This window comes from bacterium (genome assembly GCA_013360195.1).
GTDB lineage: Bacteria > Electryoneota > RPQS01 > RPQS01 > RPQS01 > JABWCQ01.
The window spans coordinates 1-57,671 of sequence record JABWCQ010000008.1 but is presented as its reverse complement, the minus strand read 5'-3'; the positions used below and the strand labels follow the sequence as shown (position 1 = coordinate 57,671).

Sequence of the window (57,671 nt, the reverse complement as noted above, 5' to 3'; positions counted from 1 at the left end):
TCTATTGCTCGACGGGGTGGTGCTGCTCGAAGCATCAGGTGGAGCAGAAGCAGACGGAGCATGTTCCAAGCTGCTGCAGCGAAATCACTCAGCCGGTGACGATTCAAGCGGCGGACGATAGCGACTGCTGCGGTGGCGGCGGAATTCAATCCAGCGATGAACAGCAGCCGTTGTCCGATAATTCCTGCGCGGGCGGGTGTCCGACGGGCTGCTGCAAGATAGCCGCGATGCCCTATGTGCTCGCTCCGGTGATGAGCATTGCTTCGCTGTATCCGGTGGCAATGCTGGCTCCGGTCAGCGCGATAGATACGGGGATTGAGTTGTCCGATTATATTCCTCAGCCTCCTCGAGTCTTCTCCGCATAAATTAGCAGGAGAACTCCGTCCGGTGCTCTCCTGTATGTGGAGAGAACGGTAACCAAACTAACGAGATGGCCGCTGTTCCGACAGCGGCCTTTTTCATTGAGGAAGACATGAAGACAAGACAAATTATCATCGCCATCATCGCGCTCGCACTTCCGCTGCAGTTGTTCGCGGGAGTTCTGCGGGGGATGATTCACGATCAGGATACGGGGGATGTGCTGGTGGGCGCGACGGCAGTTCTGGACGGAACGCAGCGCGGTGCCGCGACGAATCCCAAAGGATGGTTTACGATTGCAAACTTGGCGGCGGGCAATTACACGCTGAAAGTTTCCATGCTCGGGTACGAATCGCTGACGAAGGACGTTACGATACCGCAGAGCGACACGCTGGAGCTGCATCTGGCACTCGCTCCGTCGGCGCTGGAAGGTGAAGAGGTGGTCATTGAGACAGAGCGGCAGAAGTCGGGATTGGACAATACATCCACCGTGCGCCGGGAAGTGATAACGGCCACCGAATTGCAAACCAAGAGCAAGGACGGCGGTTTGCTGTCGGCACTGACCAATAAGACGGGCTTGCGCACCAAGCCGTGCGCGCTGTGCGGTTCGGCGGGAATCGGGCTGCAGGGGCTTGACCCGTCCTACACGGAAGTGAACGTGGACGGTTTGCCGGTTTTGTCGGGACTGGGCACGTTGTATGGACTGGACGGACTTTCGGTGAGCGACGTCAAAGAGGTGCAGGTCACCAAGGGCTCGGGTTCGTCGCTGTTTGGCAGCGGTGCGATTGCGGGAGCGGTGAATCTGGTGAGTGCGCGGGCGTCATTGACTCCGCGAATCCTCACGAATATGTCCATCGACAACAACGGCAAGAGCACGGTGTCGGCCAGCGCCAGCGGATTGACCGGCAGAGTTCCGATGCGGCTATCTGTAATGCACTCGGCGGAGCCGCAGTATGTTGACCACGACGACGACGGCTTGACGGACACTCCGAAATACCGCAGATTGAATTTGAATTACGGCATAGACCCGAGACTTGCCAAAGGCAGCTTGAAACTTGGCGCGCGCTATTACAATGAGCATCGTTACGCGGGCGAGACGAACTGGCATACGGGACTTCGCGGCGGCACGGAAGTGTACGGCCGTGACATTCTGACCGACCGCAAAGAGGCCTCAGGGAAGTATGAGTTCCCGCTGAAGGGGAAGTTCAGCGGCGCGGTTGAAGGCGCGTTTGTGAATCACGAGCAGGAATCGTGGTACGGCGCGACCTATTACGATGCGCAGCAGCAGCTCTTTTTGGGCAAGGCCTCGGCGCGCGGTGAATGGAACAAGCGTCATGCCTCGCATGTAGAGCTGTTCTTCAACCATCAGAACTACACGGACAATCTCGTTCTGCCGGTGGAGACGGATTTGCTTTACAACACACCGGGCGCGACCGTAGAGCACACGATTCATCTGGATGATAGTGAGAAGTTTACAGTGCAGGGCGGCACGAAGGTGGAAGCCTGGCGCGACCACGGCGTGCAGTTCATTCCGCGCGGCTCATTGGTCTATCGCCCGAACGTTGCGACAGGTTTCAGACTCTCGGGCGGCGCGGGGTTCCGTCCCGTTTCGATATTCAGTTTGGAAGAAGCGGCGCACGCGGGGTTTGAAAATGTTATCGTGCCCAAGGAGCTCGCGCCTGAACGCAGCACGGCGGGATCGTTTGCCGTTAATCGTCAGTGGGTGAACACGGATTACGCGGTCACGAGCGACGTGTCGGTGTTCTATACGCATTTTGACGACAAGGTTGTGCTGCATTACGGAGAGCATCACGGTGAAACGGTCTATGCCAACTCGCCGGAGGCCTACAGTCTGGGGACCGAAGTGCAAACGGGTCTCAGTCTGACATCGGGCTGGGGATTGGATTTGGGCGGACGCGTGTCGAAGGTGCGCTATGACGACGGGACGGGCACGTTCCGCAATGCGGAGTTTCAAAGCGTGTATTCGGGCAACGCGAGTCTGACGAAGAAATTCGCGCAGAAGGGTATCACGACTGAACTCAGCACGGGCATCTTCGGTCCGCAGTATTTGCCTGAAGGCCGCAATCGTGACAAGTCACCGGCCTACGCGATATGGAATTTCGGATTGACGAAGTCATGGAAGCAGTTAAGTGTATCCGGTTCGGTGAATAACCTATTCGATTGGACTCAGCCGGATGACCCGTATCTGCGGGATGAAAACGGCAGGCTGCTATTGGATTCAAGTTTGATTTACGGCCCGCAGCTTGGGCGCACTTTTTCACTGGCGCTGACCTGGCGCTATGGTGCATAGACAGTAACAACAAAAAGGGAGAATAACAACGATGAAGAAGATGATGATTGCCGCACTGGCAATGTGCATGAGCCTTGCAGCCTTCGCTGAAGATAACGCGACAATGGTGAAGGCCGAAGCAGCGACAGCAACTGAAGTAAGCGCCGCGAACAAATATCCGTTGACCGTTTGTCCGGTGAGCGGTGAAACGTTGGGCGGCATGGGCGAGCCGGTGACAAAGGTCTACGAGGGACGCGAGGTGAAGTTCTGCTGCGCGAACTGCATCGGCACCTTTGAGAAGGACCTTGCCAGCTCGATGAAAATTCTGGACAGGAAGATTGCCGAGGCTCAGAGCGCGAGCTATCCGCTTGAGACGTGTGTCGTGAGCGGCGAGAAGCTGGGCGGCATGGGCGAACCGGTGGTGCATAATTACAAGAACCGCATCGTAAAGTTTTGCTGCGGGAACTGCATTGCGACGTTTGAAAAGGACCCTGACAAGTATCTGGCGATGATTGACGCGGCGGCGAAGCCTGCCGAAGCAAGCAAGGAATCCGACACAAAGGAGTAGCGCATGAGCATCTTCCAACTCGTGATCGCGCCTGCGCTGCTTGCCGCAGTTCTGTTGTATAGCGGTTGCTCGGACAGTGACAGCACTACCTCAGCCTCCCTGGTGGTGGATTTTCCAGCTGCGTATGTTGTGATGGGTGAACAGGGAAGTCTTGCAGTAATTGATTTGCGGACGGATCAGCTTGCAGGCGCACTGCCGCTGCGCAAGATGAACCGCCTGGCTGTCTCGTGGCCGCACCATGTTTCACTCAGTCCGGACAAAGCACGAATAGCGGTGGGCGCGGTAGGCGCGGATCTCAGCGGCGGGCACGGGGGACATGGAGACGCAGGCGGATCGGCGGTGGTCGTGAATGCCGTCACCGGTGCAACGATCGCATCCCGCGACACCGAATCTGGGATACATAACGTCGCATTTTCACCGGACGGCACAACGCTATGGTTTGCTGAGATGAGTGATAGCGGACAAGTGCATGTGGTCAACAGCGAGACGCTGCAGAGTATCGCCACGCTTCCCGCCGGAGACGAACCGGCTGAAGTGACGTTTTCAAGCGACGGACATCTTGCTTTCGCGGCCAACGGCGCCTCCGCAGATGTGACTGTGTATGACGTCGCCAGCCGGCAGTACTTGCGAACAATTCCTGTTGGCGAGAATCCGGTTGGGGCATGGCCCGGTGGGAACGGTTGGATGTACGTGGACAACGAAAACAGCCGCACAATATCCGTGTTTCATCACGACTCGTCTTCGGTGTCGGCCACGATTGACCTCGGCTTTAAGCCCGGATACGCGGCCCTGCTGACCGCACGCAACGAACTGTGGGTGTCAAACGCCGATTCAGGAAAAGTCGTCATATTTGAGCAATCCGATTCCGGCTGGTCGCGTGTCGCGGAGATTGCGACCGGCGCGGATGCTCACGCGATTGCCTTTACGTCTGATGGTGTAAAGGCCTACATTACGAACCAAGGAGCGGGTACGGTTTCCGTTGTTGATACCGCGTCCCGTGCCAAAATTACGGACGTGTCTGTCGGCCACAGGCCGAATGGTATTGTCTTGCGGGAGCTGAATGGATAAAGCAATTGGCAGGATCGGTACGTGACGAGAGTTATCGCAGCACTTCTGATTGCAGCAGCAACGGCTTTCGCGCAGAAGCCTCTGCTGTTTCTGCCGTGCATGATGTGCGATATTCTGGACGACGATTCGACGGCGAAAGTGCTGTCACATTTCGCGGAATACAACGGCAAGGTATACGCCTTCGACACGGAAGCACACCGCGACGCGTTTCTGCGCGACCCGGAAGTCTGGTTGAATTGGAGTGACGAACCTGAACCGGACGGCATTGTCTCGCTGGTGCCGTCCTGAACGGGGTGACCCGGCGAGGGTGTGCTGCTCGGTTCGAGCAGCTTAAGACGGTTCTCTTTCAGCGGAAGATTTGTAGATACGGAAATAGATCGTCCCCGCTGGCGGTTCACAGCGGATTACCTGTTTCATCCGCGCGTGAATGCGGGGTTGGAATTCAATCCCGGCGTGTCGGAAGTCGGGATTCGCGGGAACATTCGCGTTCTGGACGAGTCACGCTTCAAGCCCAATTTGTCATTGGGCACATCAAGCGACCGCATAGGTTCCCCGGAGGGCACGCAATGTTACTATTTGACGGCAGCCAAGACGATTCAAAAGCTTCCCGTATCGCCCTATGTGTCGGTCAACTACAGCGAGTGGGAGGAAGGATTCACGTTTCCCTTCGGCGCGACGGTAAAACTGTCGAAAAACTTCAGCACCTTGTTGATGAACGACGGACGCAAACCGCACGCGATGCTGAATTTCGATTCCGGTCAGGGCTGGGGTGTTTCGGCGCTGTGGATATGGTTTGAGCGTGCCGGAGCTGCGCTGACGGTAGGATTTTAGCGCAATTAAACCTCTGCAGGTCGGTTGTGTCAAACTTCTGAAAGCCTGAGGCAAGATGATGAGAAACACAACAAAAAAGGACATGCTATGAGTGGCAAAATCAGCTTGCTCACGAAGTTAGCGATGAGCGCATCGCTTGCGCTGTTCTTCTTCGGCTGCGAAATGGATCAGCACTACTATCATGACGACTATTCAACGGACATTACGGACGAGGAGGCGCTGCAGGAGCTGTTTCTGTCCGACTATGACGTGGAGGACCCGGAGGTGTGGCAGGACGGCTCGGAGGGGATAAATGCAGCTGAACTGCGCGGCCTGGATGAAGAGATAGAGCCGCTGGGTTGGTGGAGAATCGGCCACCGTGAACGCGAACGGGTAAGCGTGGAGTTCATTGACCGCAATCATGCGGTGCTGACACGCGTGCGCAGTTTCGACGGCAGTTTCCGCTTATTAACTGAATTGACAGACGATGAGATGGAGACGATTGACAAGCCGATGTTCAACGATTTGGTGCGGAAGGCGCGCGCGGTCAGGATAGACAATTCGCCCTATCCCCGCCGCAATTGGCGCATCGAAGCCATTACTCCCGAGACCATGGAGAGTGTGGAGCCGAATCCGAATTCCGTGGGCATTTTAAGCATGGTTGCGGTGGACGGCAGAGGCGACATCATCGTTGAGCTGGATAATCCGCTGCGCACATTCTTTGACCGCGAGAGCCTGCCCTATGTGTATCAGGGAGAGACGGTGACGGTGTATGTCGAAGTGGAAGGCAATCTTCCGGCTCCGATTGGCATGTTGAGGCCGAATGTATATCGCGGAGGAAGACTGCCGCGGCTGCCGCTGAAGGATGACGGAATTGCACCCGATGATGTGGCGGGTGACGGAATTTATTCGGGCAGCTATGTGGCCGCTCAGCGCCGGGGAGTTCATCACATCGGACTGGACTTCATTGACGACCAGACGATTTACGACGACGAAGCTCCCTATGACGCATCCGGCTGGTCTATTCCTTATCGAGTGATTGCGGGCTGAAGCGATTCAATACCTGCATAGACGAGAAAACCCCGCACATCGCGGGGTTTTTGCTTTGGGTCAAACGCGCATCGCTCAGGGCATTTGCCGTTCTGCGACGACGTGAAAGATACACGTGGAATCGGGAAAGGAAGTCAGCATGATGGCCGTCTCGAATGTGGAAGTGACAAACTCCTCGTCGCTCCAATCACCGGCGAAGGACTTGAAGACCAGATACCTCATGTCACAGCCCTCCGGTTCAACTGCAGGCTGCCAGCAAAGCTTCAAGGGTCCGAATTCATCCATGCGGATGATGGCCGCATTCTGCGGCGGCGGCGGCGCGATGCCGAGCAGGTTCTTGATGACGCAAATCATCTCCGCCTGCTGTGTTTCATCGAAGGGATTGTAGATCGCGTAATAGCGGATGATTCCCTGCTGGTCAATGATGACGTGACCGCGGTGCTCGATATCCGTCGTGGAGGGAACAGGGTTGACCTCCATGTTGTAGGCAATGGCCGTGTTACGGCCTTGCACCAGCAGCGGATAGGTGATGCCGGAGTTTGTGCGGAAGGTTGTGTTGACATACGCCGCAGGGAGATTCCAGACATCTATGCCAATGATATTGAAGGCGGTGTTGGTTGCGAACAGGTCATAGATTTCCTCGGACAGCAACCCGTCGGCAATACAGTCACCGCAGGTGGCACCGAAGAAGTTGAGGTGCACGACTTCGCCCAGCAGGCTGGACAGGGTGAAGCTGCCGCCGTTGCTGAAATTGAGTGTAAAATTGGGAGCCGCCGAGCCGACAAGGGGCTGCGCGGCTGCGTCCATCCGCAGTCCAAGCAGACAGGTCAAGAGAATCGCAAATCGGCACAAATTCGCGGATTTTGACATGGATGAAGTTGAGTTTCGGGTTGGCACTGTGACAAAGATACGTCAGGCTTATTGGGAATGCAATAGAATCGTGCGGTCAAATACAATTTCCGTCACCCGGTTGGACGAAATTTATGAGTCGTCAAATTATCGCTTTAGATATGACGTAACAGGGCACGAACGCAGTTTGACCGCCGAATCAGAGGCATGGCAGGAGTCTCGTTGAATAATCCAGACACATACGCAACTCTTTGTTTTTGGATAATTTTTGCAAGTATTCGGTGTGTGGGAAATTGCGCACCGGCGGCAACAAAAACGGCGGCCAACCGTGACCGCCGTTTCCAATCAAATGCCGGGAAATTAGAACAGGTAAATCGTGAAGAACAGGAAAATCCAGATAACGTCCACAAAGTGCCAGTACCACGAGGCGGCGGCAAAGCTGAAGTGCCGTTCAGGGGTATAGTGACCCAGTCTCATGCGGAGCCAGACAATGGCCATCATGATGATTCCGGTGGCAACGTGGGCTCCGTGGAATCCGGTCATGGCAAAGAAGTGCGAGCCGAACATGCCGCTGGACAGCGTGAACTGATCATAGGCTTTGAGGAAGCCGTATTCATGCCCTTGGAAGCCCAAGAAGACGATACCCAGAATGAAGGTGATGCCAAGCCACAGCCGGGACTTTTCGCGCTTGTCGTGCTTGAGCAGATGGTGCGAATACTCCATGGTCACGGATGACGTCATCAGAATCAGCGTGGCGATAGCAGGCAGAGTGGTATCGAGATGCGGCGCGCCGACAGGGGGCCACTGCGGGAAATCGAAGCGGGTGTAGTAGTGATGCCCGAAGAACGCACCGAAGATGGCCGCTTCCGAAACCAGGAAGAGCTTCAGTCCCATCTTCATCCACTTGTCGTCTTCGAGGATGTTGGGGATATCGGCGTTTTCCTTGATGAGCGCCTGACACCAGCCCATCATTCCGAAAACGGACAGAGATGCGCCGATAAAAATGGCGGACATGCTCATGGACGCTTCCCAGAGCCACATCAGAACGCCCGTCAGGAGCAGTCCGACCGACATGGCCGTGAAGATTGGCCAGTAGCTGGGCGGCGGCAGATGAATGTGATCGTGATGGGCGTCGTGCCCGTGAGATGCGGTGTGGGACATACTAAAGATGTTTCAGTTTGCGGATTCCAATGTTCAATATCGGAATAACGGGTAAAACAGATGCGCCGGCGTCAGCGCAATGGGTCGCGTGTCCGGCTTGTCAGTGAAAGCCGTGGCGTTGAAAATTGACGCCGAATTTGACGAGATAGAGCAGCGATAGAATTGTGATGACGCCAACGACTCCGACAATCCACATCACGGCTTTTCTGTTGCGGGTTCTGACTTCAGGCGGTAACGGCTGTGAATGCATCAGTTGCTCCCTCCCGTCGCGGTCCCCGAAGCGATATTGGGAATCTCGCGGTTTTTCTCCATCGTCTCGGGGTCTTTTTCAAACAGCGTGTAGTGCAGCGTCACCTGCTCGATGGACGCATCCATATCGGCACTTAAGACCGAAACGACTTCAAACTCGCGCTCGGCACCCGGGGCCATGGTCTGGTCATCAAAGCAGAAACACTTTGTCATGGTGAATTTGGTCGCGGCGCCTTCGGGCAGAATCGAGTGCACGGGACGGAAATGCACGGTGTCCTTGGACATATTGACGAAGCGGTAGCTGTTCTTGAAGGGCTGTCCCACTTCGACGGTCTGCACGGATTCCTTCGGCTTGAAATAAACGGGCAGGGTGCCGGCGGTCACACCGGTGTAGAGCACCTTGCACATGCGGCCTGTGCTCGCATATTCGACTTCATTGAGCGGCGAAATCGAGATGCCGATTTTCTGGCAGAACATGCGGAACAGCGGCACCTGTGCGTAGGTGAAGCCGAACATCAGCACGACCACGGGAATAAGCAGCAGCAGGGCAAGTTTTTTGTTCTTGCGCTTTGTTTCAGCCGATTTCAGTTCTTCTTGCGTTTCCACGTTCGGAAACCTTTCACGGACGTGCGCCGCTTACTTGGTGATGGCCGCGTCGGCCATGATAATCACAAACAGCGCGGTGAGATAGACAATCGAGTATTTGAAGAGACCCCAGGCGTAGTTCTGCTCGGCTCCCTTCAAGAGTTTCCAGGCTTTATAGACGAACAATCCGCCGAGCACAAGCGCGGCGGTCATGTACAGCAATCCGGCATGCAGCAAAAGCGAAATGGCCACGAGCACAAAGGTGTAGAGCAGGATTTGACGGCGCGTTTCGTGGTCGCCCTTGATAACGGGGAGCATCGGAATCGAGACGCGCGCGTAGTCCTTCTTGACACAGAGCGCCAGCGCCCAGAAGTGCGGCGGCGTCCAGAAGAATACAATCAGAAACAGCAGCCACGGCGTGAACGAAAGTGTTCCGGTCGCGGCAATCCACGCGATGATAGGCGCCATGGCTCCGGCGGCGCCGCCGATAACGATGTTCAAGTGCGTGCGCGGCTTCAGCCAAAGCGTGTAGTAGAAGCTGTAGAAGACAATCGTGGCGAACGCTGCGGCGGCGGAAAGCCAGTTGAACAGCAGGCCGAAGAGCAGAATCGCAATCACACCGCAGGAGACGACAAACACAAGGGCATGCTTCGGCTCCATCTTCCTCAGCGCGAGCGGTCTGCGGTTCTTGGTCCGACCCATCTGCGCGTCAATGTCGCGTTCGAAATACTGATTCAGTCCGTTGGCGCATCCGCCCGTGAGCATTAATCCGAGCAATATCGCCCAGAACTCCCAATTCCCCGCGCCGAACGAACCTTCAAGCATGAGCGCCGCCGCGCCGGTGAGCAGCACCAGCAGCATAATGGACGGCTTCATGAGGTTAATGTAATCGCGGAATTGAGACATGATGAACTTCGTTACGCTGGTTCGTACGCCACTTCGTGTGTCACGATAATCAAGACCATATAGAGCAGAAACGCAACGGCGAGATGCAGTATGGCCATGTACGGCGGCACCTTCATCAGCAGATTTCCGATGCCGAGCAGAATTTGCAGCACAAGGATGGTGGCGGTGGCACGCAGCGCGAGCCTGCCGCGCGGCGAAAGATTCATCTTCATCGCTTTGATAATGAGATGAATTACAGCTCCGGCGACGATGAATGCCCACCATCTGTGAAAGAACTGAATCAGAATCTGGTTTTGCCAGAGGTTTGCCCAGACCGGCGAATAGAAATCGCCCCACATGACGGACAGCGGCGGAATCCAGTGGTCTCCGACTTTCGGCCATGTGTTCATCACCAATCCCGCGCCTGTCCCTGCGACCAGTCCGCCGGACATGACTTGAATGAGCGTGGCGGCGATAGCTTCTTTTCCGAAACGCTGCGCCTTTTCGTGTCCCGCTCTGAGCGGATCTCCCAGTCGTGACAGCTTCAGCGCCTGCCAGAACAGAATTGCAAAGATGACATAGGCCATGCCCAGATGAATCGCGAGCACAGCGGCAGCTAAATCGAGTTTGACTACCATGCCGCCGAGAATGGCCTGCACCAGTATCAATCCTCCCGACCATAGCAGGGGTCTTTTCGATACCGCCCAGACTTCGGGATGCTTGCGTGCGCGAATGATGATGGCGAGCAGCACGATACCGACAAGCGCGGCGAGGAAGCGATGGAAATATTCAATCGCGAATTGAGTCTCGAAGGTGCCGAGGCTCATGCCGTCCGTCAGCGCCGGATAGGCTTGCTTGTAATCGTCAAAGACCGCCTGCCAACCTTCTTCTGAAAACGGCGGCAGAAGACTTCCATTTATTAACGGCCAATCCGGAATTGAAAGTCCTGAGCCGGATATTCTCACAAAACCTCCCCACAACATCAATATGGTGATGAGCATGGAGAGAAACAGCAGCCATGAGGCCAGCCTGCGCGCAGGCGATATGTCAGTCATAATTAAGAATAGGAAATAGGAAATGTGAAATTAGAAAGAAGAAGGCGGAAGCACGCGAATGTTAATCCGTATTCCTGTTTCTAATTTCCTATTTCAAATTTCTTAGGGGACGACCGGAATCGTCTTAAAGTTCTCCTTGGGCGGCGGAGAGCTGGTCTTCCACTCGAGGGAACCCTGAATGTCATTGACATTCCACGGGTCGTCGTTGAGCGGAGTCGTCACCGGCTTCCGGATAGCTTTGACGAGCGACCAGCAGAAGAGAATACCGCCGAGGAGCATGAAGACATAACCGAACGACATAATTTGATTCATGCCTTCAAACTGCGGGCGGTAAACGTAGGTGCGGCGCGCCATGCCCTCCATGCCCGTCCAGTGCATCAGCAGGAAGGTCATGGACATTCCGATGTACATACACCAGAAGACAATATTACCGAGCTTCTCATCGAGGTACTTGCCGCTCATCTTGGGGAACCAGAAATACGCGGCCCCCAGAAGCGACATCACCGAACCGCCGAAGAGCACGTAATGCAGATGGGCGACGACGAAGTAGGAGTCGTGCAGCTGAATATCCACAGGCACGTTACCGAGCCAGACACCGGAGATACCGCCGATGACGAAGAGCGAAATCATGCCAAGCGCAAACTTCATGGCGACGGTGAACTTGAGGGTTCCTCCCCACATCGTGGCCAGCCACGAGAAGATTTTAACACCGGTCGGCACGGCAATAAGCATCGTCATGAAGGCGAAGAACGCGCGCACAGCCGGCGAAAGCCCCGTCGTGAACATGTGGTGTGCCCAGACCATAAAGCCCAGGACTCCGATACCGGCCACGGCGTACACCATGCCGTGATAGCCAAACACTTTCTTGCGCGAAAACGCCGCGACAATATGGCTGATGGCGCCGAATCCCGGCACAATCATGATATACACGGCGGGATGCGAATAGAACCAGAATAGGTGCTGATAAAGCACCGGGTCGCCGCCTTCAGACGGACGAAAGAAACCGGTGCCGAAGTGACGGTCGAACAGCACCATCGTCACCGCTCCCGCAAGCACGGGAGTGCCGACGAGAATCATGAAGGCGTTGGTCAGCCACGCCCAGACATAGAGCGGCATTTTCATGAAGCCCATGCCGGGGGCGCGCATGTTGAAAATCGTAACGATGAAGTTGATCGCGCCCAGTATCGAAGATGCACCGGTCAGGTGAACAACGATAATCCACATATCAACTCCGGGAGTTCCGGAGTATTGCGCGCTCGTGAGCGGTTGATAGCTCGTCCAGCCTCCAGCTGCGGCACCGCCTTCAACAAAGAAGCTGGCGATACCGATAATTGCCGCGGGAATCAGCAGCCAGAAGGAAAAGGCGTTCAACTTCGGGAAGGCCATATCGCGCGCGCCAATCATCAGCGGCACAAGATAGTTGCCGAATCCGGCCATGGCCGGAATTATCACGAAGAAGATCATGATCGTGGCATGCATCGTCACGATCTGATTGTAGAGTTCCGGAGACACAACGCCGCCCGATGCTTCCCAGAGCTGCATGCGAATCATTCCGGCCAGAAATCCGCCGACGATGCCCATGACCAGCGCGAAGATGAGATACATGATCCCGATCTCCTTGTGGTCGGTTGAGGACATGTAGCGGAGCAAGAGCGATTGCTTTTTCTCAGCCATTCACGACCTCGCTTTCCGGTTCAGGCGACAACATCATGCTGTGCGCGCTGTCCGGCGGCGCACTCGCGGCACTTCCCATTCTCTCCTCCAACCACTTCTCGAACTCCTGTTCGGAGACGACTTCAACATCAATCCACATTTCGCCGTGCAGAGGTCCGCACAGCTCGGCACACTGACCCTTATAATGACCTTCGGGCGCCTTGAACCAGGCGTGCGTGATGCGCCCGGGGTTGGCATCCTGCTTGACACCGAAGCTTGGCACCCACCACGAGTGAATCACGTCCACCGAGGTCAGATTGAGCGTGATAATCTTGTCGGCAGGCACCACCAGCGGCTCATTGGCATATCCGATGTCGTAGCGCGGCAGACGGTACTCCCAGAAGAACTGGTGACCGATGACCTCGACGACGAGATCGGATTTGGGCGGGACTTCAATTTTCTTCAGCGTGCTGTACGCCGGAATGGCAATCGCAACCAGCACGAGCGCAGGGACGACTGTCCACACGATTTCGAGCGGCACGTTTTCATGAAACGTCGCGGGTTGGTGACCGCGCTTTTCATTGAATTTCCAGATGGCGTAGGCGAGCAGAATCTGCGGCAAGAGCAGAAACGGCAGCGTCAAGCCGAGCATGATTTTGAACGTTTCCCGGACGTCGTGAGCAACGGGTGTGACGGGATTGAACAGCCAAGAGGTCAGCGGTTCGCTCGCGTACACAGCCGCCGGCACAAGCGCCAAAGCAAGCCAGGGTAGTTTTCTTTTGAACATAGGGGGGATTGTAACCCTATTGAATAGTGTCGAGAAAAATCAGTTCGTTGCCAGACTTTGCACGAACTCGTACAGCGCGTCAACCTGCGATTTGGTGAGGGTGCCGTGCCCCGGATGCGCCCGTCCCAGTCCCTTGACCACGATATTGTCGAAGACGGCGCGGTCAGTCAGCCACGGTGCGTTGCGCGCGTACAGCGGCTGCGTGGTTGTGTAGCGGTATGGCGCGCCGCCCAGCACGGCATTCGCCATGCCTTCGCCGTGCTGTCCGTGACACTTCGCGCAGCGCGCAAGGTAGATTTGCGCACCGGTGGACGAGACATCAATTTGGCGCGCCATTTTATCGGACGGATACCCTGCCTTCTGCACTTGCTGCATCGCGAGTGAAATCGGAATGCGTCCCTCATTAGACGTTTCTTCGGCAACAGCAGCGCCGCCTGCATCGGCTGTTCCGCCGGCGGGAGCTTCGGGAAGCTGCGCGATTATCGCGTCATCGGTCGGCGTCGGATTGGGAATCAGCGTGCGGACATAATGCACCATTGCCCACACATCGCGCGCAGGCAGAAGCGAGAACGACGGCATAGACGTTCCCGGCGAGCCCTTCATCAGGGTATTGTAGATACCGACGACATCGTCACCGAACTTGAATTTTTCAGTCTTGTAGTTTCGCGGCGCAGGGTTCAGGCCTGTTGCACGCGGTCCGTCGCCCTGACCGTCATTGCCGTGGCAGGATGCACAGTTGATTTGATAAAGCATCTTGCCGTCGGCGGCGAGACCGGTGTCCTTGGCAAGGGCACGGTGATTAACCACTTTGGAGGCTTCCACTTCTTTCTTGGGCGGCGGGAGCGATGCTCCGATTTCTTCTCCGCCCTTGAATTGCCAGCGGAAGACGAGCGCAACCAAGACGATGGCGAGAACGACCATCGGGACATACAGGAAGACGCTGCTGTTCTTTGGGCTGTATTTACTCATTTACTCCCAGAACCTCCAGTTAGCGCTGGCCAGAACATACGGGTCACCGACCGGAATCAAATTATGTTTGCTCATCCACCGCGACACAAACAGACCGAACAGTCCGGCAAACAGGGCCAGCGTGCCGATTTCAATCCACGCAATCGGTACGAGCGTCGGATTCTGCGACGGTACGGCCATCCAATAGAGGTCAAGATATTGTCCGAGCAGCACGCCGCCGCAGACAATCATCAACCAGCGGTCATGCTTCTTTTGTCCCTGTCCGAGCAGACCGAAGAAGGGCAGAATGAACTTCAGGAACCATGTAAAATACGCGATAACCACCCAGCCGCCTTCGGAGCGCTTGATGTAGTAGAATGTCTCTTCAGGCAGGTTCGCGTACCAGATGAGCATGAATTGCGAGAATGCCACGTAGCACATGAACACCGTGAACGCGAACAGCAGGCCTGAGAGGTCCTTCACATGCGAAGGTGTGGCGACGTGCTTGAGCTGATTCTGCTTCAGTTTAACGAACACGATGGTCATCAGCGCCATGGTGCTCTGAAAGATTCCGGCAAACGTATAGACCGTGAACATGGTCGAGAACCATTTCGGCTCCATCGACATAATCAGGTCGTAGGAGAAGAACGCGTAGGTCGGAGCGAACAGCAGCAGAGCGACAATGGAGAAGCGTGCCGCGGCCGGACGGCTGTCTTGATTCTGACCGTTATCCTGTCCGACGGAGTAGCTGATGAGCTTTCTCGCCAGCAGAATCCAAATAATGAAGAACAGAACATTCCTGATGGCCACGAAATTGTACGACAGCCATGCATGCTTGGTCGGGCTGTGGATGCGGGAATTGTCACCCATCCACGAATAGATGCTGTCACCGGTCATCATGATTCCCACCAGCGCAGGAATGAACAGCACGAACGCGACCGGCAGGAAGCTCATGAAGGCTTCGGCCAGGCGGCGCGGGACAACAGCCCAGTACGCGTTTACGGCGCGGTTAATGGTGACGAAAGCAAAACCGCCCAGAGCAAAACCTGTGAACATGTACAGGTTGATGATGTAGTTCTGCCAGGCCCGGGTCGGGTCGGCAATCACGCCGCCGATAAAAGCCAGTCCGCCGATGGCAATCATCGCCATGAACAGATTGCTAAGCGGTTTGGCGAGGCTGAGCGGCCCCGGATTGTCAATATGTGTTACTGTAGCGTGCATATGAGACGGAGTTGCCTCCTATTTCCACGACCGATAATTTCTTTTTGGAATCAGACTAAAAGGACTGCGTCAAAGCGACTGAAAAGCCGACCTTTTCTTCCTGTGTGCCGTTCAAATGGTTGATTACTGGAACAATACCTTGAACGAACAGATTCAGATTACTGCCGATTGAAACACCTGCTTCCGGCATGAGTAATAGAATGGTGCCGCCGGAATCCTCAACATTTTCTCCGTTGTCAAGATGGCGGTCGGAATTTCGAACCCGTAGAACTCCGCCAGCCCACAAACTGCCATACACGGAACGATTCGCATCAACATCCAGCCATGCTACACTGCCGTACTGGTATTCGAAGTCATTTTGACCGTTAAAGCGGTAACCGAGAGTCGCTGCAACGCGATAAACTCCGGCGTGCCGCAGATGTCCCATCAGCATCGCGTCCGCCGCGCCCGTGCCGATTTGACCGTGTTCTTCGAGCCTCGTAAACTCGGCATCTGAATCATCGGCCTGAACATCGTTATCACCCGTAGGCAATTTGACAACGGCGGTCAACGCCGGCCACCAATTCGCGGCACCTCTCTTGAATTCAAATGCAGCCATGATTTCCGCGTCACCGATGCCGCTGTTGACATGCTCTTCATTATCTTCGCGCAGCGTTGCGCGCACATAAGGCACGCGGGCAAGAAGCAGCAACTTCGCATTGGGACGATAGCCTGCGGAAAATCCCAGTTGAGTTTGTCCATGTGACTCCTCAACCTCGTCACCTTCAGACGATTCGACAGTGCGGGTGTCAAGCGTGACCGACCAGCGTCGAAGCTTGCCCGGAGTCATCACAACATCTTCGCTGTCCTCGAATTTCACATAATCGGCGGGTCCGCCGCTCGCACACATCGGACAGGCACCGGTTGCCTGTACCAACGCCAGCCAAACCCCCACCAGCGCAATGAACTTCATCTGAATTTACCTCTTCGGCCAGAGCACGGCCTTGGCCGTGTCCGGCGCATCGTCCATGAAGTTGTAACGACCTGTAGCCATCAGAACGCTGTCCTGCGGCTGCGGATGTGCGGCGCGCTGCAGCGCGCGAATGTAATGGATAATTGCCCAGCGTTTGTCTGCCGGCACCTGCTGTTTGTAACTCGGCATCAGTCCCTGACCCATCATAATTGTATGATAGATTCGCCCGTCCGGCCACGCCAGAAGTTTTTCACTCAAGAGCGACGGCGGCATGGTGAATTTCGGCACAATGTAGCCTTTGCCGTCACCCGTCACGCCGTGGCAGACCACGCAGAAGGTGTTGTAGTACTTGCGTCCCGCTTCGAGCACATCTTCCGTCGGAGTCAGGGGATTCGCCAGCGCGTTTGCCGCGAGCGTGTCGAGCAGCGCAATGGTGTACGGTTCATAGTTGACAGGAACCGTTCCCGCCGGAGGAACTCGCATGCCCACGCCGTTTGGTGAATGCGGGTCCCACTCTTGTGCCTTCATCGACGCCTGACGGTACATGTCGGGCATGTATTCCAGAGTCGGGAAACTTTTTTTGCCGCAGGAGGCAATCAACAGCGCGGTAAGTGCAAGCACAGCGAATTTAGACATGCTTGACCTCCTCGGCGCCGCTGGATTTCAGATAAGCTTCGGCATCGGCAGGTGAAACTCCGTCAAGCGGAATCAACAGACCGAACTTGTCGTCGGTAAAGCGTTCGTCGTGAATCACCGGCTTGCTCGTCGGCAACTTGCAGGCCGCCCACATCGCGATGAACGTGGAGATACCGCCAATCAGCACGCCGCTTTCAAACATCACCGGGAAGAACGCCGGCCATGAATTGAGTGGCTTGCCGCCGACGTTCATCGGCCATTCAATGACGTGCACCCAGTATTCAAGCGTGAAACCGCCCAACGCTCCGCCCAGGCCCATCGCCAGCGTGACCCACGGTACCCAGGAGTGACCGATACCGAGTGCCTTGTCGAGTCCGTGAATGGGATACGGAGTGTAGGCATCGAGATGCTTCCACCCTTTCTGGCGCGCTCCGTCCGCCGCTTCCAGCAACACGTCAGGATCGGAATAGACTCCGATAAGCGCAGGATGCTTAGCCATGGACGCCCTCCTTCGACGAATCCGCCGGTTTCGGCAGCGTGTGCTTGATTTCGGCAATTGAGACTGTGGGGAACACGCGCACAAACAGCAGGAACAAGGTCAGGAACAGGCCGAATGCGCCGATGGTCCAGCCGAAGTCGTAAATCGTCGGCACGAAGTTGTCCCAGTTGGTGGGCAGGAAGTCGCGGTGCAGCGACGACACGATGATGTTAAACCGTTCGAACCACATACCGATATTGACGAGAATCGAAACCACGAACATGATCGGAATGGACGTGCGCGCCTTTTTGAACCAGAAGATTTGCGGCACGGCCACGTTGCAGAAGAACATGATGTAGAACGCCCACGAGAAAGGTCCCGTCAGACGGTTCATGAACACATAGCGCTCGAAAGGGTTTTCGCTGTACCACGCGATGAAGAACTCGGTCAGATACGCGTAACCGACGAGCATGCCGGTCAGGAGGATGATTTTGTTCATCAGCTCCATGTGCCGGATAGTGATATAATGTTCCAGCTTAAACGCCGTGCGCATGAACACCAGCAGCGTCACCACCATCGCGAAGCCGGAGAAGATAGCGCCGGCGACGAAGTAAGGCGGGAAGATGGTGGTATGCCAGCCGGGGATAATTGACGTCGCGAAGTCGTACGACACAACCGTATGCACGGACAGCACAAGCGCCGTGCTCATTCCGGCGAACAGCAAATATGCCTTTTCGTAATGTGTCCAGTCGCGCATCGAGCCCGTCCAGCCCAGCGACAGCGCGCCGTAAATTTTCTTGCGCAGGAAGTTCTTGGCCTTGTCGCGCATCGAGGCGAAGTCGGGCACAAGACCTGTGTACCAGAACAAGAGCGAGATGGTGAAATACGTCGAAACCGCGAACACGTCCCACAACAGCGGTGAGCGGAAATTCACCCACAGCAACCGGTCATTGGGAAGCGGGACAAGCCAATAGGCCACCCACTGCCGTCCGGTGTGGAGCAACGGGAAGATTAATGCGGTCATCACGGCGAAAATTGTCATCGCTTCTGCCGAGCGGTTAATCGAAGTTCTCCACCGTTGTCTGAGCAGGAAGAGAATCGCCGAAATCAGCGTGCCGGCGTGGCCGATACCGATCCAGAACACGAAGTTCGTAATGTCAAAGGCCCAGCCGTAGGGATGGCTGAGACCGAAGATACCCTGTCCGCGCGTCAACAATATGTAGACGACGATGACGCCGATACCGAGCATGCCCGAAGCAATCAGGAATCCAATCCACCATCCGATGGACGGCATGCGCTCGGTCGGAGCGATAACGTCGCGGGTGACTTGTCCTAAGCGAATGTCGCGGGAGAGAAATTGTTCCGTCGCCGGAGCGCTCACGAGTGGTGACCTCCCTCAGTTGCGTGCGCGTCGTCGTGACCGCCGTGACCGTCACCGTGTCCGCCCAGATGCAGGTCGGTGTCGCGTGTCGGCCGGTTGCGCAGTTTCGTGAAATAGGTCACCGCAGGACGCGTATTGACTTCGGCAATCACGTTGTACGCGCGCGGGTCTTTCTTCATATGTGAAACCTGGCTATCCGGGTTATTCGTATTGCCGAAGCTGATGGCGTCCGTCGGACAGGTCTGCTGACAAGCCGTCTTGATATCCGCATCAGTCACCGGGCGGTTCATTTCCTTGGCGCGTTCCTTGCCGTCGCGAATACGCTGCTGGCAGAACGTGCACTTCTCCATCACGCCCTTTTCGCGCACCGTCACTTCGGGGTTCAGCACGAGCTGCAGCGGATGCGGTTCATAAGCCGCAAACGTGTATTCGTGCCAATTAAAGCGGCGCACCTTGTAGGGGCAGTTGTTCGAACAATATCTCGTACCGACGCAACGGTTATAGACCTGCATGTTCAGGCCCTCTTCGCTGTGAATCGTAGCCACAACCGGACAGACTGTTTCGCACGGCGCATTGTCGCAGTGCTGGCAAAGCATCGGCTGATAGGTGAATTCCGGCTCGTGCTCATCGCCGCTGTAGTAGCGGTCCACACGAATCCAATGCAGCTCTCGTCCCAATCGAATCTGACCAACACCCACGACCGGAATGTTGTTCTCCACCGAGCAGGCCGCCATACAAGCATTACAGCCGATACAGGCGGTCTGGTCAATCACCATGCCCCACTTGTTGCCCTTGTATTCATGCTCAGGCCAAAGGGACATTAACTCATGCTCGTGCCACTTGCCGGATTCCGGATTCTTCAGGTACTGCTCAAACGGCGTTTCGGCGACAATCGGACGACCTTCGGTGTAGTTGTGACCTTGCACATCCGGCAACTCTTCCCAACGTCCCGTCTTTTCGATGGACACGGCGTGCACCGTGCGCAGCGCGTTATTCTCGACCGCACACAATGCAAACGCATTACCGCCGACACCATTGCCGACACGTCCAACGTTTTTGCGTCCCCATCCCGTTTCAATCGTGATGACATTCTCCACATCACCCGGCTGTACGTGAACGGGTACTTCAATGGTTGCGCCGTTTGCCGTAACCTTTATAGAGTCACCATCGCGCACTCCCAGGCGGCTCGCGGTTTTAGGCGCGAAGTTCGCGTAGTTCGTCCACGATACACGTCCCACCGGATGCGGAAGTTCAAGCAGCCACGCGTTATTGCCGTTACCGTCTTCGGTCAGATGCGGCGAAGGCAGCACAACCAATTGCAGTTCGTCACCCTGCTGCGGAATCAGAATGTTGTTCAGTCCAATTCCCGAATAGGGTCTCGGAGTCGGGCTCTTGCGCAAATCCACGAATCCGTCGCGCAGCGCGCTGTTCCAGAAGCTCGTAAAGTCACCGGCGAACACATCAGCACTGTAAACTGCCGTGCGCCACGTTTCCATCACATACTCATGCCAGCCGCCGGTCACCATGCCCAGTCCTTCGACTTGAGCGGTTTGAGCAAACTTAATGAGCGACTCTTCGGCCGCGCGGCAATCATGAAGCGGCATCACACTCGGTTGAATCACCGAATAGAGTCCCGCTTGCGGCTCGGCATCGCCCCAGCTTTCCAGCCAGTGCAGTCCGGGCAGCAGATAGTTCGCCAGCCGTCCAGTCTCATCGGCACGGTCACCCAGATGAATCACCGTCGAAGCCTTACCGAAAGCCGCTGCAACTCCCGCCGATTCAGGAAGTGAATACGCCGGATTGGTTCCGAATGTAATGACCACGTCAATCTCGCCGCTGTTCAACCGGTTCAGCAGCTCCAGCAATCCCGTCAGCGAACCGGACGCCTGCTGCGACGGAGCGCCGTTGCCGTCAACGGTGACACCATCGTTTCCAAGCATCGCGTTGAGCAGACATGCGACCAGCTGATGGTCAAGCGACTCACCGCCGAACACGATGCTCTTGCCGCGGTTTTCCCACAGCTCACCGGCGATGCGGTCAATCGTACCCTGCTTGAGTCCGGCCATGCCTTCCACTTGCGAGGCGCTGAATTTCGAGATATTCGAGTTCGCCGTGCTGTCGAGCGAAATCACGCTGTGTCCCATGCTCGACAGGCTGTTTGCAACGGCCAAACCGAAAGCGACACTCAGTCCCGGCTTCATGCGGAAGCGTTCGTCGGCGTTGGACGAAGTCAGAGTCGTTGCACAGTCCGCCGAGACGAGCTTGTTCAGCTTGTGGTCTTTGACATGACGCTTCGCGCCGAATCCGGCCTGCCATTCGAGCGCGGAATAACCCGTGCCAAGAAAATCACCGTCGAGTGACAGAATGTAATCGGCTTTGTCGAAGTGATACGATGGCAGCACCGCATTGCCGAAGCTCAGCTCATTGGCTTTGCGCGCCGCTTCGCGCGTCCAGCCGTCGTAGCTGTAGTGTATCGCACCGAAGCTCTGGCAAAAATCAGCGATGACTTTCTTGCGCGCCGGACCATGCACCGTGCCGGTCAGCACTGCGATGCGTCCGCGAGCGGCTTTGAGTTTCTCCGCGATTTCACCGTCCGCCGCACTCCACGAGATAACCGCCGGCTGACCGTTTGCCATCACGACAGGACCGGTCAGGCGATCGGGATCGTAGAGATTGAAAATATCGTACTGTCCGCGCGCGTCGAGCTTGCCCTTTGTCAGCGGATGCTGGGGATTGCCTTCCAGCTTTATGGGACGGCCTTCGCGCGTCTTAATCAGTACACCGTTGCCCTGCGAGCCGCCCGTTGCCGACGCATAATAGTTCGGCACGCCGAGCATGATTTCCTCGGGCTGGTTGATGTACGGAATGATTTTTTGCGCCGGACGCAGGCTGCATCCCGCCGTGGCAAACACCATCGCCGCGCCTGAAATTTTCAGGAAGTCGCGCCGCGACATGCCCTTGGAGTCGCCGCCGTTCTGCTTGACTTTGAGTTCGACAAACCCGGCCGCTTCTGAAATCAGAGTAGCGTCACCCGTCAGCGAGAACTTGGTGGCCTGCTCCTGATTGAAAAACTCTTCGGGTTTGGAGTAAAACTCGGAGTGCTTGACGGCCAGCGCCGCTTCGTCACCGTGCAGCTCACCAAGCGTCGTCCAATGACGAAGTTTGGCTGCCGTGTCTTTATTCGCCGTTTGTTTCATGTCTGATTCCCGGCTCATTGGTGACAAGCGTTGCAGTCAGTGGGACCACCGTTGTCGCGGTGGCATTGGAGACAATCGCCCATGTTCAATTTACGGTATTGATAGACTTTGTCCATCGTTTCCACCGGCCCGTGGCATTCTGCACAGTCAAATCCCTTGCGGATGTGCCACTGGTGCGAAAAGAAAGCATGGTCGGGCAGGGCGTGTATGCGCTCCCACTCGATTGGTTTGCCGGTGTTGTAAGCTTCGGTAAGCTTGATGATATTTGGCTTGTCAACGGCGACGACGCTGTGACAGTTCATACACACGTTCAGCGCGGGCACCGTGGCATGCTTGGAGTTTTCCACCGAGCTGTGACAATACATACACGGTATATGGTTATCCCCCGCATGGATCTTATGGCTAAACGGGATCGGCTGGGTCGGCGCAAATCCCTGATTACTCCACGACCACATGAACAGGTTGTAGCCAAACACCAGTGCAGCAACGGTGTAAAGCAGGCCGAGGACCTTTCGGCTCACAGGATGTCCTCAGAGTTGGTGAAAAATTTCGCAAACCCGTCCCGGCTACATGTCCGGGGCAAGTTCATGTAGGACAAGCTAAGAAAATTCATGAGATTAACGGTCTGGGAGAGTACGACAGATAGACCGGTTTGGAGGGAATTAGACGCTTTTTATCTAAATTCGTGTCAATATAACATTTCTCCTATTTGGACGCAACGAAAAAAGGACTGAAAAAGCGACTATTAAAGGCCTGAAAAAACAAGAAGAGCCTCCTAACTCTCTGAGCAACCAAACCGACCCGATAGCGTCAAATTGTTGATAAACAAGCGCATTCTCTAACATTAGAAAATGGAGAGAAACATCCTCTCATCCCTAAGCACAGCAAAAACGCCCGGTGGTTTCCACCGGGCGTGCCAATTCCTCTCGACTTGATTCACTTCGCCGATCTACTTTTGCCTCTCCTCTATTAAAGACGGTTCAGAGGTCATGGTGCTTACCTGACTCCCACCTCCGGGCGTTTCAGCGCTGGACGCTGGCTCAAGTCGGGCAACAACGCGGAAGAACTTAACAAGTTCGGAACGATCATACACATACCTGTCGTCCTGCGCGTCAATTGACTCGTACAACGTCCACGGCCCGTCCGGACTGTCGGCGGTATAAACATCATAGAAGTCCGGATAGGTGACTACGCCGTTTATATAAAATGTAGGGCGGCTCCAATCCAGTTTGATCTGCTCTTCGTCGAAAAAAATCACCAGGTCAACGATTCTGCCATCCGGGACATTTTCCAAGTCTCCAATCTCAATCATCGGCCCATTCTGATAATACGGTTCCGCGACGCCCTTCACCCACACAAAGACGATATCCGGCGCGTAGATTCTCGCCCAGTCCCCGACTTGCCCGTCTACCCACAACGTGTCTCCGCTCCTTTTCCACTCCACGTCCACCGGAGTCGGAGAATCTAAGAGTCTGATTGCCGGGTCACCCCAGTCGCAGAAGGTTCCTTGCCGCATCGCCCCGAACGTGAAATCGCCCGTGTCGGAATCCCGCACCACCACATTCAGCGACGCGTCGGTGCGAATGGAATCCACGTCAATAAAACTTTGATGGCCATGCGTAACGGCGCAGGTCGCCTCATAGCCGTCGTCCGCTTCAACCCGCAATACGGTCAGGTTCTTGTCACCGAAGAGCAATTGCGCCGTCGCCGATGCAGGCGTACGCGGATAAAACACATTCACAAACTGCACACACGTATCCGGAGTCGCGTTGGAAATTCGCTGCCCCCATCCGCCCCAATCGGTCTTGTAATACCAGTCAAAGCTGTACTGATACGCGCGATTGGCAGGAGCAAGCATGTGCATATCGGCATCGCTGGCCGAACCATCCATGTATATCTTGCTCGAGTCGTTGTCGAAGATTTCGCCGGGATTGCGAATGATAAATGTGTACGTCGATGGGACACTCGAACGCATATCATCCAGCACAACCACGAGGTCGGGTCTGAGATACAGCAGATGCCTGTGAAATCTTGTCAGTCCAAGCGCCGCCGGATAAGAGGATGTCGCATCGCCCACGATATAGTCCACCGTCTTGAGCATGAACGTATCGGCCAAATGCGGGTTCATCGCAAGTTCGTCAACAGGAAGCGTCCACGAGCCCTTTGTGCTGTCGCCAATCTGTCCCTGCCCGTTGACGAGCATCGTCGTTGTGTTGTAGGTTCTGTGCAGAGGTGACTGCAAGCCCGCCGGCTGCACGAAGTAGTCCCGGCCGTAAGAAAGCGTGAATCCGTTTTGTTCAGGCAGGAAGTGCGAAGGTTCCCAACCACCGACCGAGCCTTCCCCCCAATATCTCTCGTAGGCGTGACGCCCGCACGGCAGACCGCATTTCAAGGTCACATACGTTGAAGTCGTGTCGTTCCATGCGCTGCGCCCGAAATAGGTGTCCTGGTCGGTCGCTATCCACGACAAATCCGTCGGAATCGTTTGCGACTTTGTCGGATCATAAAAAAAGAAGCCCAGCGGACCGTCCAGACTGTAGCCCAGCCTGTTCACAACCTGCTGCCGCATCCATTGCGCGTGCGTGTTGTTATACTGCCGCGCGAACAGCGCCAGCTGGTCATCCGGACCGTACCACTCATCCGGCTGCGCTTCATTAATCATCGGCATTTGAGTCGGAATCGGATGCGAGCCGTAAATACGATAGTCGGCCATGGATTCAATCCACGGCGTGTCAAAATAGTCAATTCCTCTCTGTTCGCGCAGAAGCCAGAGGTGCGGAAGCATCGTCCACGAAATGAATCCCCAATAGTTCATCGCTTCATACCATGACCCGTCCGTGACCGGACCGTATAGCTCCATGATACTGTCGAGATTCTCAATCGCCATCTCTTCCCAAATCAGCGCCTCGGGCACTTCCTCATAAAGCGCATAACAAGCCGAGCCCATATAGCTCATGGCATTGATGTTATGGTTATGAACATAAGCATCCGGCCACCAAATCCACTTCGGCTCGGCCGCGGCCAATCGCTGCATCTGTTCGCGCAGCTTCGTCTGCACGGTGTCCCGCTGCGCCTTTGAGAAATGCGGATACAGCCAGTCGTAAGCGAGAGCCAGCGCAAAGCAGCAGCGGCCGGAGTAAATGTCCATATCCACGTTGCCCGTCTCCCAATGCGGGTAGCGGCACAATGCCATCGCCTTGTTCTTCGCATTGTTCAGGAACGTGGAGGTGGGAGTCAACACGGCTTTCAGTGATGCGATGCTGAGCATGCGCGCCATTTCGGAGAAGTTGACATCTTCCCATTGCGCGGGAGGCAATGGTGTATAGCTTAAATCCTGCAGGACACGCGTGTTGAGCTGCTGATAGATGGCAAGATGTGATGAGAGCGCTTGCGCCTGCAAAGTCGGAATCTGCGCCGCAGTGAAAAACAGCTTCGGGTGGACCGCATTGTCAAAGGTCGTCACGAGCATGCCCGTCGCATTGTTCGCCGCGTAAGCGTCGCTGCCGTCCACGCTCAAGAGGACTCGCAGATAGTAACGCCCTTCTGATGCCGGTGTCCATGAGAACAGCAGTGAATCCGTCTCATACCCCGCCGCGTCAAAGAACGCCGTGTCAATATCAGACCATGTGCTTGAATCCGTTGAAGCCTGCAAAATGACCTGACCGCTGTCTGCATTGCTGTAATTCCTCACGCGCGCCCACACCGGACAGACCTGACCGACCGAAGTCCCCAAGCCGTATCCCATGTCAATGAGTCCGGTATCGTCCGCGTCCTGCAGAACCCAGTTGACGAGATTCGTAATCAATGTATTGCGGACGCCGCTTGCGGTCGTCACGCGCTGCAGCGAACCGCACACAAACGCTAGCCTTGGCGCGGCCACCACTGCCGCAGTTCCGGGACTGCTTTGAAATTGTATCACCAGAGTGCCGCCGTGTGCCGGAAGCACTCGGTCTGGCGACCCTCCGCCGGAGTAGCCGGATGCTGCGAATGTAGCGGGCAATCCCGCCGCGATGGGATGTGCCGCGTTCACAACTTGATGCGTGAACGCGGTCTGCTTCGCGCGCTGCCAGTCGGCGTGAATTGTCTTCTTTTCAAACTCCGGATAGGCGCCGCCGTAGCTCGCGATATTTGAACCTTCAATCACCAACCGTCCGCCCTGCTCCACATAAGCCGTCAACACGGAGTCTATCGTCCCCGTCGCGCGCCGTTCCGAACCGTGGAAGAATACGCAATTGTAAGCCCACAGCGTGTCTATCGGCGGCCAGCCCAGCGTCAACTGGTCCCACACGCGCACCGTGTAGCCCGCAATCGTCAGCGGAGTTTGAATCGTGGACGTAAACGGTCCCGTGCCCTTGTTATGCGACGACGCAATCAGCAGCACGCTTTGCGCCGCCGCCGCATGAGCGAACAGCATCACCACCAGCACCAAACACAGACGTTTCAGCAATCTCATAGTCATCGTCATTTATTTTATCAGCAGCATTTTCCGAGTCATCACCACATTCGGCAAACTTAACCGCGCCAGATACAGCCCGCTCGCGCATTCCGCGCACGAAAATTCACGTTCATACACTCCGGCGGCAAGAAACTCGTCCGCAAGCGTCAGCACCCGCTGTCCAAGCAGATTAAACACCTCCAGCCTGACCTGCGCCGGATTGTCGAGCACAAATTTCAACCTCGCCGACGCGTTAAACGGGTTCGGATAGGGAGGCAGAAGTTCCGCGTTTGCGATAACCTCCGGCCGCGCCTCACCCCAGGACGGAATCTCCTGATGAAATTCCGATTCGATAATAATCTGGTCGAGAATCAATTCGAATATCGTCTGCGACTGCAAGCGCGGGAACGCTGAGAACGTCACGACATGCGTGTCCGCCTCAAGAAAACGCCACTGTCCGCGCACAGTGTCCGAACGCTCCCACACGCCGTCCGGCAGAGCGAATTCCTGCACGAGGATGCTGTCCCCGTCAGGAGTGTTGTTGACCTTGATGCGGATATATCCCGCGTCGTGCGACTCCCCGAAAAAGTAATTCAAGCGGTAATTGCCGCTCGTATTCACGATGAACCGGAAGCTGACGTTTTCGCCCGCCGTATCACACGCCATATACATCGCGAGCATTCTGCCCCACGGGTCAAGACTGTCCGGCGATGAATGGTCTGTCGCGCACACTTCAGTCACCGTTCCTCCCTGCACCGCGACGACCGGCATTCGCTCGATTTCCACTCGCAGCAGCCGCACGGATGTCAGATACTCGTCCGACAGAGCGTCCGGAAATCCCTCCACGGACACCGCCTCGGCAGTAAGCCTGGCACGCGCCTCAGGCAAGAGCTCCGGTTCAGGCGGCATGGTCACAAGTCCGCGAATGATTCCGTTCCCATCCGCAGTCGGAGTGACTCCTGCCCACGGCAGCACAACTCCTTCAAAAATGATGCGCGCACTTTCGCCCTGCGGATAGCCGCGCAGCACAATGGATAGCGTGTCACCCGCGAACGCGAAGCCGTCAATCTCATCGCGCAGCACGCGAAACTCAACGTTCGGCACGGCGCGATGCATCCACGACGGGTCAATCGTCTCCCGTCCGTCGTTGAATTCCGCCACCAGCGGGGCGATACCCTCGGAAGTGAACGGCGCGCGCACCCGAACGAACAACACGGAATCCGCAACCGCACCGCCGCCGCTCACAATTTCAAGCGGCATCTCATTCCACAGAACCCGATTGAGCACACGGCCGTTGACAAGTCCTCTGCCGAATATCGCAAGAATCTCTCCGCCGACGGAACTCCGCGACGAATCCTGATCTCGTACCGCGTAGCGCGGCGGTTCGACATACGCCAGGGACAGACTGCGGTAATTTCCGCTCAAGTGTCCCCACGCACCCACTTCAAAATCAAGCGTCAGCGAAGAGTCAAACGGCACCGCATCGCTCACGTGATACCGGTAGGCCGCGAAGTCGTTGTTCGTCACCGTCACGACGCCGTGTGCGTAGTGCCGCGCCAGCGCCGGCTGTCCGTTTGGAGCAAGCCAATTGTAACTGCCGTTGAAATACTCCGGCGTCCCGACACCTGCGCGCACCACCACTCCGTCGGCAGTCAGCGTCTCATCCCCTTCGAGCACCGCGCCGGTCGTATTGTCAATTTCGAGAAACGTGCCGATAAATGTTCCGCGGCCGGAAAACTCGGCCGCGCGAAATCCGTCGTATCTGCGCGTCGGCACGTTACTCAGCACGTTGCCGCTCAAACGGTATTCGGGCAAATCATCCGATTCAAGTTCGACAATTTCCGCGCCGATGCGAATCCGGTTCGTATTCGGAGTGACGACATTGTTTTGAATTTCCACTCGAAACTCCGTCGAAAACGGCATCACCGGCTGAAAATACAGCGTGTCACCGATTCGGCCTGTGAATGCCGACGCATAGCTTGTCACCCCCTCCGAGCAGCCGAACAGCATTCCCAGTTGCGCGGATATCGCCGGTTCCGGATTGTGGTCGAAGTAGATTTTCGCAACCGTGCGGTCGAGATAACTCCGTGTCGTGTCCTGCGGAATCAGCCACAGTCTGCGCACGACTCCCGCTCCCTCGAACTGCAGCATCTCCGCTGTCGCGTAAGCCGCTAATGTTGAATCCGTGAACAGGCTCTCCGCGCTTCGGTTCCATAGTGCCGGGCGTGCCGGCTGCGACCACACCGACTGCATGGTATCGAGCTTCAAAAAATACGGGAGCGGCACAGGCAAGCGAAACGATGCGAAACTGACGCCGTCGTCATATATCTGCGCGCATCCGTGGTAGGCCATCGTGTTGCCCACATACGTGATGCGCAGTCGCTCCTGAAACGGCACGGGCGCGTAATTCCAATACCAACCCGCTGAGGAATCGGCCAGCGGCGGCAGGAACGGCGATACTCGTCCGCACAGCGAATCTGCGCGTGCCTGCACATCCCACACCGTCGTGTCATCGGCAAATATCCGGAACCGTAGTTGGTCGCCCGGGTTCCGCCGTGTCCAGCCGAACTCCGTCAAAACTCCCGGGCCTTCGAGGTCGCACAGGATATTCCACTCGAACTCATCGCGGCCAAGATAGTTGCCGCGGTCCAAATTCGTGATGCCTGTTCCGCTGCTCGAAAAGCACTCGATGCGCTCATAGGCCAATGGTTCTGCCAGATTTTCACGGCGCAGCAACGGTTCCCAATACACTTGGGCCGAAGCTACTCCGCCTCCCAGCAGAATCAGCAGCACTCCGAAAAATCGCAAACTTTGGGTCATAGTCATGGGTCACCACGGCGCAAGAACCAAACCAATTCAGGGTTCAGACGTACTCCGAGGATAGCTTTACAATTTAAGCCATACGTTGCCGCTCCGCAACTCCCCTTTCGACCGAAATGTCACATTTTCTCTTTATTTAACTCTATTCAAAACAACAAAAAAAGCCGCAAATGGCGGCCATTCTGATATCCATATCCAAAACCGGAGGAAACCCTACCTCAACAGCACAACCTTAGCCAGCGCCATTGGCCTGTTCCCCAGCGTGTCCCAGGCCCGCACAAAATATAGTCCCGAGGCAAAATCATCTGCCTGCCACGTCACCGTCTTTGTGTCCGCCACTGCCCCACTCCACACTTCCTTCACCCTTCGCCCCGTCACGTCAAACAGCTCAATCCGCGCAATCATCGCCCGCGGCACCGTCAGCTTAATCGTCGCCACCGAATTAAACGGATTAGGATACCAACTTCATCACCTTGTCCAACTGGATTCAGGGTCGGATGGTATGGTCCTGTCTCGTGGCCCCACCAATTGTACTCTGCATGGATACCACGCCCAGTTTCAGGTCTAACGGCCTTCCCGTTGTCAAAAAACATGTTGTCTCTAATCAAGGGGTCATTGTAGAAAGCTAAAACTGTCCATTGACTATCGGGCAGGAGTCCGCGAAACGAATTCCGAGTGATGATGTCGTGTCCGCTGGTTAATATCCCCTTGACTATGCTACCTCCTTCATTTTCAATGAACTCGTTATCAGTAACCAATACCTCTGAACACGTGGAAAAGGAATCAGATTGTGCGGACACAGATAAGCACAAAGTTCCTCTCCACTCTTCACCTTGGATTATGTTGCGTAAAAACGTGTTATTGCGAATTTCTATCAGTCCTTCACATTCTGGTCCCACCCCCATTAGGGCACCTCGGGTACGACACTCGGTAATCAAGTTATTTTCAAACACTCCGCCCGTCCCGCCAACCTGTATTAGCCGAGCTGATCCGCCTCCGGGACCGAAGACATTGTCACGAACAAGCCAGGATTCGCCATAAACGTTGAACCACCAGTCCCAATCGTTGCCCATGCTCCCGTGCAAACGACATCTCGTTACAACTGTCCCCGATGACGCGATAATCGCCGCCCATTCCGTTTCTATGCATTCGAAATCACAATCAAATGCCCTCAGCGTCGCGTTCGCCATATAAATACAGTTTCGCTTGGATGCGCGAAAGATGCATCGTTCAAGTGTAACGAGGAAAGGCGAAACGACCCCTCGATACGTTGAATCAAACACGCAGTCTCGTATCACAAGATTGGCCGCAGAGTTTCTAACGCCTCCGACAGTATTGTTATCGTGCGGATGCATCGCCGCGCCGTTCTTAAACCACATTTGCTCGATGACAACATTCCCTGTTATGGTCTCTAAGCAGGTCCGAGTAGTCGGCGAATCTAATTCGGAAGGGTCAATAATGGGTCTTAGATAAAGGCCAGTGTCCGGCACAACATCCCCTATGAGGGAAAACCCAAATGCAGGTGCCGTTAGTTCCTCGGTATATACCCCTTGATTCACAAGGATCGTATCGCTCTCGGAAATAGAGTCTAATGCGGCTTGAATGGTTGGCACGTCAGTCGGAACATGAACTACTGTCCCGAACCCAACCGTTGAGAGTAGCAAAGCCGCAACTCTCGTTACGGCTCTCATATTAAATTCTACGGATTGCATGATGGAATACTGCTGCAAACTGTCTCGTAGGTGCCGCCGATAAACGCGTATCCCCGTGCAATACACTCTGCAGGGCACTTACCACAACTATTCCCGCAGGAGCGCTTACAAACAAAAAGTGTGTAACTGTTTCCGGCGGTCAATGTTGGCGTGTCACCATTTGCCGTGCAGTTACCAGCCGCACACGAACTATGTGCAGCCCCTAATACGTTCCCGCCCGCGTCTTTCAAATACACGCAAGCGTAGCAACGTGCGCACTCGTCTCCGCTGCAACTATAGCTGTATCTAAGAGTGTACGTTCCGCCGCAAGATGCAGTAAATGTTGTGCTGGCACACCCTGTCTGATCTCCACTCGAGCACCCGCTTTCGGTGCCGCAACTTGCATCCGCCACACAAATACATTGTGTGCAAATTTCCGGTGCTTCCTGTCCCAAGGCCGATCCCAACTCCAACCCAAGCACACATCCCGCCAATAGCAAGAACTTAAGAGTTTTCATGGACACCTCCGTAAAAGTAAGAAACCACTTTGTTGCCTATTTAGCAACCCTTGTTGGCCACTTCGCACAAAAAAAAATGCCCCTATTCCTCTCTTCACCAAATGCCGGATTTGCAACTCCAAAAGCAAATTCCACAAGAACAATCATACCATTTTGAACATGTGTTCACAAATTCAATATATTCAATAAATAGCACAAAAACTTGACAAACGAAACTTTTGTGCTTATATTATCGTCAGATTTTGCGAGGCCAGAAACAAAGAAGAGCGGACCGATCGCTCGAATCCGCTCTCCTCTTATATAGGGCGGTGCGCCGGGAGGGCTTCCGACGCACCTGGGCAAGTGAACCTGCTCCGGGCAAGAAGCAGGTCCGGGCAATCCTACTTGATTAGCATGACGCGCTTTACTTCCACAAAGTCCGGCGCTTCCATTCTGACAAAGTATGTTCCGCTCGGCGCACGCGACGCATCCCATCCGACGCGCAGGAATCCTGCGGGCCGCTGTTCATTCAACAACTCCGCAATCGCGCGTCCCAGAACGTCAAACACCGTTATCTTCACATGCGCCATCTGCGGCAGTTCAAACGGCACCGTCAGCATCGCGTTGAACGGATTCGGATAGGGCAAGCCCATCGCCAACTCCGTCGGAACTCCGATATCCCGCGGATTCACATTTGTTCCGCCTGTGATTCTGAATGGCGCGTCCGAAATATCATGGACAGACGTGTCCGCCGCGGAAGCAATCACAATGTAACAACTGTCGCTCGCAGGACCAGTGATCAACCACTCTTCGTCGCCGTCGTTTTCCGTCGCGACAAATAACGTATCAAACGAATTCACCGGCGCGCCGCGCCACACTCCGATATGCACGTTTCCGCTTACGCCGTCACTTGTCCACCGCACACGAATCGTCTGACCGGTGTCCCAACTTTCGCCGCCGTTCGGCTCAATCACAGTCACTTGCGGCACACGTATCGTAATCGGCGAATCCGTCGTGTCATGGAGCATCGGCTCGCCGGCTAAACGCACGCGCAGAGCCGCGAACTCCGTCTCAGGACCTTCAACCGTCCACAGGAACGAATCCAGCACCGTCACCGCGACGTCCTGCCAGTTCTCTTCCGCGCGGTCGCCGTAGTTCACTTCAATCTCGGCCTCGCCGTCCGCGTTCTGCCGCGTAAACCGAATCCATCTCTGTTCACCGACGTACCAGACATTGTCCGGGCCGGTGTCAATCGTCAAGCTTCGCGGCACAAACGTGCGCAGCGGGGACTCGGCCATGACAGCGGAATGCTCGACCGATACAACCCGGAACTGCATCGTCTCCGCTTGCAGATACGGCAGCGCGTAGGAATATGTTGTATCGGCAAGCCCCGTCACTGCTGTTTGCCAAGCTCCGCCGTCATACGAAATCAGCAGATTCACCGGCGACGCTCCGTCCACTGCGCTCCACGCAAGGTCAAGTGTCTGCCCCGCGCTGTCCGTTCCCGTTTCGCTCGGCAACAGCCACGTCAGTTCAGGAACATACTGCATAAACGGCTCGGTCGTGTCGGCAAACTCCGGCGAATCCATGACTCGCAAAATGAGTCTCGCTTCGCCGCGCATCGCTTCGACATTCCACAGCCATGTTTCTTCAAGGAGATTCTGCGCTAACGTGCTTTCACCGTTTTGATCAATCCGCACCAGTTCGAGCGCATTTTGAATGCCTTCAAAGTTCCACGCGAGCGGCACCAAATCACCCGCATGCACTTCTGAGGGCGGCGGAGTCACCCACTCTATGGTCGGCAGCCGCAGCGCGAACGGAGTCGTGCTCACGTTTAATTCCTCGTCACCTGGCACATACACGACGAAGGACGAATTCTCCTCCGGCTGCGAGGACAGAATGAAGACATAATCCGACGGCACACTCGTTTCGCCAAGAGGCTCGAGTTCACCGTTGCGGTTCAGCGCCACAATCACCGGTTGAAGTATGTGTTCACCCGTAATACTTAGCTGCACCGTCTGTCCGACATACAGCACGTCATCCGCCGGAATCCGTTCGACACTCAGCGTCGGTTGATAGATGCTCAGCACCTGATCAAGTGTGTCGCTGAATTGACCTTCAAGTAAGCTGCGCACGCAAATCCGCACATTGTCACTCTCCGGCACGGTCGGCCACCATTGAAAGTTCGTTTCAATGCCTTGATAGAGCACTTCCCATGGCCCGTCCAGTCCGTTGCGTGACAGTTCGAGTGCCATTGGTCCGATAATTTCGTGGGCTTCCCACGAGAAAGTCGTCGGACCGCCGCCCGCGCGCAATTCCGTTTCCACAACGTCGCTGAATAGAATCCGCGGCTGCACCAATCTGAAACCGCCGCTCGTGTCCGCCACATCAGTGCGCTCGACCGACTGCACGTGAACCTGCGCCGTTGGATATTCATTTCCGCCCGGCACAAACACCAGACTGTCGCTTGTCGTCATGCCGACCAGATTCAGCCCGTTGCTTCCCTGCAAGTAGACTGCGACTTCTCCGCCAACATGATTTCTCGTGAATCTCACGGTCTGAGGCTGACTGAGAATCCAGCGCGCGTTCTCCTCGGGAGACAGCACTTCGAGTTCCGGAAGATGCGGTCCAGGCACAGCAATGCTGTCCGCCACGTTTGGATTGGCAACCGAGCGCACCACCAGCCACGAGGAATTCGCCTCTTCTCCGCTTACAGTCCAGTCAAGATTGTCGGCGGAGCTCGATGACGAGATAACCGTTGAACTTCCGCCGACTCGATTCAGGCTCACCGACACCGCACCGCTCCAGCCCGTTCGTTGCCATGCGATGGAAACCGGCGAACCAATCAGCCACTCGCTGTTCTCATTCGGTGACGTTATGTCCACTCCGGCATGAATCAACGTGAAGTTCGCGTCTCCGATGTCCGACCAGCTTCCGTTTACGGCGGACACCACACGAACACGCGCGGAGTTTGTGGCCGGAGCGCTCGCGGTCCACACGAATGAATCGGCGTTCACATTGCTCGCGAGAATTTCCCATCCCGACGGATAGCTGCGGTCGAGCTCAATCTGCACGGCACCCGGATGGTCGTTGCGGCTCCAGCGAATCACGTAGTCATGGTCAATGGTCAGCGCCTCTCCGCTTTGCGGGTAGTTCACCGTCAGCATAGGCTGAGCCAGCACGAATGAATTGGATTCGGCGAACACCTGCGGCAGCGAATTGCTCTGCACCTTCAGCCTGGCCTGCGCGCTTGCCGCGCCGCTTGGCGTCCAGTTGAAGCTGCCCGCGCTGATATTCGAAGCGATTAACTCAGGATGGTGCATTCGACAAATCCGTCAATCCTCCGTCTACCGTAGAAGTGACGCGCACTCTCGCAGTCGTGGTTCCTCCGCCGTTCACTGTCCAGACATAGCTGTTGCCTGCGACATTGTTCGCCAGCGTTTCCCAGCCGCCGGACGGATAATTGCGATTCAGCTCGACCCGCACCGGATCGCTGACCGCCGCGCGCGTCCAACTGATGGTCACGTTCTGTCCGACAATCCACGATTCTCCGCCGTTCGGCTGCTGCACCGTCAACACAGGTTCGGCCACGACATAACTCGTGTCGCCGTTCGTTTCCACGAACACGCCCGAGGAGGTGCGGAGAATAAATCTGGAATTGGGAGTCAGCGGCGGCGTCACTGTCCAGTGAATCGAATCGCCTGCAACCTCCTCGCGCAGTATTTCCACTTCACTCGTCGGATTGCCGCGGTCAATCAGCACGTCAACGGGGTCGCTCACATACGTGCGTTCCCAAGCCACAATCACATCGCGGCCAACCGCCAGTGTATCACCCGCCTCAGGCGAAACCAGCTCAAGCTGCGGTATTACAATCAAACTGTTGAACCCGACCGCTCCCTGCACCCACGGCTTGTTGGCGAGCGAGACACGGAAGCGCGCCGCCGTCGTCGCCGGAGCAGTGACCAGCCAGTTGAAACTCGATTCGTTCGTCTGACCGATTTGCGTCCACGGTCCGGTGATACCGTTACGTGACAATTCAACGTTCACCGGTCCCGGTGCAAAACTGCGAGTCCAGGAAATCGTTTCGGTTGCTCCGGCAATCATCGTATCGCTTGCAGACGGCTGCGTAATCGTCAGCACCGGCGTGCCCAATGGGCAGGCTCCGGCGGTATCCCCCAGCGACGAGTTCCACGACGAGAGAATTCTGAAATGCGCATTCGGCGCGGGGTCACCCGAAGCCACCCACACAAAGGAATCCGCTTGCACGGCATTGGCCAGCACCGACCACTGACCGGACGGATAGTTCCGTTTCACATACACCGTGACACCGGGCTGAATGCCGATTCTCCGCCACGAGAAGGTCACCGTGTCGCCGATAGCAATCGAATCGCCTGATTCGGGATTCAGCAGCACGACGGATTCGGGCAGAATGGCGAAACTCTCGTCGCTGATGTCGTAGACATTATTGTCGAACACCATCTGCACACGCACCCGCGCACTCGTCGTGCTCGAGCCGGAGATATTCCATACCAGTGTATCGGCTTGCGTTTGCACAACGAGATTTTCCCATGAACCGTTCGGCCAATCGCGGTTAAGCTGCACGCGCACCGCTCCTGAGGCGCCGTTGCGGTTCCAGCGAATCGTATGCGACCGGCCCAGAATGAGAGTATCACCACCATTAGGCGTCGTAAGCTGAAGCGCGGGCAGGAACGTTCCGAAGTCGGCGTCGTTCACATCGAAAATTTCACTCCGTCCGTTCATCGAAACCCGCACTCGTCCGTGAGCGAATCCCGGATTTGTAATGGTGAAGGTATGCGTGTTCTGCGTGACATTGGTCGCCAGCGATTCCCATACCCCGCCGGGATAATCGCGGTTGAGCGCGACGTCCACTCCACCGGGCACACCGTTCTTCGTCCACACGATTTGCGCCTGCTCGCCGACGGAGAACAGCGCTGCGGTATTGAGCGACGAAACGTTGATACTCGGCGTGACCAGCGTGAGATTGTTGTCCGACAGGTCGAGCACTCCGAACTCTTCGGAGCGAACGCGCAGCCGCGCCACACCGGATTCATTGCCGCTCACCAGCCAGTTATAACTTGTGCCGGTGATTCCGGAGGCCACCGTCTGCCACGCACCGTTCGGATAGGTGAAGTTGATGTCCAATGCGACCGGCGACGTGAAGTCCGTCTTGGTAAAGGTCACGGTCTCGGTGTTTCCCAGACCGAAGACACCGCTGTTGGGCGACGTCAATGTCAAGGACGGCACAAGTATCGCCTGCACCGGAGTCGAATCTCCGAGTGCGGCATTGCGCGACGACAGCACACGCAGAACCGTTGTCGTGCTGCGCGGACCCGTCACAGTCCAGTTATAGCTGTCCGTCTGCACATTGCCTGCAAGAAGTTCCCACGCGCCCGCCGGATAACTGCGGTTGATGTAGATATTCGCACCAGGTCCGACACGCGTTCTCGTCCACGCCAGCGGCAGAATATCTCCCACTTGGAAACTGTCAGAAGTCAAAGGTGTCGTAAGCACGAGGGACGCATAATCCACGACCGCGTTGAAGTCGAGCGTGTCGCCGACACTCGGAATTGCCGTGAGGACAACTCGAATGCGAGTCGTGCTGTTCGGCGGACCGGATGGATTCCAGAGGAAGTCGCTGGCCGTGGTCAATCCGATTTGCTGCCACGCACCCGACGGATAGTTTGTATTGACATCAATGCGCACATTTCCGCTTGCCGCTCCGTTGCGCGTGAAGGCAATGGGATTGGAAACTCCAATCGCGAGCGTATCGCCCGGCGCGGGAGTCGTCAATGTCAGCAGCGGCTGTTGAATCGAGAAGTTGTTTGCCGAGACATCGGATTGTGACGAGTTGCTCGTGTTCTGCACGCGAATACGGCACGTCGCGGAGGTCGGCACCGTGGCCGTCCAGACAAAGGAATCGGCCTGCACATTGCTCGCGAGAGTCTCCCAGTTGCCGTTCGGATAGCTGCGGTTGAGCTGCACATCCACGCCGGCAACCTGAATGCGCTGGAAGCGAATCGTCTCGGCACGACCGACCGCAAAAGTTTCACCGCCGTCCGGAGAAATCAACGTCACGCCGGGATTGACAATGGAGAAGTTCGCAGCCATCGTATCACCGATAGTCGGATAGACTGAACTCACGAGCCGCAGGCGCGCATTGGACGCCGCCGCACCGGACACCGTCCAGTTCACGGAGTTTGTGGTGACGTTGGTCGCGATGGTTTCCCAGTTGCCGTTGGGATAGTTGCGGTTAAGCGCGACCGTCACACCCTGCCCGTGATCTACGCGAGTCAGTTGAATCGGATAACTTGTTCCGGTCACCCACTGCTCGCCTCCCGCCGGGGAGACTATCGTCAACTCGGGACGGAAAATCGTGAAGTTGCTGTTTGAAGTATCCGCGTAGGCCGGCACGCTTTCAAACACAACGCGCACGCGCGCGGTGGTTGTCGGCTCCTGCGTCACCGTCCACGTGTAGCTGTTTCCGGTCAGGCCGGAGGCGAGAGTCGTCCAGTTTGCACCCGGATAGCTTGGAGTAAACTCCACGCGCACTCCCCCCGTCAAATTGCTGCGTGTCCACGACACAGTCGTGTTCGTGGTTTGACGAATCTGTTCACCGCCGTTGGGCGCCGTCAAGGTGAGAGACGGAATGACGATGTTTTCATTTCCGGTCGTGTCACCGATAGTGCTTTGATTGTCGAGATAGACACGGAAGCGCGCACTGCTTGTTGCCGGTCCGGTGATTGTCCAAACGAGAGAATCGGCGCTGGTGCTGCCGAGCGTCTCCCAGCTTCCGCCGGGATAGCTGCGGTTAAGCTGCAGGGTTGCATTTCCGCTTGCGAGATAGCGCGCGAAGCGGAACGTCTGCGTGAATCCGGCCAGCAGAACGCTGTTGTCCGCTGGAGAGGTAATCGTCAAGGTCGGCTGCGCAATTTGCACGGCGTCCGACGTATCGGCCAGCGCGCCGTTCGCAGTCGCGACCACTCGAATACGCGCAGTCGTGCTTGCGGGTCCCGTCACCGTCCAGGTGTGCAGCGTGTCCGTTTCGGACGCGGAGAGAGTTTCCCACGTGCCGCCGGGATAGTTGCGCATGAACTCGACTCGCACAGGCGATGTCGTGCCGGACTTTGTCCACGCGATATTCTGCTGCGAACTAATAGCCCACAGCGCACCGCTTGTGGGAGCAAGCAGCGACAGCGAAGCGTTTTCAATGGCGAAATTCGCGTCCGAGCTGTCGCCCACCCACGGATAGGATTGATGCACAGCGCGCAGCCGCGCATTGCCGCTCACCGGAGTGCTGACCGTCCAGTTGTAGCTGTTCGTCGTCACGTTCGACGCGATGGTTTCCCAGTTTCCGTTCGGATAGTTGCGGTTGAGTTCAATGGTCACATTGCCGTCAGCGTTCGTGCGCGACAGCGTAATCGGACTCACGGTACCGACGAAATAGGTACCGTTGTTGTGCGACGTGAGCGCGAGCGTGCGCTGAATCAGCGAGAAGTTCGCGTTGGATTCGTCCGCCGTCGCACTCCCGGAGGTGTGTTCAACACGCACTCTTGCGGTCGTCGAAGCCGCGCCGGTGACGTTCCACACAAACGTATCCGCTGTGCAATTGGTGGTCAGCGTTTCCCATGCGCCGCCCGGATAACTGCGATTCACTTTTATCGTTGCCGCACCCGAAGCGAAGTTGCGTGTGAAGCGAATCGTATGCGTGCCGCCGATGGTAATTTGCTCGCCGCCATTGGGCGATGTCACGGTGAACGACGGCTGCACAATCGAGAACACCGCATTGGAGTTGTCCGTCACGGTGGTGTCGGAAGTCAGTCTCACTCGAATGAGCGACGTCGTTGAGGCCGTGCCGCTGACCGTCCAGGCGAAGGTGTCCGCCGTGCAGTTTGTTGTGAGTGTTTCCCACGCACCGCTGCCGTTATTGCGGTTCAGTTGAACGGTCGCATTGCCGCTCGCGAAGAGCCGCGAGAAGCGCACAACTTGTGTGCTGCCGATAGGCCATTGCTCGCCGCCGTTGGGAGCGGTGACGGTAATCGCGGGCGTTACCAACGCGAAGTTCGCATTGGAGGTATCGCCAACCGTCGTTTGTGTCGTCAGGAAAATGCGCACACGAGTCGCGCTGTTGGCGGCACCGGACGGAGTCCACGAGAACGTGTCCACACCAACATTGTTGGCAAGCTGTTCCCACGTTCCGCCCGGATAGTTGCGCATGAACTGCACCGTCACGCTGCCGGGCGCGTTGTTGCGAGTCCAGCGAACGGTATTGGGTGCTCCGAGCAGCAGGCTCTCTCCTCCGTTGGGAGCGGAGAGTACAAGGCCGGGATTATTGATGGTGAAGTTCGCGGCACTTGTATCGGCCAGCGAAGCATCGTTGATAACGTAGATTCGCACGCGCGCGGCGTTCGTAACTGCTCCGGCGACAGTCCACTGCACGGAGTCGGTGCTCACGGATGCGGCAAGCTGCTCCCATGAGCCGGTCGGGTAGTCGCGGTTCAGCATCACACGCACGTTGCCTGCGGCATTCTGCCTGCTCCAGCGAATCGTTTGTGTCGTGCCGAGATTCCACGCCTCGCCGCCGTTGGGCTGAAGCAAGGTCAGGCTCGGCTGCACAATCGTGAAGTTGGCCGCGCTCGTGTCACCGACGGTGTTGTCGCTGTTCCAATAGACGCGGATACGCGCAGTTGTTGTTCCGGGTGTTGTGGCCGTCCAGTTCAGGCTCGACGTGCTCACGGTGGAACTCAGAGTTTCCCACGTTCCTCCGGGATAATTGCGCATCAGTTGAACTGTCACATTGCCCGTAACGTTTGTGCGGGTAAACGTAATCGGAACCGTCGCGCCGACGTTGTAGGATTCGCCGCCGTTGGGAACAGAGAGGGTCAGCGAAGGCTGAACGATCGTGAAGTTCGCGTTCGAAACGTCGGTGATAGCGCCGTTGCTGTTGAGAGTCACTCGAATGCGCGCAGCACTCGTCACGGGACCGGTCACCGTCCAACCCTGACTATTGCCGGTGTTGGTGGTGGTGATGTTTTCCCATGCTCCCGTGGGGTAGTTGCGATTCAGCGCAACTGTCACGGCGCCGTCCGCCAGATTGCGTGACCATGTAATCGTTTGATTGCTGCCGACCTGCCAGCTTTCGCCGCCGTTGGGAGCAGTTACGGTGATGCCGGGTGAACCGTCGCCAATGGTGAAATTGGTGTTTGATTCATCATAGTAGTTGGGCAGATTCACCGGCTGCAAACGCACGCGCGCGGTGGTTGACGTCGGCCCGCTCACGACCCACGACCATGACGTGCCGGTGACATTCACGGCGAGTAATTCCCATTCACCCGTCGGGTAGGCGCGGTTAACGAGAATATTAAAGGGGCCGCTGATGTTCGAATGCGACCAGGTGATGTTTTGCGATGTTCCGGTCAGCCAGGTGACGGCAGTATTCGGCGAGGTGACTTGCAGGAACGGACTCTGAATCGCGAAGTTCGCGTTGGATGTATCGGATGCCGCCGGATAGTCCAGCGACGTGACGCGAATACGAGCAGTCGTGCTGCCGACGTGGTCAACATTCCAGACCAGCGAATCCGGTCCGACGGAAGCAGCCAATGTCGTCCACGACGCGCTCGGATACGTCTTGTTGATTTCAACCCGGCAGTTGCCGCTGAAGTTGTATTTGTTCCAGCGAATCGTGTAGCTTTGACCCGGTGTGAGAATCTCGCTTCCGTTCGGCTGCGTGACCGTCAGCCACGGTCCGCTGATAGTGAAATCCGCGTTGCTGGTGTCACCGACGGACGGATTGGAATCCTGATAGATGAGAATCCGGCAGTTGGTTTCCGTCGGCGCGGAGACAGTCCACGTGTAGAAGGTGTCGGATGTCAGCGTGAGATATTCCCAAACTCCGTTCGGATAATCACGCTTGATGCGCACCTGAACATTGGAGATGTTTCCCGTTTTGGTCCAGCGAATGGTCTGCTGAGTTCCGACCGTCCAGTTTTCCCCGCCGTTCGGAGCAAGAACCGTGATGGACGGAAACGCAATCGTGAAGTTGCCGTTGGATTCGTCGGTCATTTCCGCTTGCGTCAAGTGGCGGACACGAATGCGGGCGGTTGTGGTCGCGGGTCCGGTCACCAGCCACGAGTGCGAGCCGTCGTTGGCCGTCGAGGCGATAATCGTATCCCAACTTCCGTTCGGATAGGTACGGTTGACTTCGATGGCGACGTTGCCGCCCAAACCACCGGTGCCCCACGTAATCGTGTTGGAGAAACCGGCAGACCAGCTTTCCCCGCCGTTCGGTGTCAAAACCGTCAGCGCAGGTGCCACGGTTTCAGTTTCCCACATACCGCGGCCGTGCGTACCGGCGCGCAGCTTTCCGCTCGACGGATGCAACGCGAGGAAATCTACAACAACATTGGGCAGGCCGGTCGAGAAATCGCTCCAGCTTGCGCCGCCGTCCGACGAATAATAAACACCGAGGTCGGTTCCGACATAGAGCTTCTGCCCGTTGCTTTGGTCAATCACCAGACAGTTTACCGGAATATCCGGCAAGCCGCTCGAACTGTTGCTCCACGATGTTCCGCCGTTGGTGGATTTGTAAACGTGACCGGAACCGTACCCGGATACGGTGCAATAGACGATGTCCCGATTCAGCGGGTCAACCGCGAGGTGAGTCGGATAGCGCTCGGGAATACCGGATTCGATATTGGTCCAGTTCGTGCCGCCGTTATTGGTCTTAAAAACCTTGCCGTCGTAGCCCTCATAGCACACGTATATTGTTTGCGGGTCGGACGGCGCGACGGCCAGATGGCTGATATAGGAGGCATCGAGCGCGGTTGAAATCGCCGTCCATGAGGCGCCGGCATTGGTCGACTTATAAACGATGTTCGTGCCGGTGTAGAGAATACTCGGATTGGACGGATCCATCACCCGCGGTGTCACCCACGCGCCTGCGCCGGTAATACCGTTCTGTATCGAACTGAAGGACGTGCCGCCGTTGGTGGATTTGTAATGGTTTCCGCGCTGCGTCGTGGCATACACATTATTTGAATTCGTGAAGTCCACATTGCAGTAACCGCCGTCACCGCCGAGCACGCGTGTGTGCGTATTGGAGTTGTTGTATTTGTTGGTGCCGTTGTCCTGCGTGCCGCCGTAAGCCACATTTGGCTGCAGGTTGTCATTGCAGATGGCATAATACTGATAGGTAATCAGGCCGCTGTTCAAGCCCGACCACGCCACGCCGCTGTTGGTGGACTTGAATAGACCGCCATCCGTTCCGAGAATAATGGTGGACGGCGTTCCGGGCATGTAGGCCATTGCATGATGGTCCGCATGGGCATACTGCGAATTGCCTTCAGAAGCAGTCCACAGCGTCATGCGCGTCCAATTGACACCGCCGTCGGTTGACCTGTATGCATCAAGCCCGTTCGACCAGACTTCGTTGGGATTGGTCGGATGAACTTTGACAACAAGGTTGTACCAGCCTTGTCCGGCATACATGTTTGGAGAGGTGGCTTGCAGTGTCCACGTGGCACCGCCGTTCGTGGTACGATAAATTCCGTAGAGTCCGGCGCCGTTGGAGATGGTCTGAGAGATACCGGCGTAAACGGTTGTCGGCGAACTCTCACTGATGTCAATTTCGAGACGGCCGAAGTTCGTGCCTGAGGGCAGTCCGGACGTTAACTGAGTCCACGTCAGTCCGCCGTTGGTGGATTTGTAGATACCGTTGGAGGCACCGCCCCACGGATAGCCGTTCGCACAATAAAGCACGTTCGACGAATCGGGGTGCATCTCAAGGTCTTTGACATCTCCGGTGTGATAGAGGGTCCACGTCGTTCCGCCGTTGGTCGACTTATAGATTCCGCCGACGGAACTGTTGCAGGCGGCATAAATGATTTGAGTATTGGTCGGATCAATAACAATTTTGTTAACGGCACGATTCTGTGACTGCGTCCACGACAAGCCGGTTGTGTTCCATGTCGCACCGCCGTCCGTGGATTTGAACACGCCAGCGCCGAAGACCGCGTCCACATTGAAGGAGCCTTCACCGGTGCCGATGTAGATGATATTGGGATCAGTGGGGTCGAGGGCGACCGAGCCGATGGCAAGGCTGGCCAAATCGTCCGTCAGCGGGGTCCACGACGTGCCGCCGTTGGTCGTTTTCCAGAGACCTCCGGAAGCGGAACCGACGTAGATGATATTGGTGTTCGTGGGATGCCAGGCGATGTCAAGAATCCGTCCCGAGTAGTTGGACGGGCCAATGTTCATCCAGTTTTCATCGAGGGAGCGGTTGCGCTCGCGGCTGGCTTGCTTTTGCTGCCAAGCCTCCATGCGCAGAACGACCGGATCGACGTTGAGACCCGGGGTCAGCCGCTGGCCGTAGAACCATGCGAAGCGGTTGTATGGCTTCCAGCCCATGCCTTTTCCGGGACTGGAGTCGGGGTTGAACACGGTCCGGTAGGCCGAGTCGGCTTGCTGAAACCGCAAGAAGGCATCAACCTGCTGGTCGGCAGGTTGCAACGCGCTGTTTTGCGCCCACATGCTGCCTGCAAACAGAAATATCGACAGCCACCCCGCTGCGAAGTGCTTAAAGAAATGATTTTTCTTACAATAGCGTTCCGATGTCATGCTATGCCCGTTGTTGTTCACAAGACCTCGGAGCAGAGCTAACTCAAACATTGGACCACTATTCGACAGGGTCTCTAACAATCGCGCATGGACGACTCAGGATGTTATAACATTTTGTAGAACCGGGGGCACGGAAAAAATGAAAAAGGGGCTGTTTGCCCCTTTACAACGCGCGAGAGTTGTATTATCTTATATTCAACGGCGATCATGGGTCCCGCCGGTAATACAAGCGGCCGCTCTCCTTACGAGGGCGGCCGCTATGTGTTTTTTGTCGGCAGGGTTTGCCTGCTATAGCATGTTAAAGTTGCCGATGGGGTTATTTCAGGTACAGGACCTTCCTGGTTTCGGAATAGAAACGGTCGTGGGCCGAGATGAAGTAGATTCCGGCGGCGAGGTTGGCGGGAGCAGAGAAACTGAGCGCCCCGCGCAGGGTTCTGCCCGAGTGCAAAAGGGCAACTTCGCGGCCCAAAAGATCATACAACCGAACTTCAAAATCAGCTCCGGTCATGCCGTCCAATTCAATTCTAAACCCGCTGTTGAAAGGATTGGGATAGATGCTTGAGATGAACCATGTACTTGGGACGGTCCAACGACGATCATCAGCAGCATTCGGCGGGGGAAACAAACTTGTATCGGGAATTTCATCTTCGCTTAACAGCCATTCGTCATAGATCGTCGCGGCATTCGTTGTGTCACCCAATCCGCCGGGGTTGCGTGTTACTTCGTATGGGCCGGTAGAATCACCCCAGAAGTTATGAAGGGCGTAGGAGGTGGGGGAAAACCAATCAAGGCTGAAGACACCGTAGCCTTCATTTTCAATAAGTGCATTGTATTCAAACACACTGTCCTGGACCCGATCAAGCATTACTGTAATTCCCGCATCAAAAGGATATCCATCACTTGTATTTTCGACAAAGTAGTTCCTCTGGGCTCTACCCAGCAACGCGTTGCTCAGAGTACGCAGACCCAAGCAGGCGTACGAGTACAAGTTGTTCCTCAGAAAATAGTTCTCTTCGCACAGGAAATTGCGGTTGTCTTGATCAAAAAAGAGCAGGCCGTTTCCACCTGTTCCGGGCTGGTAAGAGTTATTCTCAAACCAGTTTCGAGTTACCGATGCAAACTGCATTCGAGGATTCATCCATGGCAAGAAGAATCCCCACCAGATCACATTGTTCCGTACCAGACACGAATCCATTCGCAGATCAAAAATACTGACATTACTTGCTCCTTCGGCCAAAGTTCGAAGGTTGCAGTTCTCAATTGTACACCCTTTCAACCTTACCTGACGCGATGAAAAGCTCTCAAAACACCAGAAAATGTTTCTTGATCCCGGTGCTGTCTGGCCAATGTCATGAATGAGCGAGTTGCAAAGGGATACATTTCCTGCGTCAAGATGAAATTCTCCGAGATAGGCGTCGATTGGGAGAATCTCGGCGCTTGGCCCAATGTCACATGAATCAAGTGACATTTCGCTTCGCTTGACATAGAATGTTGCGCCACGGCTGGCAGCTGAGTTGCCTTCAAAGTAGGTCCTGCGTATCCGGACAATTGATGAGTCGGCATAAATAGCACCCCCTTTCAAAGCGGCGTTTGACTTGAAAATGCAGTGACTGATTTCCGCAGTTCGATTACGAAGATAGATGCCTCCGCCGGAACTTTCAGCTTCTGTTACCGCGCGGCCCAATGCAATGGTCAAACCAACGAGTCTCAACATAGTATTTGTTGAAATTGCCTCCTGTGTCAGAAAGCAGCGATGATTTCTGTCACCGTGTTGCGGTCTGATCACACAATTTGTAATATGACCGGGGTCGGGATCTAATATATACTCGCTCGCAATTGTGACATTTCGCGCCCAAATGAAAAACGGGCCAAAGTAGGTCCCGTTTCGGCAGATTATAGTGTCGTTTGAACTACTCTCGTCCAACGCCTCTTGCAGGTTCATAAAATCGTCGGGAACAAAATGAATTACAGCATGAGCCAATGTGGCCCATGCAGTTATCAAGAAGAATAAGAAGCCGCGTTTCATAGTCTCAGCTGCCAGAACAATTTGGTGCGCATGTGTTTGACGAAGGCGAAAAGAACTTTACATGTGCATTCCCAAGTCCGCAATCAGAACCGCTGCAAGGATAGCACTTTGCTCTGAATCCAATATTTGTTCCGGACGACAAAGTCCCTCCACTCCAGACTTGCTTGCGATCACAATCACAATTCAAGAGCGAGGTTGCTATTATCGTGCCTGTGTCAAGATTCTTCACTTCTACCCAAATCCTATTCAGACTGGAGTGATCAAAGTGGGCCCAAATCTCGGTAGTGTTACACGGAAGCTCAATCTGTGAGCCGTTTGTGTCCGCATCGCAGCAGACTTCTACAAGTGTTGTGCACCAAGTACACTGTGCAAACAATTTGCTTGGCGCCGCGAAGAGAAGAAGCACGGCGAGTGAAGTTGCGAAAGTGAATTTCCATCCCATAATCCGACCTCCGGCTTGAGTGGTGTGCCCCGCCACAAACAGTATGCAGCCGAGCTTCACCACCAATATAATAACATACCCCCCCCCCCTTGTCAAGGGGTTAGTGCAAAATATTTGAAATTGTCCTGACCCGCTAAGTGAAGAAAATTCAAGTGCAGCAGTTTGCAACTGCGCTGGGGATTACACAGTCTTTGATTTGCAAAATTGTGACCAAATCCTCACCAGACCGGGTAGATTGAGTAGTGGACGACGACGCCTGCGGGTTGGACTGTAGAATCCGTGAAAGTCGTGTTGGTTGTTGTGCCGATAACCGTCCCGGCATGGGGCGGAGTATTTTCGCCAATCCGACGAACGATTCGGTAGCCTGTCACACCCGGCAAAGCGCTCCAGCGCAGGACATTGTTGTTCGTTCCGGGCGGATTGTTAATGGTCACACTTTGCACGGACTCATCGAGCGTTTGTCCGAGGAAATCCGTCAGCAGGGTGTCCATCGCAGCGGCGAGAGCCGGATAGTTTGCACGATAGGGACGCATCGAAAGGTAGAGCGCGTCATAGGGCTGACCTGCACTGTCAGCACTCAAGACTCCGTAGTAAGAATCATCCGTTCCGGCCATACGATAGAGCGGATAAACTTCGGGAGCGTCGCGAGGAATAAATTCAGGACAGAGCGACATCGCGACACCGGTTTGTTTGCTAATGGTTGCCAGTGAGGGATGCTCCGCCCACAACGAATCATTCTCCGCCCAATCAAGGGAAGTGCCGAAGCTCTCGATGCCCAAACGCGCGCGCATGGAAGGAGTCAAGTAGAGATTCAACTCTTTGCCAATCAGCACAAGCTTTCCGCCGAGGTCGAGATAGGATTCAAGATTGGGCTGCAGCGTTTGAAAGATGGTCTCGTCGCCGTTAAATCCGTTGAAAACCCAGATGACGGTACCCGCCTGCCAGAGCTGGTCAACGAGTCCGTTTAGTCCCGTGCCGACGGGTGTGTAACCGGGAGGACGTGTTCCTGTCGCGAATAAATCCCAGAAGCGAAAGGCGCGATTTCCCTGCAGTACGCGCTGGTCATATAAGTCATACACGGCTTGGCCGTAGGTTGCCCAATCGAGACCGTTGACAATGAGCATCGTGCCGTTGTCCACAAACGGCGGAGAGAAACCCGTCGCTGTATCGGAGGGAAGGGACTCGCGGCCATCAGCATGCTGACTGACAACCCAGTAGTGATAGCTCGAAAGCGGACTCTCGACCGTGTCCAGATAGCTCGTGGCCGGCGCAGCCAGCACAGCCAGCGTATCCACGTTTCCTCCCGAAGCCAAGCGGCGATACAGCATGTAGGAAACTTCGTTCTCCGCGACGGACTCCGACCAATTCACTTCAATTACGCCGGGCGTCGGCGCGGACGCCGTTACGCTTTCAATCTTCGGATAGTGGTCCATGAGATTCTCAAGCATGAAGCTCATGAAGGCACGCAACTCCGCCTGATCGGCACGATAGGGACGAGTGCTGAGATAACAGAGATTGTACCAATCGGGAACGGAAGGCCGCGACATCGCTCCCATCCATTGATAATCCGAATTGTTGTAGGTGTAAAGCAGCAGCGGACAGCCGGAATCGTCAATGGAAAATGGCTCAAGATTGGGAATGTTGGTTGTCCCTTCACGGCCGATGTTTCCCAAACCGGGATAGAGCGGTGTCAGTTCGTTGGTCGCCGTAACCTGCACCTGAAAGCCCCAGTTGACCGTGTGATAGTAGGATGCTTCAAATTGGTCTTCAACCCAGTCGCCCATTTCCTTTCCAATCACAACGAGCTTTCCGCCGCCCTGCATGTATTGACTGAGCACGGGGCCGAACGCGCGGAATTTGTGACCGTCATGATTGTTCGGGTTGTCGGGATCAAAAGCATTCAGCATCCACAACACAATCGGATGTTCGAAAATTTCCTCATCAAGGCTGTCGATGTCAAATCCAATCGGCGTGACGTTGTTGGGATAGTTGTTGGTGGTGAACAGGTCCCAAAACTCAAAGGGCACGTCGGCTCCCAGCAGCACTTCATTCTCATAGAAACTGATGAGCTCTTGACCATACGTTGCCCAGCGGCAGCCGTTGACAATCAGCGGCAGGCCGTTCGGATTGACCGCAAGTCCGACGGCGGCAAGCACGGGATAGGATGGATTGGAGCGATATCCCTCCGGATTAACGGCGACGATTCTATATTCGTACGTCTGACCGGAAGTTACTGTCAAGTCGGTGAAACTTAACTGCGGAAAGGGCGCGAATCCCACGGAGTCAAATGTTCCTGCAGGATAGTTTCGACGGTAGATGATATGTGCATCGGTGCCGAGCTCCTGATTGTCGTGCCAGCGCAAATCCACTCTGTCCACGTCAGGGTCTGCGGCCAGAAATCGCGGCTGGCCGGGATGATTGGTAATCCACTCACCGCTGATGATGTGAAAATCGCCCGCGTTGTTGCGCTCGTTGTTGGGACCGTCACCGTGCATAACGTTGGGAATCACATCCCAATAGCCGTCGCCGTTGAAGTCGCCCGTGGTGGCCCAATAGGCAAGCAAGTCAGAGACTTCGGCTCCCTGAATAACGGTGACATGAATGGAGTCGGGCATGTCGGCAAAATCAACAACAGGCGGAAGCAGATTCGGTCCGCCCAGAATAATGCGCACGGTGCCTGCTTTGAAGATTCCGTAGGGTCCCGCATCGTGAACACAGCCGAACATCATGTCGAAGAAACCGTCGCCGTTCAAATCACCGAGCGGAGTCGAGTCACCGAGCAGCCAGTCGATGCCGCCGCCGTAAATTGCCGTGGTCGAGTCGGGCAGGCCGTAAAGCAAATCCACTTCCGCAGGCCAATTGTGGCGGCCGTAAAAGAGAAAGTTCGCGCCCGCCCAGAAAATATCGTTGTAGCGACCGTCCGCACGAAAAGCTCCAATCATCACATCCTGAATGCCGTCGCCGTTGATGTCCGCAAGCGTGATTTCCTCGCCGAGCTCATCGCCTCCGACTTCACCCGCGTTTTCAATGCCATGCGCCCCCCAAATAATGGTAGAGTTCGCGGGCATACCTGCAGCAAGATTGATGGTATCGGGCAAATCGGGAGCTCCGAATAGAATGTAGGCCTCGCCTGCGGCAGGTCTGTCGTTGTCAGGTCCGTCTCCGGCTCCTCCGGTTTCGAAGGGATAATCCACATCGGTGTCACCGAGTCTTGCCACCACTTGCGCGCCCGCGCCGATCACCATGTCGTCATATTCGTCACCGTTCAGATTGCCGATTTGCAGCGTGTTTCCCATCTGGTCATTGGGGTCGATTCCGAAGATGACGGTCATGCGCTGGTCACCGGGATTGGCAAGGTCAATCGTATCGTTACGGGCAAAGGGGCCGTACAGCAAATAGCACTCGCCGGTTTGGTCATGCGCGGCATCGTTGTCAATTCCGTTCGCGCGCGGGGCGCCGAGCAGGATATCGTTGTTGCCGTCGTTGTCCACGTCACCTGCCGCCACCCAAATGCCGAGCTTGTCGTCCGCTTCAGCGCCTTTAATGATTGTCGTTTCCAGCGTGGCCATGTCGCTTGCGGAGGCGACATCGGAGAAGAGTCCGCGCAAATGCGGGCCGCCCCAAATCAAATAGACTTCACCGCCGTTCACACGACCGGGCGTGTCACTCCACGCCGCGCCGAGTACAAGGTCTTTAATGCCGTCGTTATCCAAATCCGCGGCGCAATGCATGGAGCCAAGATAGTCGCGTGCAGCCCGTCCCCAGATGGTGAAGAGGTTTTCGTACACTCCGTCGTAATATTGAAAATCCACGAGACCGCGAATCGTGTCCACACCGAAGAGCACATGCAATTCGCCGCACGAGGAGCGGTTGTTGTTGCGGCCATCGCCCGTGATAGCAGAGAGAATGGCATCCATGCGACCATCTCCGTCGATATCGGCAGCATTAACCGGAATTCCCGTGTCTCCGTCTTCTGCAGAGGGATTGAACATGGTCATCTGTCCGTCCTGCGAGCGGTCGCCCGTCCACCAGAATTTGACAGGTGTGGCGAAGAGTGCGGAAGAAACAGACAGACACAGCATTGCGCGCAGCAGATTCATCATTGGTTCACCGTTGTCAGGATAATAAACTTAGCTCATGAATATAGCCATATTTCGGCGGAATCGGAAGAGATTCGGACAAAATGAGTAAAATTCACAGGCTGGTGTTTTCTGTTGAAAATCCATGAGAACAACGTTGCAACTCCAGGCAAGAATGGCTAAATTTCAGGAGGCAGATTTGAATTTTACCGAAAATCAGGAGTTTACGATGCGTTTTCTGACGCAAATATTGTTCGTGCTGGCAAGTCTGTGCTGCAGCATTGCCTTTGGCGCAACGAAGCGGGACATCACGGTTGAGGATTATTTCACTCAGGCTTACATCAATGGGTCGGCCATTTCTCCGGACGGGAAGTGGGTCGCCTATGTCGAAATGCGCTGGGAGCCACCGCAGGAGGAGCGCAATCATGATTTGTGGGTAGTGGAGGTCACCACAAAGCGAGCGGAGCGACTGACGTTTGATGGTGCCACGGAGAGCAGTCCCCAGTGGAGCGCGGATGGAAAGTGGATCTACTTCACGGCCGATTACGAGCTCGGAGATAATGCCGAAGTACCCTACGACGGCTCGACACAAATTTGGCGGATATCCCCGGCGGGCGGAGAGCCGGTTCCCGTCACGCGCATCAAAGACGGCATCAGCTCCTTCAAACTCTCGGATGACACCCGCGCCGTTTACTACCTCACGGCGAAAGACGAGTATGAGGAGGACGAATGGAAGAGTCTGCGCAAAGAGCATGACGGCGTGACGTACGGTCACGGGAAGTTCAGCAAGAAGACGCTGCACCGTCTCGACTTGGCGACATGGCGGACGGAGAAAGTGTACGACGAGCCGAAGCACATTGTGGACTATGCCGTTTCCGATGACGAAAAAAGCGTTGCGCTGGTGACGGTCAAGACGGAGCAGTTGATACACAACGAAGGTCAGAGTAACATCGAGCTGCTGAACCGCGAAACGGGCGTGACCGCGGTGCTGGAAGACAATCTATGGCGCGAACAGGCAAGCTCACCCTACGGCTGGCTCGAAGGGCCGGCGTGGTCGGATGACGGCAAGAAACTCGTCTTTCGCTGTACGTGGGACGGTTATCCGTCGGAGCTTTATGTGGCTCATCTTGGCAATGACACGGTCATCACAAAACTCACGCGACCGAATGAAATCGAAGTTTCGGAGGGAACGCTGCGCTGGCAAGGCAACAGCCTCATTGTTCCTCACGATGACCATGCGCGCGTGCGGCTGATGAGAATAGACAATATCACTCGCACCGGTCAAGGCGCGCACAAGATTTTGACACTGGGAGACGTTGTTGTTGACAGTTACAGCTTCAGCAAAGACGGCAAGACGCTCGCGGTCGAACGGGACACACCGCAGTCACCGGGCGAGATTTACGTCGGTTCGAGCGCGGGAACGAACTTCAAGGCGATAACCGACATCAATCCGCAGATGGCCGAGTGGAAATTACCGCAGATGGAGATATTCACGTGGATTGCTCCCGACGGAACACCGGTTGAGGGAATTCTCGAATTGCCGCCGGATTATGTGAAGGGTTCCGGACCGCTGCCTACATTTGTAAGTTTGCACGGAGGGCCGACGGATTCAGACAAGTACCGCTTCGAGTATTGGATTTACGGGCGCATTCTTTGGCCGGCAATGGGCTGGGCCTGTTTCTGTCCGAACTACCGCGGCTCGACGGGATTTGGAGATAAGTTCATGACGGATTTGATTGGGCGCGAAAATGATATTGATGTGAAGGACATTCTCTCCGGCGTGGATGCCCTGATTGCGGCGGGCATAGCCGATTCGAGCAAGCTTGCCGTCGGCGGCTGGAGCAACGGCGGGTTTCTGACCAATGCGGTGATATCGCAGACGACTCGCTTCAAGGCCGCATCGAGCGGAGCCGGAGTAATGGACATGATGACGCAATGGGGAGTCGAGGACACGCCCGGACATGTGATAAACTACATGAAGGGGCTGCCGTGGGAGAATCAGAAGGAATATCTTGAATCATCGCCGTCGTGGTATATGGACAAGATAAAGACTCCGACTTTGATTCATGTCGGTGAAGGTGATGAGCGTGTGCCTGCCGCGCATGCGAAAATGCTGCACCGCGGATTGAAGGAGTATCTGAACGTGCCGACAGAATTAGTGGTCTATCCCAAGCAAGGTCACGGATTGACGAAATATACCTTCCGTAAAGCGAAGCTTGCATGGGATATCGCGTGGGTAAAGAAGTATGTATTGGGCGATCCCGGCCCGATGCCCGCGCAGCCCGCGCAATAGCGGCAACGCGTGCGAATAAAAAAAGGCGGCTCAGTCGAGTCGCCTTTTTTCACGAATAAGAGTCTGCCTAGCGGGCGGGCGGAGTCACGTTGAGGTAGTGAACTTCGTCGTCAGACAGGCCGGTGTGAGTGCAGTCGAGCGAATCATCGTCGGCATACAGACCGAACGGCCAGTGATAGGTTTCTTCCTGCGGCTCGCCGTCGAGCTCGATATCGGTCATGTGCAGATTGCCGTTGCTCAAAGCTTCATAGGTTCCGGTGTAGGTCACGGCGACGGTGTCGTCGAGCGGACCGGTGATTGCGGCAATCACGAGCGAGAACGTGTTGTTGTCGTTGAAGTCAAATTCCACATATCCCAATCCGCCGGTGAGAGCTTCGGGATTCGTGGCATCCCAGAATCCAACGAGACGCTCTTGCGTGGTCGGACCGGAGGGATTATCGTCGTCATCGTCGTCGGAGCAGCCGACACCGAAAATTACTACGGACAAACCAAGGGCCAGAATAATGGCCTGCAGCTTCTTGCTCATCTATTATTTCTCCTGAAAATTCTGTGGGCTGTTACGATTACATTTTGGCCAGTTCTTCGGCGGCCTTCTTGGCGGCGTCGGTGCCCTTGTATTCGGCCTTGCCGACAAACTCCTGGAGAGCTTTCTTCTTCAGAGCGGGAACCTTAATCGCCATGATACGATTGAGTTCCTTCTCCGCGGCGAGCGCGGCCATCTCTTGCGCTTCGTCCTTTGCCTTCTCGACCTGCTTCTGCGTGTCCTTGACCTTCTTTTCAGTTTCGGTCAGCTTCTTGCCGGCGGAATCAGCAACGGCGGCGAGTGAGTCGTTCATCATTTGCTGCTGCTGCAGCTTGGCCTGAATCGCGGCCGGCGTATCGGGATACTTGGCAATCACTTCATCGAGCTTGCCTTCCGCAAGCAATGCGTCGGCAAGCTTGTTCTTCGCGTCCTTGGCCATACGATGGTCAGCGTACATCTCGAGAATCGTGTTGTACTTGCCTTCGTTAAAGAGTTTCTCGACAATCTTGTCCTTGGCCATCTGCACGATGGAAGCCAATTCAGGATTGTTGCCGAATTTTTGAATCACTTGTTCATATTGACCGGCATCCATCATTTTCTGCGCTTCCTTCATCGGCGACGAGCAACCCATCAAAAACAGGGTCACAGTACCGACGAGAAGCAGGGTTATCCATCCACGCTTCATATTCACCTCCGGGTGTTCTTTGTGTATATTAAACAAAAACTTAAGATTATGATAAATCAGGGGTGTTCTCAATAGTAACCAAATCTATAACATTTTTTCACTAAAGTCAAGTTGAATCAACGGCTTGAGTGCTCATTGACCGTTCCGTCATGCACTCTCAATATCCTTTGCATCGAGTGCGCCAGTTCCAAGTTGTGCGTGGCAATGACGAGGGTCGTGCTGTGCTCACGCGCAAGGGACAGCAGGAGCTCTTGCACGGACTTGGCGGCCTCACCATCGAGATTACCGGTCGGTTCATCGGCGATAACGACGGCGGGGGAGTTAATCAATGCGCGGGCAACGGCCACTCGCTGACACTCTCCGCCCGAAAGTTCACCGGGACGATGCGCAAGACGGTGCACCAAACCGACCCGTTCAAGCAGATGCTTCGCGCGACTCTCCGAGTTTGAGTCGGCAAGCCTCGATAGCTGCGCAGGCATCAGCACGTTTTCAAGCGCGGTAAACTCAGGCAAGAGATGATGCGACTGAAAAACAAAGCCGATGTTGCGGCTGCGCAGCTGAGCCAATTCATCGCTGGAGAGTTTGGAATAGTGCTGACCGTCGCACACGATTTCACCGGACGTGGCTCTGTCCAATGCTCCGAGCAGATGCAGGAGTGTGCTTTTCCCCACACCGGAGGGCCCGACCAGCGCGACCTGTTCTCCTGCGCCGATGGCAAGATTCACATCATGCAGCACCGGCACGCTGACCTTGCCGAGCGTGTAGGACTTTGAGAGTTTAATGGTGGAGAGAATGCTCATGCAAGTTTTCGCGCGGCACCGGCATAGATGTAGCCTTCGGTGCGCGGCATACCGTCGGCGAAGAAGTTGCGCAGTTCAACGATTTCCAGTCCCGCCTGCGAAACGCGCTCGGCAATATGTTTGTCCACGGTGCAGCCGTCAAAGACATGTTTGGTCACTTTGCTTAACCGTCTCTGCCACTTTTGCAATTCAGGGTCGGGAGCGAGCCCGTGCTCGAAGAAAATGAACTCGCCGTTCGGTTTGAGGACGCGCCTGACTTCAGCGAGCGCAGCATCGAGATTGCGGATGCTGCAAAGCGTCCACGTCGAAACGACGGTGTCAAATTCGTTCTCGTCGAAGCTCATGCGCTGCGCGTCCATGTCGAGCAGCGTCACGGGAAAGGAATACTCATGCATGACCCTTACGGCAACTCTTCTCAGTCCCGGATTGGGTTCGATGCCGGTGACCTGTGTCACTGCAGAGGGATAGTGGGCAAGGTTCAGTCCGGAACCGAAACCGATTTCGAGAACACTGCCCTTCGCACGAACAACCGATGATGCTCGATACCGTTCATGCCGCTCGGCCTGCATGGCCTTGTGGCACAATGACGGCCACAGTCTCTCCCGCCACAGTCCCATGTATTAATCGAATTTAATCTCGATGGTCTGCTCCGTACCCGACAACGGGAACTTCATGTCTTCCCACTTCGGCGGCCCGAACGTTTGCGCTCTCGCGCCGTTGGAGGCCGCGCCTTTTTCTTTCGGCGGGCCGTACCAGTGGCGGTCCATCTTGCCGTTCGAGTTCTTGTCATGGTAGACGGTCACGGCATAGTCACCCTCGGCCAGATTTTCGCGCACAAACTCCGCCCCGCCGTTGACAATTTGCACCGGAAACCTGCCGATGGGCTGCTTGTCCTTCCACGCCTGTTCTCCCGGCCAAACCGAGACGATGAACTGCCCCTTGTCAGACTCTAAGCCGCTGATCTTCACGGTGAGTTTGGTGCCCGACTGGGCATAGGCAAAGGAGACCAGCAGCAGGGATAAAAGCAATGTCTTCATGGAACATCCTGAACTTTATCGTTTCAATAAATCGTTGATTTTGGCATTGAACTTGGTGCGAATCTCTTCGACACGTTTGCGGTTTGTGCCGCCGTCCCCTTTTCCCAGCCGTGACGCGGAACGCACTTCGATGCGTCCGGCAGTATCATTCAAGGCGAACTCGGTGTCATCCAGAAACCCGAAAACGAACGACCGGAACTCCACGTGGATGTAATCTATCCGGCTGACGAGCACTTCCGCACGCGGCATTTCGGCTATGACTTCGCTCAGCACCTGATAGGCAATGGCTCTGTCCACACCTGCAAAGGATATTGGGTCAATTTTCTGCCCGGCACGAGTCGCCTGCGAGGAAACACAATTCGGAGTGTCCGGGCAAGGCTTGAAATACCCGAAAAACACGCCAAGTTTGGTCGGCACGGGCGACATCGCTTTGATGGACATGCGCGTCCCCACGGCAAGAGCCAGAAACAGCACGGCAATCAGGGCAAGAATGGTCAAAGTTCTGGAGTTCGTTTTCACGGTGAAATCTCACTATTAGTCCTCCAAGATAACGATTTCCTGCCACTTCAGCAAGACAAAGAGCGGCAGCCCGATTTGGACTGCCGCTTGAGAAATCTTGGCCTCTACCGACTATGGCCCGGCAACGACCCGGTAATAGCGAATTTCGTCCGGCGAGCTGAAAATCGTGGTATCCACGAACATCGTGTCCCAAACCGTGCCGAAAGTGCTGTAAGGATTGAAATCTATATTCGCCGACCTCTGGACGTAGTACCAGTATCCGTACGCAGCAGGCACCCAGCGCAACTCGGCACCGGCCGGTGTAATCCGAATGGTTAAGTCGGAAGCTGAGCCGGTCGGCACAAATTCACCGGACGTGAAACTCCACGGCGGTCCCATGGTAGTACCGGCCGAATTGATCTCGTATATTCTCCAATACAGCGTCGTAAAGGGCGTCAGCGGACTGATGACAGGCTCTGGAATGATGGTGTCCGTACCTTGCCAGATTTGATAGTACCCCCATTCGGGATCTTCGATCCACAGCTGGTGCGAGACTGCTCCAACTCCGGGTGAGAACGCGAGTGTTGTGTGTGTCGGAACATTCACAGCTCCATCGGCGGGCACCGGATTCGCAGGCATACCCGGCGGCGCGACAAACTCCACGGTTGTGAAGCTCCATGTCTGTCCCGTCGTGATGCCGCCGTTGTTCATTTCGTCAATTCTCCAGTAGTAAGTCTGCTCATACTGCAAGTTTCCCGGCGGGTCGTAAGTGCCGTGCAGGTTATTCTGTATGAGGAACGGCGGCGGATTGGACGTCCCGAAGTGTACGCGGTCGAAAGTTGTGCGTAAGCCTTGTGTCCACGTCAGGACTCCGTTCACCGGAATATCTGTTGCGCCGTTCAACGGTGTCAAGTTTACGGCGGCTTCAGGCGGTTCGAGCTGAGTATGAAATGCCCATAGCGCACCTGTTGTGACACCGGAGACATTACGGGAATCGATGCGCCAGTAATAGGTAACATCATAAGCCAGATT

41 protein-coding genes (1 of these 41 running past the window's edge) are annotated in these 57,671 nt (G+C 55.6%); 9 read left to right on the top strand and 32 right to left on the bottom strand.

The genetic code is table 11. The features are described from left to right. The 7 genes from HUU59_07450 to HUU59_07420 all read left to right on the top strand — a co-directional run. A protein-coding gene (locus HUU59_07450) for a hypothetical protein (GenBank protein ID NUO19261.1) crosses the window boundary here: on the top strand, window positions 1-365 show its 3' portion. 85 nt of this gene lie to the left of the window's left edge; 365 of the gene's 450 nt are visible here — the last part of the coding sequence; its start codon lies off the left edge, out of view; the stop codon is at window positions 363-365. Window positions 366-472: 107 nt separating this feature from the next. After that, window positions 473-2,668, top strand: a complete 2,196-nt coding sequence (locus HUU59_07445) for a TonB-dependent receptor (protein NUO19260.1) — start codon at window positions 473-475, stop codon at window positions 2,666-2,668. A gap of 31 nt (window positions 2,669-2,699) precedes the next feature. Then, window positions 2,700-3,215 (top strand): hypothetical protein, encoded by a 516-nt coding sequence (locus tag HUU59_07440; GenBank protein ID NUO19259.1) that lies wholly within the window; start codon window positions 2,700-2,702, stop codon window positions 3,213-3,215. Between the two features lie 3 nt (window positions 3,216-3,218). After that, entirely contained in the window at window positions 3,219-4,283 is a 1,065-nt protein-coding gene (locus tag HUU59_07435) for a YncE family protein (GenBank protein NUO19258.1), read from the top strand. Between the two features lie 21 nt (window positions 4,284-4,304). Next, on the top strand, window positions 4,305-4,571 hold the full coding sequence (locus HUU59_07430) for a hypothetical protein (GenBank protein ID NUO19257.1): 267 nt from the start codon (window positions 4,305-4,307) through the stop codon (window positions 4,569-4,571). A 21-nt stretch (window positions 4,572-4,592) separates the two neighbouring features. Next, on the top strand, window positions 4,593-5,114 hold the full coding sequence (locus HUU59_07425) for a hypothetical protein (protein ID NUO19256.1): 522 nt from the start codon (window positions 4,593-4,595) through the stop codon (window positions 5,112-5,114). 87 nt (window positions 5,115-5,201) lie between these two features. Then, window positions 5,202-6,143: a hypothetical protein gene (locus HUU59_07420; protein ID NUO19255.1), complete on the top strand. Its 942-nt coding sequence runs from the start codon at window positions 5,202-5,204 to the stop codon at window positions 6,141-6,143. A gap of 75 nt (window positions 6,144-6,218) precedes the next feature. On the opposite strand, the gene HUU59_07415 is transcribed toward HUU59_07420, so the two are convergent. After that, window positions 6,219-7,013: a TlpA family protein disulfide reductase gene (locus HUU59_07415; protein ID NUO19254.1), complete on the bottom strand. Its 795-nt coding sequence runs from the start codon at window positions 7,011-7,013 to the stop codon at window positions 6,219-6,221. On the opposite strand from HUU59_07415, the gene HUU59_07410 reads away from it, so the two are divergent. After that, the gene (locus HUU59_07410) at window positions 7,012-7,218 is read left to right on the top strand and encodes a hypothetical protein (protein ID NUO19253.1); all 207 of its coding nucleotides are present in this window, start codon (window positions 7,012-7,014) and stop codon (window positions 7,216-7,218) included. The two genes, HUU59_07415 and HUU59_07410, sit on opposite strands and share 2 nt — an antisense overlap. Window positions 7,219-7,352: 134 nt before the next feature. On the opposite strand, the gene HUU59_07405 is transcribed toward HUU59_07410, so the two are convergent. From HUU59_07405 to HUU59_07290, 24 genes are all read right to left on the bottom strand, one after another. Then, window positions 7,353-8,153 (bottom strand): heme-copper oxidase subunit III, encoded by an 801-nt coding sequence (locus HUU59_07405; GenBank protein ID NUO19252.1) that lies wholly within the window; start codon window positions 8,151-8,153, stop codon window positions 7,353-7,355. 100 nt (window positions 8,154-8,253) lie between these two features. After that, a complete protein-coding gene (locus HUU59_07400) occupies window positions 8,254-8,403 on the bottom strand; it encodes a hypothetical protein (protein ID NUO19251.1) in 150 nt (49 codons plus the stop codon). Continuing rightward, the gene (locus tag HUU59_07395) at window positions 8,403-9,008 is read right to left on the bottom strand and encodes a cytochrome c oxidase assembly protein (GenBank protein NUO19250.1); all 606 of its coding nucleotides are present in this window, start codon (window positions 9,006-9,008) and stop codon (window positions 8,403-8,405) included. Before HUU59_07395 ends, HUU59_07400 begins: the two co-directional genes overlap by 1 nt. Window positions 9,009-9,038: 30 nt before the next feature. Continuing rightward, complete coding sequence (locus HUU59_07390; GenBank protein NUO19249.1) at window positions 9,039-9,893, bottom strand: protoheme IX farnesyltransferase; 855 nt, start codon at window positions 9,891-9,893, stop codon at window positions 9,039-9,041. 11 nt (window positions 9,894-9,904) lie between these two features. Then, complete coding sequence (locus HUU59_07385; protein ID NUO19248.1) at window positions 9,905-10,927, bottom strand: COX15/CtaA family protein; 1,023 nt, start codon at window positions 10,925-10,927, stop codon at window positions 9,905-9,907. Between the two features lie 102 nt (window positions 10,928-11,029). Continuing rightward, entirely contained in the window at window positions 11,030-12,601 is a 1,572-nt protein-coding gene (gene ctaD / locus HUU59_07380; GenBank protein ID NUO19247.1) for a cytochrome c oxidase subunit I, read from the bottom strand. Further along, entirely contained in the window at window positions 12,594-13,367 is a 774-nt protein-coding gene (gene coxB / locus HUU59_07375; GenBank protein ID NUO19246.1) for a cytochrome c oxidase subunit II, read from the bottom strand. The genes ctaD and coxB overlap by 8 nt, the downstream gene beginning before the upstream one ends. A 39-nt stretch (window positions 13,368-13,406) precedes the next feature. Then, the gene (locus tag HUU59_07370) at window positions 13,407-14,336 is read right to left on the bottom strand and encodes a cytochrome c (GenBank protein NUO19245.1); all 930 of its coding nucleotides are present in this window, start codon (window positions 14,334-14,336) and stop codon (window positions 13,407-13,409) included. Then, window positions 14,337-15,536, bottom strand: a complete 1,200-nt coding sequence (locus HUU59_07365; GenBank protein ID NUO19244.1) for a hypothetical protein — start codon at window positions 15,534-15,536, stop codon at window positions 14,337-14,339. A 55-nt stretch (window positions 15,537-15,591) separates the two neighbouring features. After that, entirely contained in the window at window positions 15,592-16,488 is an 897-nt protein-coding gene (locus HUU59_07360; protein NUO19243.1) for a hypothetical protein, read from the bottom strand. A gap of 6 nt (window positions 16,489-16,494) precedes the next feature. Beyond that, entirely contained in the window at window positions 16,495-17,124 is a 630-nt protein-coding gene (locus HUU59_07355) for a cytochrome c (GenBank protein ID NUO19242.1), read from the bottom strand. Continuing rightward, window positions 17,117-17,623, bottom strand: coding sequence for a DUF3341 domain-containing protein (locus tag HUU59_07350; GenBank protein ID NUO19241.1), 507 nt, complete (start codon window positions 17,621-17,623; stop codon window positions 17,117-17,119). The genes HUU59_07355 and HUU59_07350 overlap by 8 nt, the downstream gene beginning before the upstream one ends. Beyond that, entirely contained in the window at window positions 17,616-18,896 is a 1,281-nt protein-coding gene (nrfD, locus tag HUU59_07345) for a polysulfide reductase NrfD (GenBank protein NUO19240.1), read from the bottom strand. The genes HUU59_07350 and nrfD overlap by 8 nt, the downstream gene beginning before the upstream one ends. 83 nt (window positions 18,897-18,979) lie before the next feature. Beyond that, the gene (locus tag HUU59_07340) at window positions 18,980-22,180 is read right to left on the bottom strand and encodes a 4Fe-4S dicluster domain-containing protein (GenBank protein NUO19239.1); all 3,201 of its coding nucleotides are present in this window, start codon (window positions 22,178-22,180) and stop codon (window positions 18,980-18,982) included. Window positions 22,181-22,194: 14 nt separating this feature from the next. Continuing rightward, a complete protein-coding gene (locus tag HUU59_07335) occupies window positions 22,195-22,635 on the bottom strand; it encodes a cytochrome c3 family protein (GenBank protein ID NUO19238.1) in 441 nt (146 codons plus the stop codon). A 494-nt stretch (window positions 22,636-23,129) separates the two neighbouring features. Further along, window positions 23,130-26,627 (bottom strand): DUF4962 domain-containing protein, encoded by a 3,498-nt coding sequence (locus HUU59_07330; GenBank protein NUO19237.1) that lies wholly within the window; start codon window positions 26,625-26,627, stop codon window positions 23,130-23,132. Between the two features lie 18 nt (window positions 26,628-26,645). Further along, a complete protein-coding gene (locus HUU59_07325; GenBank protein ID NUO19236.1) occupies window positions 26,646-29,441 on the bottom strand; it encodes a DUF2961 domain-containing protein in 2,796 nt (931 codons plus the stop codon). A gap of 207 nt (window positions 29,442-29,648) precedes the next feature. Next, window positions 29,649-29,873, bottom strand: coding sequence for a T9SS type A sorting domain-containing protein (locus HUU59_07320; GenBank protein NUO19235.1), 225 nt, complete (start codon window positions 29,871-29,873; stop codon window positions 29,649-29,651). After that, window positions 29,855-31,126 (bottom strand): hypothetical protein, encoded by a 1,272-nt coding sequence (locus HUU59_07315; GenBank protein NUO19234.1) that lies wholly within the window; start codon window positions 31,124-31,126, stop codon window positions 29,855-29,857. Before HUU59_07315 ends, HUU59_07320 begins: the two co-directional genes overlap by 19 nt. 8 nt (window positions 31,127-31,134) lie before the next feature. Further along, on the bottom strand, window positions 31,135-31,644 hold the full coding sequence (locus HUU59_07310) for a hypothetical protein (protein ID NUO19233.1): 510 nt from the start codon (window positions 31,642-31,644) through the stop codon (window positions 31,135-31,137). A 380-nt stretch (window positions 31,645-32,024) separates the two neighbouring features. Next, entirely contained in the window at window positions 32,025-34,946 is a 2,922-nt protein-coding gene (locus tag HUU59_07305) for a T9SS type A sorting domain-containing protein (protein NUO19232.1), read from the bottom strand. Then, window positions 34,933-44,307: a hypothetical protein gene (locus HUU59_07300; protein ID NUO19231.1), complete on the bottom strand. Its 9,375-nt coding sequence runs from the start codon at window positions 44,305-44,307 to the stop codon at window positions 34,933-34,935. Before HUU59_07300 ends, HUU59_07305 begins: the two co-directional genes overlap by 14 nt. Before the next feature lie 265 nt (window positions 44,308-44,572). Further along, window positions 44,573-45,952 (bottom strand): T9SS type A sorting domain-containing protein, encoded by a 1,380-nt coding sequence (locus HUU59_07295; protein NUO19230.1) that lies wholly within the window; start codon window positions 45,950-45,952, stop codon window positions 44,573-44,575. Between the two features lie 990 nt (window positions 45,953-46,942). Next, entirely contained in the window at window positions 46,943-50,824 is a 3,882-nt protein-coding gene (locus HUU59_07290) for a fibronectin type III domain-containing protein (GenBank protein NUO19229.1), read from the bottom strand. Between the two features lie 154 nt (window positions 50,825-50,978). On the opposite strand from HUU59_07290, the gene HUU59_07285 reads away from it, so the two are divergent. Continuing rightward, a complete protein-coding gene (locus HUU59_07285; protein ID NUO19228.1) occupies window positions 50,979-53,096 on the top strand; it encodes a S9 family peptidase in 2,118 nt (705 codons plus the stop codon). A 67-nt stretch (window positions 53,097-53,163) separates the two neighbouring features. On the opposite strand, the gene HUU59_07280 is transcribed toward HUU59_07285, so the two are convergent. The 7 genes from HUU59_07280 to HUU59_07250 form a co-directional block, all read right to left on the bottom strand. Continuing rightward, on the bottom strand, window positions 53,164-53,622 hold the full coding sequence (locus tag HUU59_07280) for a hypothetical protein (GenBank protein ID NUO19227.1): 459 nt from the start codon (window positions 53,620-53,622) through the stop codon (window positions 53,164-53,166). 37 nt (window positions 53,623-53,659) lie between these two features. After that, a complete protein-coding gene (locus HUU59_07275) occupies window positions 53,660-54,304 on the bottom strand; it encodes a hypothetical protein (protein NUO19226.1) in 645 nt (214 codons plus the stop codon). A 116-nt stretch (window positions 54,305-54,420) separates the two neighbouring features. Continuing rightward, a complete protein-coding gene (locus HUU59_07270; GenBank protein NUO19225.1) occupies window positions 54,421-55,104 on the bottom strand; it encodes an ABC transporter ATP-binding protein in 684 nt (227 codons plus the stop codon). Then, a complete protein-coding gene (locus tag HUU59_07265) occupies window positions 55,101-55,721 on the bottom strand; it encodes a class I SAM-dependent methyltransferase (GenBank protein ID NUO19224.1) in 621 nt (206 codons plus the stop codon). Before HUU59_07265 ends, HUU59_07270 begins: the two co-directional genes overlap by 4 nt. A 3-nt stretch (window positions 55,722-55,724) precedes the next feature. Beyond that, window positions 55,725-56,141: a DUF2141 domain-containing protein gene (locus tag HUU59_07260; protein ID NUO19223.1), complete on the bottom strand. Its 417-nt coding sequence runs from the start codon at window positions 56,139-56,141 to the stop codon at window positions 55,725-55,727. 15 nt (window positions 56,142-56,156) lie between these two features. Beyond that, window positions 56,157-56,567 (bottom strand): DUF1499 domain-containing protein, encoded by a 411-nt coding sequence (locus tag HUU59_07255; GenBank protein NUO19222.1) that lies wholly within the window; start codon window positions 56,565-56,567, stop codon window positions 56,157-56,159. 204 nt (window positions 56,568-56,771) lie between these two features. After that, window positions 56,772-57,671, bottom strand: a 900-nt coding sequence (locus HUU59_07250) for a hypothetical protein (GenBank protein NUO19221.1), incomplete at its 5' end; no start/stop codon positions are given.

Coding starts and splice junctions, on each gene's coding strand:
- HUU59_07310 (NUO19233.1), bottom strand. CDS start 31,644: ATGAAAACTCTTAAGTTCTTGCTATTGGCGGGATGTGTGCTTGGGTTG.
- HUU59_07300 (NUO19231.1), bottom strand. CDS start 44,307: ATGTTTGAGTTAGCTCTGCTCCGAGGTCTTGTGAACAACAACGGGCAT.
- HUU59_07370 (NUO19245.1), bottom strand. CDS start 14,336: ATGAGTAAATACAGCCCAAAGAACAGCAGCGTCTTCCTGTATGTCCCG.
- HUU59_07365 (NUO19244.1), bottom strand. CDS start 15,536: ATGCACGCTACAGTAACACATATTGACAATCCGGGGCCGCTCAGCCTC.
- HUU59_07340 (NUO19239.1), bottom strand. CDS start 22,180: ATGAAACAAACGGCGAATAAAGACACGGCAGCCAAACTTCGTCATTGG.
- HUU59_07335 (NUO19238.1), bottom strand. CDS start 22,635: ATGTGGTCGTGGAGTAATCAGGGATTTGCGCCGACCCAGCCGATCCCG.
- nrfD (NUO19240.1), bottom strand. CDS start 18,896: ATGCCGTCCATCGGATGGTGGATTGGATTCCTGATTGCTTCGGGCATG.
- HUU59_07260 (NUO19223.1), bottom strand. CDS start 56,141: ATGAAGACATTGCTTTTATCCCTGCTGCTGGTCTCCTTTGCCTATGCC.
- HUU59_07270 (NUO19225.1), bottom strand. CDS start 55,104: ATGAGCATTCTCTCCACCATTAAACTCTCAAAGTCCTACACGCTCGGC.
- HUU59_07350 (NUO19241.1), bottom strand. CDS start 17,623: ATGGCTAAGCATCCTGCGCTTATCGGAGTCTATTCCGATCCTGACGTG.
- HUU59_07265 (NUO19224.1), bottom strand. CDS start 55,721: ATGGGACTGTGGCGGGAGAGACTGTGGCCGTCATTGTGCCACAAGGCC.
- HUU59_07415 (NUO19254.1), bottom strand. CDS start 7,013: ATGTCAAAATCCGCGAATTTGTGCCGATTTGCGATTCTCTTGACCTGT.
- HUU59_07290 (NUO19229.1), bottom strand. CDS start 50,824: ATGAATCTGCTGCGCGCAATGCTGTGTCTGTCTGTTTCTTCCGCACTC.
- HUU59_07315 (NUO19234.1), bottom strand. CDS start 31,126: ATGAGAGCCGTAACGAGAGTTGCGGCTTTGCTACTCTCAACGGTTGGG.
- HUU59_07280 (NUO19227.1), bottom strand. CDS start 53,622: ATGAGCAAGAAGCTGCAGGCCATTATTCTGGCCCTTGGTTTGTCCGTA.
- HUU59_07410 (NUO19253.1), top strand. CDS start 7,012: ATGGATGAAGTTGAGTTTCGGGTTGGCACTGTGACAAAGATACGTCAG.
- HUU59_07390 (NUO19249.1), bottom strand. CDS start 9,893: ATGTCTCAATTCCGCGATTACATTAACCTCATGAAGCCGTCCATTATG.
- HUU59_07360 (NUO19243.1), bottom strand. CDS start 16,488: ATGAAGTTCATTGCGCTGGTGGGGGTTTGGCTGGCGTTGGTACAGGCA.
- HUU59_07385 (NUO19248.1), bottom strand. CDS start 10,927: ATGACTGACATATCGCCTGCGCGCAGGCTGGCCTCATGGCTGCTGTTT.
- HUU59_07325 (NUO19236.1), bottom strand. CDS start 29,441: ATGACTATGACCCAAAGTTTGCGATTTTTCGGAGTGCTGCTGATTCTG.
- HUU59_07445 (NUO19260.1), top strand. CDS start 473: ATGAAGACAAGACAAATTATCATCGCCATCATCGCGCTCGCACTTCCG.
- HUU59_07405 (NUO19252.1), bottom strand. CDS start 8,153: ATGTCCCACACCGCATCTCACGGGCACGACGCCCATCACGATCACATT.
- HUU59_07355 (NUO19242.1), bottom strand. CDS start 17,124: ATGTCTAAATTCGCTGTGCTTGCACTTACCGCGCTGTTGATTGCCTCC.
- HUU59_07440 (NUO19259.1), top strand. CDS start 2,700: ATGAAGAAGATGATGATTGCCGCACTGGCAATGTGCATGAGCCTTGCA.
- HUU59_07275 (NUO19226.1), bottom strand. CDS start 54,304: ATGAAGCGTGGATGGATAACCCTGCTTCTCGTCGGTACTGTGACCCTG.
- HUU59_07400 (NUO19251.1), bottom strand. CDS start 8,403: ATGCATTCACAGCCGTTACCGCCTGAAGTCAGAACCCGCAACAGAAAA.
- HUU59_07255 (NUO19222.1), bottom strand. CDS start 56,567: ATGTCGCCCGTGCCGACCAAACTTGGCGTGTTTTTCGGGTATTTCAAG.
- HUU59_07420 (NUO19255.1), top strand. CDS start 5,202: ATGAGTGGCAAAATCAGCTTGCTCACGAAGTTAGCGATGAGCGCATCG.
- HUU59_07435 (NUO19258.1), top strand. CDS start 3,219: ATGAGCATCTTCCAACTCGTGATCGCGCCTGCGCTGCTTGCCGCAGTT.
- ctaD (NUO19247.1), bottom strand. CDS start 12,601: ATGGCTGAGAAAAAGCAATCGCTCTTGCTCCGCTACATGTCCTCAACC.
- HUU59_07305 (NUO19232.1), bottom strand. CDS start 34,946: ATGCACCATCCTGAGTTAATCGCTTCGAATATCAGCGCGGGCAGCTTC.
- HUU59_07285 (NUO19228.1), top strand. CDS start 50,979: ATGGCTAAATTTCAGGAGGCAGATTTGAATTTTACCGAAAATCAGGAG.
- coxB (NUO19246.1), bottom strand. CDS start 13,367: ATGTTCAAAAGAAAACTACCCTGGCTTGCTTTGGCGCTTGTGCCGGCG.